Source organism: Paenibacillus polysaccharolyticus, from assembly GCF_900102085.1.
Taxonomy (GTDB): Bacteria; Bacillota; Bacilli; order Paenibacillales; family Paenibacillaceae; genus Paenibacillus; species Paenibacillus polysaccharolyticus.
On sequence record NZ_FMVM01000016.1, the window covers coordinates 1 to 57,671 of the forward strand.

At 47.0% G+C, this 57,671-nt stretch carries 50 protein-coding genes (1 of these 50 running past the window's edge); 11 read left to right on the forward strand and 39 right to left on the reverse strand.

All coding sequences use genetic code 11. From position 1 onward, the window contains the following. Positions 1 to 267 (forward strand): integrase core domain-containing protein (locus BLQ13_RS20895; protein ID WP_139168931.1); only part of this gene is annotated, 267 nt, incomplete at its 5' end. 551 nt (positions 268 to 818) lie between these two features. Here the strand turns inward: BLQ13_RS20895 and BLQ13_RS20900 are convergent. The 5 genes from BLQ13_RS20900 to BLQ13_RS20920 form a co-directional block, all read right to left on the reverse strand. Beyond that, entirely contained in the window at positions 819 to 1,106 is a 288-nt protein-coding gene (locus BLQ13_RS20900) for a stage VI sporulation protein F (protein ID WP_090923628.1), read from the reverse strand. A 106-nt stretch (positions 1,107 to 1,212) separates the two neighbouring features. Beyond that, on the reverse strand, positions 1,213 to 3,258 hold the full coding sequence (gene recG, locus BLQ13_RS20905) for an ATP-dependent DNA helicase RecG (protein WP_090923629.1): 2,046 nt from the start codon (positions 3,256 to 3,258) through the stop codon (positions 1,213 to 1,215). A 10-nt stretch (positions 3,259 to 3,268) separates the two neighbouring features. Next, positions 3,269 to 4,132, reverse strand: a complete 864-nt coding sequence (locus tag BLQ13_RS20910; RefSeq protein ID WP_090923630.1) for a DegV family protein — start codon at positions 4,130 to 4,132, stop codon at positions 3,269 to 3,271. Positions 4,133 to 4,233: 101 nt separating this feature from the next. Beyond that, positions 4,234 to 6,033 (reverse strand): DAK2 domain-containing protein, encoded by a 1,800-nt coding sequence (locus BLQ13_RS20915; protein WP_090923631.1) that lies wholly within the window; start codon positions 6,031 to 6,033, stop codon positions 4,234 to 4,236. Next, complete coding sequence (locus BLQ13_RS20920; RefSeq protein WP_090923632.1) at positions 6,030 to 6,212, reverse strand: hypothetical protein; 183 nt, start codon at positions 6,210 to 6,212, stop codon at positions 6,030 to 6,032. Before BLQ13_RS20920 ends, BLQ13_RS20915 begins: the two co-directional genes overlap by 4 nt. A gap of 457 nt (positions 6,213 to 6,669) precedes the next feature. Here BLQ13_RS20920 and rpmB point away from each other — a divergent pair, with 457 nt between their 5' ends. Next, positions 6,670 to 6,858, forward strand: coding sequence for a 50S ribosomal protein L28 (gene rpmB, locus BLQ13_RS20925; protein ID WP_024631107.1), 189 nt, complete (start codon positions 6,670 to 6,672; stop codon positions 6,856 to 6,858). A 190-nt stretch (positions 6,859 to 7,048) separates the two neighbouring features. Here the strand turns inward: rpmB and spoVM are convergent, their stop codons facing one another. The 19 genes from spoVM to BLQ13_RS21020 all read right to left on the reverse strand — a co-directional run bounded on the left by spoVM (position 7,049) and on the right by BLQ13_RS21020 (position 28,778). Then, positions 7,049 to 7,129 (reverse strand): stage V sporulation protein SpoVM, encoded by an 81-nt coding sequence (gene spoVM, locus BLQ13_RS20930; protein WP_019424875.1) that lies wholly within the window; start codon positions 7,127 to 7,129, stop codon positions 7,049 to 7,051. 165 nt (positions 7,130 to 7,294) lie between these two features. Continuing rightward, complete coding sequence (locus tag BLQ13_RS20935) at positions 7,295 to 7,546, reverse strand: hypothetical protein (protein WP_090923633.1); 252 nt, start codon at positions 7,544 to 7,546, stop codon at positions 7,295 to 7,297. A 3-nt stretch (positions 7,547 to 7,549) separates the two neighbouring features. Next, the gene (gene rpe, locus BLQ13_RS20940) at positions 7,550 to 8,209 is read right to left on the reverse strand and encodes a ribulose-phosphate 3-epimerase (RefSeq protein WP_090923634.1); all 660 of its coding nucleotides are present in this window, start codon (positions 8,207 to 8,209) and stop codon (positions 7,550 to 7,552) included. A gap of 1 nt (position 8,210) precedes the next feature. Next, positions 8,211 to 9,128, reverse strand: coding sequence for a ribosome small subunit-dependent GTPase A (gene rsgA, locus BLQ13_RS20945; RefSeq protein WP_090923635.1), 918 nt, complete (start codon positions 9,126 to 9,128; stop codon positions 8,211 to 8,213). A gap of 60 nt (positions 9,129 to 9,188) precedes the next feature. Continuing rightward, a complete protein-coding gene (gene pknB / locus BLQ13_RS20950) occupies positions 9,189 to 11,399 on the reverse strand; it encodes a Stk1 family PASTA domain-containing Ser/Thr kinase (protein WP_090923636.1) in 2,211 nt (736 codons plus the stop codon). After that, the gene (locus BLQ13_RS20955; protein ID WP_090923637.1) at positions 11,396 to 12,172 is read right to left on the reverse strand and encodes a Stp1/IreP family PP2C-type Ser/Thr phosphatase; all 777 of its coding nucleotides are present in this window, start codon (positions 12,170 to 12,172) and stop codon (positions 11,396 to 11,398) included. Before BLQ13_RS20955 ends, pknB begins: the two co-directional genes overlap by 4 nt. Before the next feature lie 7 nt (positions 12,173 to 12,179). Next, positions 12,180 to 13,220, reverse strand: a complete 1,041-nt coding sequence (gene rlmN, locus BLQ13_RS20960) for a dual-specificity RNA methyltransferase RlmN (RefSeq protein ID WP_090923780.1) — start codon at positions 13,218 to 13,220, stop codon at positions 12,180 to 12,182. Between the two features lie 270 nt (positions 13,221 to 13,490). Then, positions 13,491 to 14,987 (reverse strand): 16S rRNA (cytosine(967)-C(5))-methyltransferase RsmB, encoded by a 1,497-nt coding sequence (rsmB, locus tag BLQ13_RS20965; RefSeq protein WP_090923638.1) that lies wholly within the window; start codon positions 14,985 to 14,987, stop codon positions 13,491 to 13,493. Continuing rightward, entirely contained in the window at positions 14,984 to 15,943 is a 960-nt protein-coding gene (fmt, locus tag BLQ13_RS20970) for a methionyl-tRNA formyltransferase (protein ID WP_090923639.1), read from the reverse strand. Before fmt ends, rsmB begins: the two co-directional genes overlap by 4 nt. Positions 15,944 to 15,955: 12 nt before the next feature. Further along, positions 15,956 to 16,444 (reverse strand): peptide deformylase, encoded by a 489-nt coding sequence (gene def, locus BLQ13_RS20975; protein WP_090923640.1) that lies wholly within the window; start codon positions 16,442 to 16,444, stop codon positions 15,956 to 15,958. A gap of 126 nt (positions 16,445 to 16,570) precedes the next feature. Then, a complete protein-coding gene (priA, locus tag BLQ13_RS20980) occupies positions 16,571 to 19,120 on the reverse strand; it encodes a primosomal protein N' (protein WP_090923641.1) in 2,550 nt (849 codons plus the stop codon). A gap of 3 nt (positions 19,121 to 19,123) precedes the next feature. Beyond that, on the reverse strand, positions 19,124 to 20,437 hold the full coding sequence (coaBC, locus tag BLQ13_RS20985) for a bifunctional phosphopantothenoylcysteine decarboxylase/phosphopantothenate--cysteine ligase CoaBC (RefSeq protein ID WP_090923642.1): 1,314 nt from the start codon (positions 20,435 to 20,437) through the stop codon (positions 19,124 to 19,126). 153 nt (positions 20,438 to 20,590) lie between these two features. After that, positions 20,591 to 20,803, reverse strand: coding sequence for a DNA-directed RNA polymerase subunit omega (rpoZ, locus tag BLQ13_RS20990; protein ID WP_090923643.1), 213 nt, complete (start codon positions 20,801 to 20,803; stop codon positions 20,591 to 20,593). A 163-nt stretch (positions 20,804 to 20,966) separates the two neighbouring features. After that, on the reverse strand, positions 20,967 to 21,539 hold the full coding sequence (gmk, locus tag BLQ13_RS20995) for a guanylate kinase (protein ID WP_090923644.1): 573 nt from the start codon (positions 21,537 to 21,539) through the stop codon (positions 20,967 to 20,969). 13 nt (positions 21,540 to 21,552) lie between these two features. Next, positions 21,553 to 21,813 (reverse strand): extracellular matrix/biofilm regulator RemA, encoded by a 261-nt coding sequence (gene remA, locus BLQ13_RS21000; protein WP_006209218.1) that lies wholly within the window; start codon positions 21,811 to 21,813, stop codon positions 21,553 to 21,555. A 51-nt stretch (positions 21,814 to 21,864) separates the two neighbouring features. After that, complete coding sequence (locus BLQ13_RS21005) at positions 21,865 to 22,764, reverse strand: YicC/YloC family endoribonuclease (protein ID WP_090923645.1); 900 nt, start codon at positions 22,762 to 22,764, stop codon at positions 21,865 to 21,867. 19 nt (positions 22,765 to 22,783) lie between these two features. Then, positions 22,784 to 24,673, reverse strand: a complete 1,890-nt coding sequence (locus BLQ13_RS21010) for a bifunctional homocysteine S-methyltransferase/methylenetetrahydrofolate reductase (protein WP_090923646.1) — start codon at positions 24,671 to 24,673, stop codon at positions 22,784 to 22,786. A gap of 236 nt (positions 24,674 to 24,909) precedes the next feature. Further along, a complete protein-coding gene (dapF, locus tag BLQ13_RS21015) occupies positions 24,910 to 25,743 on the reverse strand; it encodes a diaminopimelate epimerase (RefSeq protein ID WP_090923647.1) in 834 nt (277 codons plus the stop codon). 176 nt (positions 25,744 to 25,919) lie between these two features. Beyond that, positions 25,920 to 28,778, reverse strand: coding sequence for a calcium-translocating P-type ATPase, SERCA-type (locus BLQ13_RS21020; protein WP_090923648.1), 2,859 nt, complete (start codon positions 28,776 to 28,778; stop codon positions 25,920 to 25,922). Between the two features lie 348 nt (positions 28,779 to 29,126). Here BLQ13_RS21020 and BLQ13_RS21025 point away from each other — a divergent pair, with 348 nt between their 5' ends. After that, a complete protein-coding gene (locus tag BLQ13_RS21025; RefSeq protein WP_090923649.1) occupies positions 29,127 to 30,932 on the forward strand; it encodes an Rqc2 family fibronectin-binding protein in 1,806 nt (601 codons plus the stop codon). A 208-nt stretch (positions 30,933 to 31,140) separates the two neighbouring features. Further along, positions 31,141 to 31,584, forward strand: coding sequence for a GNAT family N-acetyltransferase (locus BLQ13_RS21030; protein WP_090923650.1), 444 nt, complete (start codon positions 31,141 to 31,143; stop codon positions 31,582 to 31,584). 22 nt (positions 31,585 to 31,606) lie between these two features. On the opposite strand, the gene BLQ13_RS21035 is transcribed toward BLQ13_RS21030, so the two are convergent. The 8 genes from BLQ13_RS21035 to BLQ13_RS21070 all read right to left on the reverse strand — a co-directional run bounded on the left by BLQ13_RS21035 (position 31,607) and on the right by BLQ13_RS21070 (position 39,926). Beyond that, the gene (locus BLQ13_RS21035; RefSeq protein ID WP_090923651.1) at positions 31,607 to 32,470 is read right to left on the reverse strand and encodes a PHP domain-containing protein; all 864 of its coding nucleotides are present in this window, start codon (positions 32,468 to 32,470) and stop codon (positions 31,607 to 31,609) included. Between the two features lie 49 nt (positions 32,471 to 32,519). Further along, positions 32,520 to 33,431: a selenium metabolism-associated LysR family transcriptional regulator gene (locus BLQ13_RS21040; RefSeq protein WP_090923652.1), complete on the reverse strand. Its 912-nt coding sequence runs from the start codon at positions 33,429 to 33,431 to the stop codon at positions 32,520 to 32,522. A 154-nt stretch (positions 33,432 to 33,585) separates the two neighbouring features. Further along, complete coding sequence (locus tag BLQ13_RS21045) at positions 33,586 to 34,023, reverse strand: hypothetical protein (RefSeq protein ID WP_090923653.1); 438 nt, start codon at positions 34,021 to 34,023, stop codon at positions 33,586 to 33,588. A 164-nt stretch (positions 34,024 to 34,187) separates the two neighbouring features. Then, the gene (locus BLQ13_RS21050; RefSeq protein ID WP_090923781.1) at positions 34,188 to 34,451 is read right to left on the reverse strand and encodes a YlbG family protein; all 264 of its coding nucleotides are present in this window, start codon (positions 34,449 to 34,451) and stop codon (positions 34,188 to 34,190) included. Positions 34,452 to 34,544: 93 nt separating this feature from the next. Beyond that, positions 34,545 to 34,982 (reverse strand): YlbF/YmcA family competence regulator, encoded by a 438-nt coding sequence (locus tag BLQ13_RS21055; RefSeq protein ID WP_090923654.1) that lies wholly within the window; start codon positions 34,980 to 34,982, stop codon positions 34,545 to 34,547. Positions 34,983 to 35,078: 96 nt separating this feature from the next. Then, positions 35,079 to 36,863: a helicase-associated domain-containing protein gene (locus BLQ13_RS21060; RefSeq protein WP_090923655.1), complete on the reverse strand. Its 1,785-nt coding sequence runs from the start codon at positions 36,861 to 36,863 to the stop codon at positions 35,079 to 35,081. A gap of 22 nt (positions 36,864 to 36,885) precedes the next feature. Beyond that, positions 36,886 to 38,613 carry a DNA repair helicase XPB gene (locus BLQ13_RS21065; protein WP_420848954.1) on the reverse strand — a complete coding sequence of 576 codons (1,728 nt, stop codon included), beginning with the start codon at positions 38,611 to 38,613 and terminating at the stop codon, positions 36,886 to 36,888. 140 nt (positions 38,614 to 38,753) lie between these two features. Beyond that, on the reverse strand, positions 38,754 to 39,926 hold the full coding sequence (locus BLQ13_RS21070) for a M20 metallopeptidase family protein (protein ID WP_090923656.1): 1,173 nt from the start codon (positions 39,924 to 39,926) through the stop codon (positions 38,754 to 38,756). A gap of 210 nt (positions 39,927 to 40,136) precedes the next feature. Here BLQ13_RS21070 and BLQ13_RS21075 point away from each other — a divergent pair, with 210 nt between their 5' ends. Both BLQ13_RS21075 and ftsW read left to right on the forward strand, forming a co-directional pair. After that, positions 40,137 to 40,484 carry a YugN family protein gene (locus BLQ13_RS21075; protein ID WP_090923657.1) on the forward strand — a complete coding sequence of 116 codons (348 nt, stop codon included), beginning with the start codon at positions 40,137 to 40,139 and terminating at the stop codon, positions 40,482 to 40,484. A gap of 12 nt (positions 40,485 to 40,496) precedes the next feature. Continuing rightward, on the forward strand, positions 40,497 to 41,783 hold the full coding sequence (gene ftsW, locus BLQ13_RS21080) for a putative lipid II flippase FtsW (RefSeq protein WP_090923658.1): 1,287 nt from the start codon (positions 40,497 to 40,499) through the stop codon (positions 41,781 to 41,783). Positions 41,784 to 41,898: 115 nt separating this feature from the next. Here the strand turns inward: ftsW and BLQ13_RS21085 are convergent, their stop codons facing one another. Further along, the gene (locus BLQ13_RS21085; RefSeq protein WP_090923659.1) at positions 41,899 to 42,261 is read right to left on the reverse strand and encodes an Asp23/Gls24 family envelope stress response protein; all 363 of its coding nucleotides are present in this window, start codon (positions 42,259 to 42,261) and stop codon (positions 41,899 to 41,901) included. A 159-nt stretch (positions 42,262 to 42,420) separates the two neighbouring features. Here BLQ13_RS21085 and cax point away from each other — a divergent pair, with 159 nt between their 5' ends. Then, positions 42,421 to 43,515 (forward strand): calcium/proton exchanger, encoded by a 1,095-nt coding sequence (gene cax, locus BLQ13_RS21090; protein WP_260510923.1) that lies wholly within the window; start codon positions 42,421 to 42,423, stop codon positions 43,513 to 43,515. 175 nt (positions 43,516 to 43,690) lie between these two features. Here cax and BLQ13_RS21095 read toward each other — a convergent pair whose 3' ends face one another. From BLQ13_RS21095 to BLQ13_RS21115, 5 genes are all read right to left on the reverse strand, one after another. Next, on the reverse strand, positions 43,691 to 43,984 hold the full coding sequence (locus BLQ13_RS21095; protein WP_090923661.1) for an Fpa/YlaN family protein: 294 nt from the start codon (positions 43,982 to 43,984) through the stop codon (positions 43,691 to 43,693). A 220-nt stretch (positions 43,985 to 44,204) separates the two neighbouring features. Further along, complete coding sequence (locus tag BLQ13_RS21100) at positions 44,205 to 44,450, reverse strand: HPr family phosphocarrier protein (protein ID WP_090923662.1); 246 nt, start codon at positions 44,448 to 44,450, stop codon at positions 44,205 to 44,207. A 96-nt stretch (positions 44,451 to 44,546) separates the two neighbouring features. After that, positions 44,547 to 45,662 carry an aminopeptidase gene (locus BLQ13_RS21105; RefSeq protein WP_090923663.1) on the reverse strand — a complete coding sequence of 372 codons (1,116 nt, stop codon included), beginning with the start codon at positions 45,660 to 45,662 and terminating at the stop codon, positions 44,547 to 44,549. A 109-nt stretch (positions 45,663 to 45,771) separates the two neighbouring features. After that, positions 45,772 to 46,629, reverse strand: a complete 858-nt coding sequence (locus BLQ13_RS21110) for a hypothetical protein (RefSeq protein WP_090923664.1) — start codon at positions 46,627 to 46,629, stop codon at positions 45,772 to 45,774. A 153-nt stretch (positions 46,630 to 46,782) separates the two neighbouring features. Beyond that, positions 46,783 to 48,774 (reverse strand): sensor domain-containing diguanylate cyclase, encoded by a 1,992-nt coding sequence (locus tag BLQ13_RS21115; protein WP_090923665.1) that lies wholly within the window; start codon positions 48,772 to 48,774, stop codon positions 46,783 to 46,785. Between the two features lie 464 nt (positions 48,775 to 49,238). On the opposite strand from BLQ13_RS21115, the gene rpsD reads away from it, so the two are divergent. The 3 genes from rpsD (at position 49,239) to BLQ13_RS21130 (ending at position 55,463) form a co-directional block, all read left to right on the forward strand. After that, complete coding sequence (gene rpsD / locus BLQ13_RS21120) at positions 49,239 to 49,838, forward strand: 30S ribosomal protein S4 (protein ID WP_090923666.1); 600 nt, start codon at positions 49,239 to 49,241, stop codon at positions 49,836 to 49,838. Positions 49,839 to 50,005: 167 nt separating this feature from the next. Next, entirely contained in the window at positions 50,006 to 52,111 is a 2,106-nt protein-coding gene (locus BLQ13_RS21125) for a methyl-accepting chemotaxis protein (protein WP_090923667.1), read from the forward strand. A 247-nt stretch (positions 52,112 to 52,358) separates the two neighbouring features. Beyond that, on the forward strand, positions 52,359 to 55,463 hold the full coding sequence (locus BLQ13_RS21130; protein WP_090923668.1) for a transglycosylase domain-containing protein: 3,105 nt from the start codon (positions 52,359 to 52,361) through the stop codon (positions 55,461 to 55,463). Between the two features lie 123 nt (positions 55,464 to 55,586). On the opposite strand, the gene acsA is transcribed toward BLQ13_RS21130, so the two are convergent. Beyond that, positions 55,587 to 57,311 carry an acetate--CoA ligase gene (gene acsA / locus BLQ13_RS21135; protein WP_090923669.1) on the reverse strand — a complete coding sequence of 575 codons (1,725 nt, stop codon included), beginning with the start codon at positions 57,309 to 57,311 and terminating at the stop codon, positions 55,587 to 55,589. Positions 57,312 to 57,580: 269 nt separating this feature from the next. Here acsA and BLQ13_RS21140 point away from each other — a divergent pair, with 269 nt between their 5' ends. Next, a protein-coding gene (locus tag BLQ13_RS21140) for a GNAT family N-acetyltransferase (RefSeq protein ID WP_090923670.1) crosses the window boundary here: on the forward strand, positions 57,581 to 57,671 show its 5' portion. The gene runs 542 nt beyond the window's last position; only the first 91 of its 633 coding nucleotides appear in the window; it begins with the start codon at positions 57,581 to 57,583; its stop codon lies beyond the right edge, outside the window.

Genomic DNA, 57,671 nt, shown 5'->3' on the forward strand with positions numbered 1-57,671 from the left:
GAAGAAGCAGGTTTAGAGCATGAGCGGACACCCGTTCGAACACCGAATAAAAATGCTTTTATTGAATCGTTTCATAGTGTTCTGGAACGTGAGTGTTACCAACGACATTGTTTCGAAAGCTACGAAGAAGCCTTTTCCGAGGTAGATCGATACATCCGTTATTACAACAAAGACCGTATTCACGGCAGTCTACACGACTGGTCGCCGACAGATTACCTGCGCCTGGTCAACGAAGGAACCATAGAACCCAAATCCATTACGTTATGATGCGTCAATCTGAGAAAAAGCTAGCTAGTGTCCAATATTAAGGGGTTGAACCGTGGTGATCGTTAGAAAACCAAGCTCTCCGGTGCGCTCTCAGCATCTTAAACATTTCCAATCTAACTTCCTCCACATCTATCAAAAAAATAACAGAGCCCGATAACCGTCACACATCTCGCATCTCGTACTGTGACGTCACGTCTACACTACTTGTATGTTGCAGTCTTCCCTTCCTATCGGAGGAAAGCAAAAGTGATCCTCTGTCAAAATTCAAAAAAGGCATTTCATCAAGTCACGTATGACTGATGAAACACCCTTCTTTACATTAACATCTCTCTTGAATGTAATGTGGTCTTTCAAAAATTAAGTTTACACTATAACGGAGAGAGCAGAACCAATCTGAAGAAGCGCAAGCGGGCGCCTTTATCAACGAATTTTACCCTCATAAAGGGTAATTCCAAAAATTTGGGGATAACAGCGCTCGGAAGATGGTACTGCACTCGGAGTGTCCCGTGTAGACCCCTATATGTTTTGAAGTAACCCCCTCACATTCAACTTTACCTGAACATGCCCCACAATTTGATCAAATGAAACGTATTGTTTGGATCGATCTTCTGCCCGATGACAAAAGCAACAAATTGCTCTTCCTGTGCAGGCGAGAAGTTCTCATTCATAATGACTGCCGACGATTTAATCAACCTGCGGACCTTTGCCTTATCCTGCAAATCTGCCTTGGTTACGCCATCAATCAGCTTTTTAATCCGCTCTTTGACCGCAGGATTTTTCATCTTTAGTTTGATCCGCTCCACCAGCTGCGGACTGATTCCATATTGTTGGTAACCCAAAACGTACAGCACCTCCCAAAAAATGAACTCACTTCTTATTCATATGTCGGAAGGGCTTGTTCACTTGTCACTTTTTACAAAACATGCCTTAAAACACATCCAGCGTTTAATCGATCAGATCGCCCTTGAATACCTGCTGTTGCTGAAGAAAATCACGCAGTGGTGTATAGTCAACAGACGTCCAGAACGTAGCTTCCGCAATCAGTGCAGATACATCATCCCGGGCCTGCTCCAGTATAGCGAAATCCGCCACCATATCGGCCAGACGGAATTCAGGTAACCCGCTCTGTTTCGTGCCAAAGAAATCCCCAGGCCCCCGCAGATCCAAATCACGCCGCGACACCTCGAATCCATCCTCGGTTTCGGTCATGACCTTCATGCGTTCCTGCCCGACCTCTGTCTTCGGATCAGCGATCAGCACACAATAAGATGCATGAGAACCACGTCCAACACGACCTCGAAGCTGATGCAGCTGGGACAACCCAAACCGGTCTGCGTCCATAATGACCATCAGTGTTGCATTGGGTACATCGACCCCGACTTCTACCACCGTGGTAGACACGAGCAGCTGAATGTCATTGCTGTAGAATTCACGCATCATTTCTTCTTTTTCCGCAGCGGTCATACGGCCGTGGAGCAGGCCCACTTTGTATTTGGGGAAGTTCTGCTGCATCTGCACATGCAGGTCAATCGCATTCTGCACATCAAGCTTTTCCGATTCCTCGATCAGTGGGCAGATCAGATACGCCTGACGCCCTTGATCTACCTCCCTCGATATAAAACCAAGCACCCGCTCCATCATGTCATGCTTCACCCAATACGTGGATATCGGAATCCGTCCCTTCGGCCGCTCCGATATCGTCGATACCTCAATATCACCAAAAGCCGTAATCGCAAGTGTCCGGGGAATCGGCGTAGCAGTCATCGTTAATACGTCAGGATTATAGCCTTTACGTCTCAAAACGCTGCGCTGATTCACCCCGAAGCGATGCTGCTCGTCCGTCACCACAAGGCCCAGCTCCCGGAAAAAGACATCTTCCTGAATCAGGGCGTGTGTGCCCACAACAATATCCAGCATCCCCATCTGCAATGAGGCGATCAAGTCCTTGCGTTTGCGCCCGTTAACACTGCCCGTTAACAGACCCACCGTCACACCAAAAGGCTCAAACAGCTTCTGCAAGGAACGCATATGCTGTTCCGCCAGAATCTCAGTTGGCACCATAAGTGCCCCCTGAAAGCCGGAGCGCACCGTCGTATAAAGTGCAATGGCTGCGATCACCGTTTTACCAGAACCTACATCGCCTTGCAGCAACCGATTCATCGCATAGGGTGAACGCATATCATGCAATATTTCAAGTTCCACCTTCTTCTGCGCATCTGTCAACTCAAACGGCAAACTACGTACAAACTCTCGAATCGTCGTATTGTCCGTTGTATGTACCATGCCATCCATTCGGTTTCGATTTAACGCACGAAACGCCTGCATTTTAAGTTGGAACAAAAATAACTCCTCATAGACCATGCGCTGTCTGGCTCGCTGACCTTCCTGATTATCCTGCGGACGATGAATACCTGCGATGGCCTGCTTGCGTGGCATCAGATTATATTTTTTAATCAATCCCTGCGGTAAAATCTCCGGAATCATCTCACCGTACTGAGTCAGCCCCTGGTTAATCGTCTTGCGCATCCATTGCTGCGTGACCTTGCCCGTGACGGAATATACCGGTTGCAGTGTGCCTGAACGTCCATCGCCTTTATCCGGGAATTCCGAGTCAGATACGGTAAGCTGCATACGCTTTTGTTCCCATTTTCCGGTAAGCACAATTTCCCGGTTGGGTGTAAGCTGGTCTTTGAGAAAATGGCGGTTAAACCACGTTGCCGTAATCATCCACTCTTCCGTCATAATCTTGCAAGTCAGACGGGACTTTTTACCGTAACGTTGCAACACCGGAACACCCATAACCTGACCTTGTACCGTAATTTTGTCTCCGTCTTTTACCTCACTAAGCGAACGCAGACGATAATCTTCATAACGAAACGGATAATACTCCAGCAAGTCTTTCACACTAGAGATGCCAAAGGCGTGAAGCTCTCCCTCTTTGAGAGCACTCACGCCGTTAATTTGCTTGACTGATATTTCTTCCAAGTTCATATCTAATCCCTCATTCCGGAACAGGCCACATAAAGATAGCAATAACACCGGGCCCCACATGACTGCCAATAACCGCCCCGATATTCGTATAGATCACTTCATTCAATGTAAAATGACCTCGTAACTGTTCCGCACAAGCCTCTGCTGACGCGGGGTCGGCCGTATGACCTACCGCCAGGTTGACCCGTTTTCCAGCCAGATCCTTCTGGAACAGTTCAATAATACGTGCCATAGCCTTTTTATGACCTCTGACTTTCTCTACGGCGTAGATTACGCCTTCTTCATCGATAGACAGGATCGGTTTGATATTTAACAGCGTTCCCAAGATCGCTGAGGCTTTGCCAATCCGTCCGCCTTTCTGCAGATACTCCAGCGTATCCACCAGAAAAAACAGTTTACGGGATTGTTGCATTGCCTCCACAGCAACTGCAATCTCAGTAACAGACTTGCCTTGTTCAGCAAGCTCGGCAGCATGTACAACCATTAGACCATACCCGTAGGAAGCCGATTTTGAATCAATGATTGTTAGATCCGCTTCCCGTTCCAGTAGAGACTTGCCGAGCATCGCCGATTGATACGTACCACTCATGCCCGAAGACAAGTGTATAGATACGATAGGTCGGTCCGGGTTTTCGTCCAGCAAACGCTGGTACACATCCATAAAATCGGTAGGAGAAGGCTGTGAAGTCGTAGGCAGGACTGCGCTCTGCCTTAACTTATCGTAAAACTGCTCCGAAGTCAGTTCCACTCCATCCGCATAGTTTTCTTCCCCAAACAACACACGCAAGGGAACCACATGTATACCGTATTTACGAACCAGTTCCTCAGGAATATCCGCCGTACTGTCCGTTACAATCGCAACCTTGTGGCTCACAGGCTCTCCTCCTCTTCACATCAAGTGCTATCATGCATGTTTAACAAGTCATTCGTCCAGCGTCTAAAATCGATAGTGATTGGCTTGTGAAACAACCGCAATTAGGACTCTACAGAGAACAGATAATAGTACACGGGCTGTCCTCCCTGATGTACCTCGACTTCCGCGTCAGGATACTGCTCTTCCAGCCATGCAACAAGAGAAGAAGTAATCTCAGCGTCAGCCTCTTCCCCCTCAAGAACCGTAACCACTTCATCTCCGCTCTCCATCATCTGCCCAAGCAGACCTTCACAAGCATGAAGCATGCTCTCATCTGTCGCAACAATTTTGGAGTTATAGATCCCGATATAATTTCCGGCTTTGATATCCAGTTCATCATATTGTGTATCCCGAACGGCATGTGTCACTTGTCCGGACTGCACGCGGCTAATGGCCTCCAGCATCTGTTCACGATTCGTTTCTGCAGACTCATCCTCTTGGAAAGCAAATGCCGCTGCCATCCCTTGTGGAATCGTCTTGCTCGGGATAACGGTAATCCGACGCTCATCCTCCAGCAATTCACGAGCTTGTTCAGCTGCAAGAACGATGTTGGAGTTGTTCGGTAAAATAAAAATTTGATCCGCCGCAATCGAACGAACGGCTTTTACAAAGTCTTCTGTGCTTGGGTTCATCGTCTGACCACCAGACATCACCACATCTACACCCAGACTTTTGAAAATTTCCGCAATACCGTCACCGGAAGAAACCGCAATAAAGCCATATGGTGCCATTTCATCAGCCGGAAGCACCGCTTCTTCCAATGTGCTTGTCTTCTCATGCGGAATGTCAGCAAAGAGATCAGGTGAAGCTGCAATATCCATGCCTGCGCTCAGCAGGTCCCGGTGCTGTTCACGCATATTGAGAATATGAATCTGTGTAATCTCTCCATACTTCAAAGCCAGATTTAATACATCACCAGGTGTCTTGGAATGCACATGCACCTTAATCACTTCATCGTCTGCAATGATGATGATCGAATCTCCATTTATTGACAACGATTTACGGAACGACTCTTCATCAAATGTTGCTCCTGCATTCTCACCAAGCTCACGATTGATGAAAAACTCCATGTCGTACAGGAATTCAATATCTTCTGTTTCCAATCTTGCCTGAGCTGACAAAGGCATCTCGGGCGTAATTACTTGTGCCGCCTTCGTTGCAACTGGCTCGATTGCAGGCGTTTTCACCGGTGTTGCTACTGAAGAAGCAGTTTCTTTTTGCAGTGAGGCACGTGAACTACCGTCTGTTTTCAATAGCACGTCCATAAAACCTTCATAAATATATACAAGACCCTGACCACCCGAATCCACCACACCGACCTGCTTTAAAACAGGCAGCAACTCTGGAGTCATCGCCAGCGCTTCTTTTGCTTTTAATAGAACTTCATTCATTAATTCAGTGATATCATTCGTCCGTCTTGCATAGTAGCTGGCATGTTTAGCCGCTTCTTTAGCTACGGTAAGAATGGTTCCCTCCACAGGTTTAACTACAGCTTTGTATGCTGCGTCAACACCATTTTGCAGGGCGGCTGCGAATTGAATCGTATTCAATTCTTCATAAGGAGCTGCTGAACGGCTGAATCCACGGAACAATTGGGATAAAATAACCCCTGAATTTCCGCGCGCGCCCATAAGCAAACCCTTCGACAGTATTGCGGCAGCTTCTCCGATGGAAGCAGAGCTCTTTCTTTTGATCTCTGCAACACCAGCAGTCATTGTCAAATTCATATTTGTTCCCGTGTCACCATCCGGCACAGGGAAAACATTCAGGGAATTGACATGTTCTGCGTGCTGCCCTAGTTGTTCCGCTCCGGCGAGAACCATTGCGGTGAAATCTGTTCCATTTAAAGAACGTATACTCAAGTGAGAATTCCCCTTCCTAGCTTGATACACGAACAACTTGCACCAAGAATCAATTTGGTCTGTTCATGCGCTAACGCGGCTGCGTTATTCTTCGTCCATACCTTGTCCGGCACAGGCATATAATACAACATGTCAGCCGGATAAACGGTCTGGGCGGCCGGGCTACCAATATCCTGCATTCTCTGCAACCCGTTATGCGGGCATAGGGATATGCACCGGTATCAGAAGCCGACATGAATGCCGCATGGAGACTGGTGCCAATGATGGAATGCCGCATCTCACAGCGTTGCCAAAAAAGCAAACCTCCAACCTCTACGTACGGTTTTTTCTCCGGCTTCCCGCGGCAACAGCCTATTCATGGCTGTATTATGGACTATTCAACATTGTACTATATTAGACAAGAGAAATAAATAAAGTTTTTGGATCAGTTGACGAAGCTTTTTTGATTATGATATTATATTTAAGTATTGTTTTATGCAGGTTAAGTAATGGAAATGATCCGGCCACGCCGGCTTGAACAACCCATTAGCTACTGAAGCCTGATCTTTAGGATCAGGTAAGAACAATTAAGTCCTTATGGAATGACGTTTGTCTCTCCCAAAGGCACTGGTTATTTTAGGATAGGAGGTGTAATCTATGTCTCGCAAATGTTATGTGACAGGTAAGAAACCGGGCACCGGTAACCACGTATCCCACGCTAACAACCGTAACCGTCGTTCTTGGGGCGTAAACGTTCAGAAGGTTCGTATTCTCGTGAACGGCAAACCAAAACGTGTATACGTAAGCACCCGTGCACTGAAAGCCGGTAAAGTGACTCGCGTATAATCACGCAAAGCTACTATAAATCGGGTAAGCAAAAAGCACCTTGTTCCTTGCAGGTGCTTTTTTGGTGTTCCAAAAAGCACATGTCCAACACACAGGAATGGCCGCCGCATGGCACATCATACAGATCTGGTTCTCCAGATGAGCGTGGAGCCACAACGGCGGTATTCGACTAACTGTGCTGTTAATCAGATCAGTTCTTTTGAAACGTATTCAGGATCGCCTTTACAAACCCTCCCAAAAACTTCGGCAGTTTGAATGTGTAAAATTTCATACTTCACCCTCCCCATCATGCTCATGCATCCGCCGTATCCTATGCTTCAGGCCTTTTTCACCCAAACACGACAAAAAAGGCTACATGAGAAACCTGCTCATGTAACCATATTTATGCGGAACCTGCTGTCCCTATTCCACAATGACAAGCCTGAGATCAGCCCATTTACGTTTGAGTAGGGATGTACTGATAAACAGCGATCATAAAAACACTCATGAGATAATACAGTATGCTGAAAATGACAAAAGTAATCCGATGTCCCTTCCGATCAAACTTTCGGAAATACATGATAACTACGGCAACCCCAATTAATGACGTGAGCGCATTAAATGGAGCCTGGAGAACTGAAAACAGTGCAAGCACCAAGCCCGTAATCATGCTTCCCGCCATTGTCAGCAATGTCTCTTTAAAAGTCATGAATTAACCCTCGTAACTGCTACGAATCTCGGCAATGGCAGCAGCGCGGTCTTCACGTCCGAATACGGCACTACCAGCGACCAGAACATCAGCACCAGCTTCCACAACGAGTGGAGCTGTATCTGCAGCAATACCGCCGTCTACCTCGATATGTACGTCATGACGTCCTCTTTCGTTCAGCCATGTACGAATCTGCTTGATTTTGTTCATCGTACCGGAAATAAATGCTTGTCCGCCAAAACCAGGATTCACCGTCATGACAAGAACCATATCTACATCGTCCAGTACTTCCTGAATTGCACTTGCTGGAGTACCAGGATTAAGAGCAACGCCTGCCATAATTCCCTGCTCTTTAATGAGATGAATGACACGGTGCAGATGCACGCACGCCTCAGCATGAACTGTAATCACCGCTGCGCCGGCTTTAGCGAACTCTTCCACGTACCGTTCCGGATTCTCAATCATTAGATGAACGTCAAGCGGCAATGTTGTATGAGGTGCAATGGCCTTAACAATAGCAGGACCGAGTGTAATATTAGGAACGAAGTGCCCGTCCATAACGTCAACATGAATCCAATCTCCGCCTGCTGCTTGTGCTTCGGCAACCTCTGCACCTAATTTGGCGAAGTCAGCCGATAATATTGATGGGGCAATTTTAATCATATTAATACCTCCGCTTCTTATCTTTCATTTCTGTCAGGAACTGAACATAATGCTGGTATCGACTTTCAGAGACCAGACCTTCCTCCTTGGCTGTCAGCACTTTACAGCCTGGTTCATGCGTATGTGTACAACCACGGAACTTACACTGATCAGCAAACTGGGCAAACTCTCGGAAACATGTGGATAATTCCTCCACACCAATCTCCAGAAAGTCCAACTGGCTGAATCCCGGTGTATCCGCAACAAATCCGCCATTATCGAGTGGAATGAGTTCCACATGTCTGGTCGTATGTTTCCCGCGCCCAAGACGCATGCTGATTGCACTCGTCTCTAGGGTGAGTCCTGGCATCAATGCGTTCAGCATCGATGATTTGCCAACACCAGACTGACCGGAAAACACGCTGATCTTGCCCGCAAGGCGTTCTCTAAGCAGCTCACTGCCTTCTCCAGTCCTTGAACTGGTCGAAATAACCTCATACCCTATCTGCTCGTACATTGTCTTCACTTCAGCCACGATATTCCGATCCTCAGCTTCTGGATCAATAAGATCCTGTTTCGTCAGTACGATAAGGGCATCGAGTCCGGCTTGCTCAATATGCACGAGAAACTTGTCCAGGAGATTCAGATTCATATCAGGCTCTTTGACCGAAAATAGCAGAACAGCCAAACTGACGTTTGCCACCGGCGGACGAATTAACTCGGTCTCTCGCTTGTGGATCTCATCAACGGTTCCTTCCCCATTCTCCGTGAGCATATAGCTTACTCGGTCGCCAACAAGCGGAGAAGTGCCTCTTTTGCGAAAAATCCCTCTGGCTCTGCATTGCACGGCGGAACCTTCAACCGAAGGAACCCCGTTGTCTTCTACCGGCATGACATAGTAGTAACCACTTAACGCTTTAACGATGATACCTTCTGGCACAGCTCCGTCGCCCTCCTTCAGATGAGTAATATTCTTTCCTTATGTCAGCATAAGCCGTCCTTATGGACGGCCTGATGCGTTGATAACTCCTTTTTTCTTATCCTCTTTATGCTTGCCTGGACCTTTATCCGTCTTCATTGCTGCAGTGTCGCCTTCCTGATTATCCCCTTCTCCATCAGCCGGGGTGGAGTCAGGTTCTTTTTCCTGACCATTATCTACGCCGCCTTCATTGTCGCCATTCCCTGGATCAGGGGTATTGGCTGGCGGTGCTTGCGTGTTCTGTTCAGGGTCGATGGAAGGTACATTCACTGTACCGTTCTTCGCGTCAGTGTAGGATACAACATACGTATCCAGGAATTTACCATCACGATAAACGGACACTGCGCCATTTTCATTCGGTGCGAGTACAAGCGGTATGGTCAGGACTTGAGCGGAATTGATTGTACGTGTGCCCCACTCCTGATTTTTGCCGCGTGCATCCTCATAGGTAATACGAATTTTACTATTTTTACCCACTTCTTTTGGTGATACGTTGATGTTAAATGGATACTGCAGTGCTTCAGGAGGGTACCCTGTGCTGATAAAGATCGTAATTTTGTCACCAGGGCTTACATCTGTTCCCGCTTCTACTGGCCATTGTTGGGTTACTTTACCCTGTTCTACCGTATAACTGGACTCTTCCTGTACCTGTCCGAGCACTAGTCCCTTTTCTTTCAACATTTGTTCCGCTTCACTGCGCGTATGATTTTTCAGATCAGGCATTTTGACCGTTTCAGTTCCCTTGCTTACGGTTAACTCAATCTCAACAGCTTCAGGATCAAATTCTTCATTTACACCAGGCGTCTGGGCAATGACGGAACCTGAAGGCACTTCATTGGAGAAATCGTCCTTACGCTTGATTTGGTCTTCCTTAAGACCAAGCGCAGTCAACTTTTTGACCGCTTCAGCATAAGGCTCCAGCTTAACATCAATCATTTTCACCAATTCTTTTTCCGCGCCAACACTTAGCTGAACCTCAGTACCTTTTTTGACCACATCGCCTTCATTCCTGCTCTGGTCAAAGACAATGCCTGGGTCTACATTTTCTTTGTACTGTCGAATGACTTCATTGCTCACCACCAAGCCCTGTTCCTCAAGCAGTTGGCGGGCTTTTTCTTCTGTCTGATTGACTACGTTAGGCACCGTTACCTCAGGTACGACAAGCATACCTTTGACATACCATACCACTCCGACCATGGCGATCAGAATAAGAACCGTCAAGGATATAATAAGCGTTGGTTTTTTCCAGTTTTTCTGCTTCGGTTTACCTGCGTTCTGTTCCTGATCTGTTTCCATCACAGGTACCGCTCCAGTAGACTTCATTCCACGCGGTTCCGGTTTGATGGCTGGCATTACACGTGTCTGATCAATGTCATCCTCATCCGGAAAATCAACCTTGGACTCATTGCGGCGCTCTGGCATGAGACATGTTTCCAGATCATGCTGCATTTCTTTCGCAGATTGATATCGCTCCTGCGGATTTTTACGCATGGATTTCAGAATGACATTTTCCACACTTTGCGGAATGAGCGGATTGAATTTGCGTGGTTCATCAAACTCTTCCTGCAAATGCTTCAAAGCTACACTAATCGGACTTTCCCCGAGAAATGGAAGCTGTCCTGTAAGCATTTGATAAAGTACAATTCCAAGAGAATATAAGTCCGACTTCTCCCCCGTCACAATACCCTTGGCATGCTCTGGTGAGAAATAATGCACTGAGCCCACGACAGAGCCAGTCTGTGTGATCGTTGTAGAGGTAACAGCACGCGCGATCCCGAAATCTGTTACTTTTACCCGGCCATTCCGGCCAATTAATATGTTATGCGGTTTAATGTCCCGGTGAATAATCTGATTATGATGGGCGTGATCCAGTGCATCCGCGATCTGGGAAGCAATGTGTACCGCTTCGTCGACCTGCAAAGGCGCACGTTCCTTAATAATTTCATTTAGATTTTTGCCTTCAACGTACTCCATAACAATATAATGAACGTCATCTTCCTGACCCACATCATAGATGCTGACGACATTAGGATGTGAGAGCGATGCAGCTGATTGTGCCTCTCTCCGGAAACGGCGAATAAACTCTTCATCATGAACAAACTGTTGTCTGAGCACTTTAATTGCCACATTTCGGTTTAAGAGCAAATCCTGGGCTTTGTAAACCAGAGCCATGCCGCCACCACCGACACGCTCAATGACTTCATAGCGTCCGCCTAGCTGATGCCCAATCATGACTCACACCCCGTTTCCACTTGTGGGGCGTCTTGCTGCTGAGGCTCAAATAAAGCGACAGTGATATTATCGTCTCCTCCAGCAAGCAATGCCAGCTGTAGCAGTCGATCTGCACGATCTTCCAGTGGAAGGTCAAGATTGCCTGCAACCTGAATAATCTGCTCATTGCTGACCAGGTTACTGAGTCCGTCACTGCAGAGAAGCAGTACTTCCCCCTCTTCCAATCGAACAGCGTCCATATCCACCTTCACTTCAGCATCTGTGCCAAGTGCACGGGTAAGCACATTGCGACGTGGATGGTGAGATACGTCCTCCTTGCTAATCTGACCATTTTTGAACAATTCATTCACCAGTGTGTGGTCTTCGGTCAGCTGGAATACTTCCTTACCTGCAATTTTGTATGCACGGCTGTCCCCGATATGTCCAATCACACCTTCCGCATCATTCAACAGAGCGGCGACAACTGTCGTCCCCATATTATGATACTTATCGTCCGTGGATGCTGTGCGGAATATGACTTCATTCGCATGAAGAATCGCATCGCTAAGCGCAGCTGACAGGGAAGCATGGGACAAACCTGGCTCAAGTGTTGCCAGATCCTGTACCAACGTCTCCACTGCAAGGCGGCTTGCCGTATCACCAGCAAGATGTCCACCCATGCCGTCTGCAACGATTCCCAGAATATATCCTGTATCCAGATTCCGAATCCAGGCTGAATCTTCATTCACCGAACGTACTCGTCCGATATGGCTCACATGAACTGTTTTGATCAAAACGCTCTCACCTCAACTCCATATGCTTTGCACGAAGCTGGCCGCAAGCGGCAGCAATATCATGTCCCTGTTCACGGCGAATCGTTACATTAACTCCCTGTTCCGAGAGGATTCTCTGGAAGTTAAAAATATCACTTCTTGATGTTCTTACATATTTGCGCTCAGGCACATGGTTAACCGGGATCAGATTGACATGGCATAACATGTTTTTGAGCACACTTGCCAGTTCTGCCGCATGCTCTGGCTGGTCATTTACACCGCCGATCAATGCGTACTCAAACGTAATTCTTCGGCCTGTCTTAGCCAGATAATAGCGAAGAGACTCCATCACATCATCAAATGGGAAACGACGGTTCACCGGCATCAGTTTCGAACGCAAGGCATCATTTGGTGCGTGAATCGAAATAGCCAGATTGATTTGCGTGTCTTCATCTGCAAACTTGTAGATGTTCGGCACGATTCCACTTGTAGAGACAGTGATATGACGCTGACCAATATTCAGACCTTTTTCGTGAATCATAATCCGTAAAAACGTCATCGTTGCTTCATAGTTTTCAAATGGTTCACCCGAACCCATGATCACGATGCTGCTGACACGTTCACCGCGCTCATCCAGAATTTTCTGAGCCTGTACAACCTGAGCAACGATCTCCCCGGCTGTCAGGTTACGTTTCAGTCCCCCGAGCGTGGATGCACAGAACGTACAACCAATCCGACAACCAACCTGTGTTGTTACACAGATGCTGTTCCCGTAGTTATGTTTCATAATAACCGTTTCAATCGCATGATCATCATGCAGACCAAATAGGAATTTCACCGTGCCATCCTTGGACTCGAACTTCGTAATTTCCTTAAGAGTTACGAATTCAAACTGCTCTGCGAGCTTCTCGCGTAGCGTCTTGGAGAGATTGGTCATTTCACTAAAATCATTTACACGTTTCACATAAATCCAGTCAAAGATCTGACCGCCGCGAAACGCTGGTTCCCCGTTCTCCACAGCCCATTGCTGCAGTTGCTCCAGGGAAAAATCGTATATAAAAGGTTTCATTTTGTTTTCAACACCTATTCCTTTTTTCTTTTCATTTGCACTTCTTTTGCTTTGCATCGTTTTACTGCATTCGTCCTATTCTATCATAAACGGCACTTTACATCCATGTATACCCTGGAGACCCGTTCTTCATGCATTATAACATCTCGCTATTGCCATCGCATCCTGACATCGTTTTATAAACGAGTTAGTAATCACCAAGTCGCCTCTCACAAAGAAATCCGCCGAGGGTTTTCCTCGGCGGCCTTCCTTTAGTGCTCTATTAAACGTTTAATTGGCCGTTCTTGTCAACCTTGCGATGTAGAAACCGTCACTGTGAGCGTATTGTGGCAAAATCTGCACACCACCATTCACAGCCTTCCATTCCCTGCTTCCTGGCTGTGACCATGCGGATGTTTCGATAGCCTTATACTCTGGATGACGATCCAAAAAGTCCGCTACCATATACTCGTTCTCTGCCGATTCAATGGTACACGTGCTGTATACCAGAATGCCACCCGGTTTGAGCAATGGCGCAACGCAATCCAGAAGTTCTCGTTGCAAACTGGAGATGTCTTCGATGTCGGATGAGGATTTAGTCCACTTCACATCCGGCTTGCGACGAATGACTCCTAGACCTGAGCAAGGTGCGTCCAGCAAAATCCGGTCAAACGAAGACTCGGCATATCGCTTGTCTAGATCAAGCGCATCCCCGGTTACCGCATCAATGCAGCTTAATCCAAGACGTTCAGCCTGATCCAAAATAAGCTCGCGTTTATGTGCATGAACATCGTTAGCTATGATGCGTCCACGGTCCCGCATTTTCTCTGCTATATGAGCTGTCTTGCCGCCAGGCGCTGCGCAACAATCCAGCACGTTTTGTCCCTCTTCCGGCGCTACGGCTTCAGCGACCAGCATAGAACTTTCGTCCTGAACCGAGAAAAGCCCATCCCGGTACCAGGACGTTAGAGCCATATTGCCGCCGCTTCGAACCAGAATGCCATCTGGGCTAAGATGCGAAGCTTCAACCACAGCCCCAGAGCTTACCATCTCCTCCATTAGCTTGTCCCGTGTTGTCATCGTCGTATTCACACGTATACTCACTGCTGGAGGTTCATTATTCGCACGACAGATGGCCTCAGTTGTCTCTTCCCCATATTGAGCAATCCACCGCTCCACCATCCACAGCGGGTGAGAATGCTCCAGTGAGATCCGTTCAGCTACCGGCAGATGTGAGGGAACATGCAACTGCTCCTTGTTTCGAATCATATTCCGCAGCACACCGTTAACCATACCTGAGATTCCCTGATGACCAAGTTTCTTAGCCAGGTTCACTGCTTCGCTGACGACGGCATGTTCCGGAATTCGATCCAGGTAGATCAATTGATACGCACTGATCCGAAGCAAACTACGCACCCAAGGCTGTAACTTTGCTGTTCCTTTGGCAACAAAACGCTCCAGATAATAATCCAGCGTGTTTCGCCTTGCAATCGTTCCATACACCAGTTCCGTAGCGAGTCCTGCATCTGCAGAACTAAGATCTGCTTCTTTGAGGCGGCGGTTCAGTTCCAGATTGCTGTATGCTCCGTCCTGCTCCACCGCACTCAGTACCTTGACAGCGAGTGCACGAGCAGATGTCTTCGGTTTCTGCGAACGATCATGAGTCTGGCTTCCCTTAGCAGAAGAACCTTTGCTAGTCTGACGAAGATTCGCGGGGCCTCCTGCGTTTCCGTTGCCTGCCCCTTTGCGTTCTTTTCCTGAAGAATGTCCTGATCTTGAAGTACTCATCGCAGCACCATACCAGGTTTCAATGTTCCACCGCGAGCAAAGTCAGCGGCTTGCATTACTTTTTTGCCAGCGGGTTGTACTTCTGTCAGCCACAAAGAACCATTGCCTGTCTTGATTTCTATGCCTGATTTGTTCAATTGCAACACGGTTCCAGGCTCGGCTTGTCCAGCACTGGAAACAGATGAAGCTTCATTCGCCACCTGATCTGGATTGCACGCTGCCCAAACTTTAAATACCTGTTCATCCCACATCGTGAATGCACCCGAAAAAGGAACAAGACCACGAATCTGATTGAACAATTCACGGGATGTACGATTCCAGTCCATCTTCTCGTCTTCCCGTGTCAGATTACGAGCATAGGAAGCTTCCTCATCATTCTGTGGAACAGCTGTCGTTTCGCCTGCGATGAGACGTGGCATCTCCGCTTGGAGCAACTTGGAGCCGGCCTCACTTAATTTGGCAAACATCGTGCCGGATGTATCTTCATCCGTGATTGGTACTTCCACACGAGAGATCATATCCCCGGTATCCAGACCTTCTGCCATATACATTAACGTGACCCCTGTGACGGATTCTCCGTTAATGATAGAACGTTGTATCGGAGCTCCTCCGCGATATTTAGGCAGAAGAGATCCATGCACGTTCACACAGCCGCGAACCGGCATATCCAACACCGCTTTGGGAAGAATCTGTCCAAATGCGGCAGTGACGATCAAATCCGGTTTCCATTCCGCAAGGCGGGCTACCGCTTCCGGATCACGAAGTTTGACAGGCTGAAACACCGGCAGACCGTGGCTTTCAGCTGCGGCCTTAACCGGTGTAGGTGTAAGCACTTTTTTTCTTCCCTGCGGTTTATCCGGCTGTGTTACCACGCCTACCACATGGTATCCTTCCGCCATCAACATATCCAGAGAAGGAACGGCAAATTCAGGTGTTCCCATAAAGACAATATTCAAATCGATCACTCCTTAATTGCGACGCGGTCCAGTTTGCTCTGGGGTAATTTCATATACTTTTTCAGCGATATCTGTGAAGAGCACACCGTCCAAATGGTCAATTTCGTGCTGAAACGCACGGGATAACAAACCGCTTCCTGTAATAATCAACTCTTTACCTTCACGATCGAGGCCTTTAACGGTCACTGTCTCAAAACGACGAACATCACCGTTAATTCCAGGAATACTCAGACATCCTTCGGGTCCGAACTGTTCTCCTTCACTGGAAATGATCTCCGGGTTAATCATTTTGATCAGCCCTTGCTCATCTCCTGCATCAATCACAATCAAACGTTTCAAAATACCGACTTGCGGAGCTGCAAGACCTACCCCTTCTGCGTCGTACATCGTGTCTGCCATATCATCAAGCAACTTTTGCACATTAGGTGTAACTTTGGTAACTTCCTTGGCTCTTTTGTGAAGCACCTCATCTGGTTCTTTAACGATAATACGAATCGACATGTTGTAAGCACCTTCCCAATTCTCATCATAGTTTCTAGGCAATAATCTCTATTTCGTTGTTCATTTAATCTATGTTTATACCGCTTGTTCACATCCACATTTTCGCATCAAAATGCTATAAAATGTCTACATTAACATCTGCGGATCTACATCAAGGCTAATGAGCAGCTTCTGGGCCTGAACATCATCGTCCATGTGCCGGGCCGTTGCCAGAGCCAGACCGATGGCATCCACATCCCCACGCCATTTTATCATACATTGGAATCGGTATCTATTCTTGATCCTTGGAATTGGAGAAGCTACAGGCCCAAGCACATCAAAGGCTTCGTTACTGAAACGGTCCAGACTGCCCAGCCATCCAGCAGCATTCGCCTTTTCTTTCAGCAATCGGGTATAGTTTTCAGCCAATCGAATCAGTACAGGAAGTTGTTCATGGGAGAAGGTTACCAGAATCAGACGACAGTATGGCGGATACTGTAAATTTCTCCGATGTAGCAATTCCTCCTTCACAAAGGATACATAGTCATGCTGGCTTGCATGTCCAATGGAGTAGTGTTCTGGCGTGTAAGACTGTACAAATACTTCACCCGGCAATTGATGACGACCCGCTCGGCCTGCCACTTGTGTCAGCAGTTGGAAGGTTTTCTCGGCAGCACGGAAATCAGGCAAGTTAAGAGCTGAATCCGCGGTGATGACTCCAACGAGCGTCACATCAGGGAAATCGAGCCCCTTGGCAACCATCTGGGTTCCAAGTAACACATCGGCTTTTTTCTCCCGAAACTGTTTTAACAGCTTCTCATGCGCGCCTTTCTCCGTTGTTGTATCCACATCCATACGGATCACCCGTATCCCTGGAAACAGCTTGGCCAGTTCCTCTTCAACCCGTTGCGTTCCTGTACCAAAGTAGCGAATATGCTCACTTCCACAATCCGGGCACGTTTCGGGCGCCGCTTCAGCATACCCGCAATAGTGGCAGCGTAAATTGTTGGAACGTTGATGATATGTCAAAGAGATGTCACATTCAGGACAGCCCGCCACATATCCACAGCTTCGGCACATCACAAAGGTTGAATATCCGCGCCGATTCAGTAGCAGCACCGTCTGTTCTCCGCGCTCCAAGCGCTCTTCCAACCCTTTGTGTAACGCTCTGCTGAACATGGAACGATTGCCATCCTTCAGTTCTTCACGCATATCGATGATTCGTACAGCTGGCAGATTGTTGCCAAGCGCCCTTGTAGGCATTTCAAGCAAGAGAGGAGCAAAATCATCATTGCTTTGCGAACGCGCAGCATAATAACTTTCCAACGAAGGGGTAGCCGAACCCAGAACCACCACGGCCTGATGTTGTTGTGCTCTTTTGACAGCTACATCACGCGCATGGTATTTCGGCGTTTCTTCCTGTTTATAGGAAGTCTCATGTTCTTCATCCATAATAATCAGTCCCAGACGGCTGAATGGAGCAAATACCGCAGAGCGGGCACCAATCGCAACTTTCACCTGACCTTCCCTGATTTTACGCCATTCATCATAACGTTCACCGCCGGAAAGACGACTGTGCATGACCGCAACCTGATCACCAAAACGTCCTTTGAAGCGCTCCACCATCTGTGGAGTAAGAGCAATCTCCGGCACCAGCACGATGGCCTGTCTGTCCTGATTGATGCACTGTTGAATCGTCTGCAGATATACTTCCGTTTTACCGCTTCCGGTAACGCCATGCAAAAGAAATACACCATGACGCTGTTCCTGCAACCGGCCGTTGATGCTGCTGTATACGCCTTGTTGCTCGTCTGTCAATTTCAGTGGTTCTGTCGGTTTAAAACGTCTGCCCTGATACGGATCACGGAACACTTCTACATCCTCTGTTACAACCAAGCCTTTTTCCTCTAGGCCTTTGATCGTTGCTGCCGAAACTTGAAGCGTAGACAATACTTCCTTCAAAGGCATGGGCAGCAAATCCTTCATCTCCAGCAAAAAAGAAAGAATTTCCTTCTGCCGTTGTGCTTTTGACGGGAACGAAGACAACGCTTCTTCCGCGACAGCGATATCCACAGCCAGATTCACGGACTTCATCGTTTTTTTATTCAGCTTATCCTTAATCGCCTGACTTTCCAAAAGCACACCGCCGAGCAACAGCTTTTTGATCAAGGCTGCATGGTTGGGGTATTTTCGGCTTAATTGTTGCAGCGGAACCTGCCCCCGGCTTTTGACAAAACGGATAATATCCTGCTGCACCTTCTCGGTTGTCGATTCCTCTCCCCACATAAACAGAACGTCCTCGTTAGAAGATTCACCTCCAACATGTCCATCTAGTGCATCTCCTAGTGAAATGTAGCGCTCCGCTTTTCCTTTCAAAGCCGTCGGCACCATCACTTGCAAGGACAAAATCCGATTGCTCGCATATCGCTCGCTCATCCATTCCGCCAGCTCCACCAGATCCTTCGATAGCGGTGGCACAATGTCCAGCAGCTCCTGAATATGTTTTAATTTAAACGATTCCTCTCCCGTACGGGGAACCAGATCAACGACGAATCCTTGCACGGTGCGATGTCCAAAAGGTACACCTACCCTGCTTCCCACCTCAATCCATTCCTTCATGGAGTCGGGTACCAGATAATCAAAAGGCCGGTCGGTCTGCTTCACAGGCACATCGACAATGACCTTGGCAATCTCCATCTTCTAATTCCTCCCGGCAATGCGCTCCGCCGCAATTCGGAGCAAACGATGTGCCACTTCTTCCTTGGACATCAGCTCAAGCTCCTCTACCAACCCATCACGGTCATAAATATGCACCGCATTGGTGTCTGTTCCAAATCCTGCTCCCGAACGGGTGACATCATTGGCTACGATCAGATCACAATTTTTCCGTTCCAGTTTCTCACGTGCATACATCTCGAGCGACTGGGTCTCGGCAGCAAAACCAATCAAATACTGATGGGTTTTCCTTTTACCCAGCGTCTCCAAAATATCTATATTTTTCACAAGTTCGAGCGACAACGTGTCGCCTTTTTTCTTGATTTTTTCCATGTAAACTTCTTTCGGGCGATAATCCGCGACAGCGGCTGCCTTAATGACGATATCCGCACCATCCCACTCACGGGATACTGACTCATACATGTCCTGTGCAGACTGTACAGGTATGATCTCTACATTTTCTGGCGGCTGTGCCTGTGTATTACCCATAACAAGCTTCACATCAGCCCCAAGATCACGCGCTGCAGCGGCGATCGCAAATCCCATTTTCCCGGATGAATCATTTGTAATATAACGCACCGGATCAATGCGCTCGATCGTACCACCAGCGGTAACCACGACCTTTTTACCATTTAAGAGCGAATCGTGTCCTAACATCACGCTGTGCAACGACTCTTGAGTTCCCGGCTGCGCACCACCTTGTGCAACAGTTGTAAACCAGGTCTGTTCTGAAGGTTTTACCGATACCGCATCACGCTGTGCAAAAAAACGCTCCACCACATCCACAATGGTCTCCGGTTCTTCCAGGCGCCCCTTGCCGACATATCCGCAAGCCAGAAGTCCTTCACCCGGTTCAATCATTAATGTGCCCCGTTCAGCCAGCAGATTCATATTGTGTTGCACCGCCGGATGATCATACATGTGCACATTCATGGCAGGAGCAATCATCACTGGTGCAGTAGTAGCAAGCAGGGTCGTAGTTAGCATATCGTCAGCCATCCCGTGTGCCATCTTGGCAATGACATTCGCTGTTGCCGGAGCGACCAGCACCAAATCAGCCATGTCTGCGAGATTAATATGAGAGACCACCGCTGGCTCACGTTCATCGAATGTATCTGTATATACTGCGTTTCGGGTCAACGTTTGCAGCGTTAATTCGGTAATAAACTGTGTCGCCGAAGCGGTCATGATGACGTGAACATCCGCTCCCTTTTGCACCAGTTTGCTGCATAATGTTGCTGCTTTATAAGCTGCAATGCCCCCTGTTACGCCAAGCACGATTTTTTTACCGTTCAACATGTTCAATATCCCCCGATAATGTTAAGACATCAATACAAGTTCAATACTAGTTCATCTATATGATCAAGGCTTATTCGTAAAAAAATAACAACCTTTCGGTTGTCAAAATGATTTCGGCTATCGCCGTATGCAGTTAAAGAGCAGCCCTGGGGCTTACTCTTCTTCTTCGTCCTGCCCTTTAATCACAACAAGGTGATCACCATAAATCTCTTCCAAAGCAACGCCAACCTGTTTATGGGACTTTGCGTTTCTCAGCTCTGTTTTTTCGCCTTCACGAAGCTGTCTCGCACGGCGGGAAGCAGCAACAACCAGGGAATACTTGCTGTCAACTTTGTTCATCATTTCATCAATTGAAGGATACAGCATATTAACAAAACACCTCTTTGCTTTAGTATAATCACAAGTTGCCGCCGGACAGAACCTGATGTTGCGTGTCCTCACGTAGAAGCAGCAGTCCAGAATGAACCTCAACCTTAACATGATATGACAACTGCCCCATGAATATCGCTGTACGCGGCGGCAAAAGGGATTATTTATTGATCTTACAATGTTCGGCGATAATGATGCTTTCTATTCGTTTGCAAGCCGAATCAATCTCATCATTAACCACGGCATAGTCATAATGCTCGAGCAGATTGATCTCATCGACTGCTACAGACATCCGGTGATCAATCGTCGCTTGACTTTCCGTGCCCCGTCCTTGAATACGATCCTTCAACTCATCCAAAGAAGGAGGAAGCAGGAAGACAAAAATTCCCTCAGGGAATTTCTCCTTCACTTTAAGTGCACCCTGAACCTCAATCTCCAGAATAATATCTCGGCCTTCGTTGATCGTTTTCTCCACAAAATTACGCGGAGTACCGTAATAATTGCCCACATACTCTGCATGTTCCAGCAGTTGATCCTCGGCAATCATTCTCAAAAAATCATCATGAGAGTGGAAAAAATAGTTCACTCCATGCTCTTCACCCAAACGTGGCTGACGAGTGGTTGCTGAAACCGAATAAGTCAGATTCGGCACCCGTTGGCGCAACGCACTGCATACTGTACCCTTCCCGACCCCAGAGGGGCCGGACAACACTATCAGTAATCCCTTAGACATATTACACTCCATTTTATTCGTCGTTATCATCATCTTTCGAGGAAAGACGATGGGCGACCGTTTCAGGCTGAACTGCAGACAGAATAACATGATCACTATCCGTAATAATTACGGCACGTGTACGTCTTCCATACGTTGCATCAATCAGCATGTGACGATCTCTAGCCTCTTGTATAATTCTCTTGATCGGCGCCGATTCCGGACTCACGATGGATATAATCCGGTTCGCCGATACGATGTTACCGAATCCAATGTTAATGAGTTTGATTGCCATAATCAGGTTCTTCCCCCTATACATGCGACTCTTTTGCCGAAATTTAGCCGTTCATTCGATGTTCGCCGCTTGCTCACGAATCTTCTCCAGCTCCGCTTTCATCTCGACAACACGGTTCACCAGAGCCAAGTGGTTGGCTTTTGATCCAATCGTATTAACCTCGCGATTCATCTCCTGAATCAGGAAGTCCAACTTGCGGCCTACCGATTCCTCGCTCTTCAACAATTCTCTACATTGTCCAAAGTGGCTGAGTAAACGCGTAAGCTCCTCTTCAATGTTGGAACGATCAGCAAAGACTGCGATTTCCATACCCAATTTATGCTCATCAAAAGGGAAAGAGCCGTCCTCCTGCAACTCCGTAAGACGCTGTCTCAACTTGTTGCGGTAATCGCTCACCACAGTGGGTGCAAGTGCAAGCATCTCGGTGTGTAGTGACTCCAGACGGGTAATCCGCCGCTCCAGATCATTGGCCAGATGAAGACCTTCACGAGCGCGCATCTGCTCCAAACTGGACAGAGCTTCGTTCAACCCAGCCTGCAGAACCTGCTCCCACTCGTCTTTTTGTTCCTCTTGGATGGGGCTTGTCCCATCCGGTTGAACCATGACATCCGGCAAACCTAGCATATCCACAATACTTGGCTTGCCCTGCATTCCAAATTGAGACTCAAGCCGCTCTGCAGCCTGCAGATAGGCCCTGACCGCCTGCTCATTCAGAACAGCGGGGAGAGCCTGGTCTTCCTCTTTTTCTTTCATTACATAAACATCAATCCGCCCACGCTTCAAGCGGCCCTGTACGATCTTTCTCAAACCATCTTCATAATACGTCCACTCTCTAGGCAGACGCATCATCACTTCGCAATAACGATGATTGACTGATTTGATCTCCAATTGTACCTTGTAGCCGCCAAAATGAAAGGCGGATTGACCGTATCCGGTCATACTGAATGACATCGGCATCACATCCGTTTTACTATTGTAATTGATTATTAGGGTTGAAACAAGTAGGACATTGATGCTCCGATTTCTCCCAGACGTATTGAGTCAGTTCTGCCGTCATGCCATAGAACATAAACGGAGTCATCAGATAGATGCCCTTGAAGTGCTCTGTAGCTACATCCAGTAGCTCTTTTGCAATCGTCACTCCCATGGCACGCCCCTCTTCACCTTCCAGTCCTGCCATCCGTGAACGCACTTCATCGGAAAGCTGGATACCTGGAACCTCATTGTGCAGATACTCTGCGTTTCGGCCGCTTGCGAGTGGCATAATACCGATGAAAATAGGAATGTCCAGATGTTTGGTTGCCTCACGCATCGCCACGATCAATTCCGGATCATACACCGGCTGAGTCATAATATAGTCTGCCCCGGAGGCAATTTTCTTCTCAAGCCTTTGTACCGCTTTGTCCAGATGTTTCACGTTCGGGTTGAAGGCCGCTCCAATAACAAAGCCGGCTTTCTGTTTCAACGGTTTACCCGAAAAGGCTACACCATCATTCAGTTGTTTAATCATTCTTATGATTTCAAACGATGTCAAATCGTACACGGAGCTTGAACCAGGCAAGTCACCAAACCTTGCAGGGTCGCCCGTAACGGCAAGCACATGGTTAATGCCGAGTGCATCGAATCCCATCATATGGGATTGAGTTCCGATCAAGTTACGGTCACGGCAGGCGATATGCACAAGTGCACGAAGTCCTGTGCGATCCTGCACCAGATGTCCGAGTGCCATATTACTCATACGTGTTACAGCAAGGGAGTTGTCAGCAAGCGTAAGGGCATCCGCTCCTGCCGCTTTCAGTGTTTCGGCACCCTTCATAAACTTGGCAATATCCAGATCACGCGGGGGATCGAGCTCTACAATGACCGTGTGGCGTTGTTTGACCAGATCAACAATGGTTGGCTGGCCCCCTCGTCCTGCGCGTTCATCCACATTCTCATGAAGTACAATGCGTGACGTAATCTCGGCAGGATAAGGTTCAGCAATCGGCTGAGGTACGTAATCCGCAAGCGCTTCTTTAATCGCAGTGATGTGATCCGGCGTTGTACCGCAGCAACCGCCGATAATACGTGCACCAAGATCAGCAAACTGTATTGCAGTCTGACCAAAGTACTCTGGTGTTGCACCGTAACGGAACTGACCATCCACATAGTCCGCCGCACCCGCATTCGGATATACGGACATCGGAACACCGATACGTCCAGAAACGGTTTCCATCGCACGCATGATCCCGTTCGGACCAGACCTGCAATTGAAACCGATGACGTCAGCCCCCTGTTCGCGCATGATACGAAATGCTTCAGGCATCGTGTAACCGTCCAGCGTATGGCCTACATCCTCTACCGCGAATTGTCCAATCACAGGCAGGTCGCTCAGCTTGCGGGCCTGCAAAAGAGCGATATCCATCTCTTCGATATCATAGAACGTTTCAAGCAAGATGCCATCTACGCCTTCGTCTAGTAACGCAAAAATCTGCTGTTGATAGAAGCGTTTCAATTCACTAGTAGACACATTTGTCCGTTTGCCGCCGCGAATCGAACCTACTGCACCCAGAACGTAGCCCTCTGCCCCTGCCACTTCTTTCGCGATGCGTACGCCCGCACGGTTCACATCCTCCACTTTGGACTCTAGCCCAAATTTAGACAACTTGTCAAAGTTAGCCGAGTACGTATTGGTCTCGAATATATCCGTGCCTGCATCACGATAGCGACGATGCACATCAGCCACAACTTCAGGTGAAATCAAGTTCAACTCTTCATAAGATATCCCTACCGGAAATCCCATTTGATATAGAAATGTCCCCATGGCCCCATCCCCAACAAGAACACGTTGCTTCATCGCTGTACGTAAATCTGCCTTCATCCCGTTTCCCCCCGCCTGACTGTGATCGTTTTCATACTAATGTAACACAAAAAATGCTTAAAAACGAAGAAAAACACAGGTATTTACTGTATGTCCGACTCCAGTGGACATTCCTGCGAAATATCTGCTGAATTCGTCCTTGATGACCGGACAGCATGTAACTTCTTGTCTAATTTGGATAAAAAAAGAGGCCCTGCAGGCCTCTTCCGTGTAACCCTCTACTTTTTTTCAAGAAACTATGAAGTAAATCCTTTGAAAACAACTTCGGCTGGTCCCGTCATATAGACGTGGTTATCCGCCTCGTTCCACTCAATGTTCAGATCCCCGCCTTTAAGGCTAATTACAGCAGTACGATCTGTATGACCATTCAGTACAGAGGATACCAGCGTTGCACAAGCGCCTGTTCCGCAAGCCAGTGTCGGACCAGCGCCACGCTCCCATACACGCATGTCTACATATCCGCGGTCGCGTACCGTTGCGAATTCAACATTAATTTTTTTCGGGAACATCGGGTGAACCTCAAGCAATGGCCCCCATGTTGTCAGATCAAAATTCACCGCATCATCGACATAGATGACCGCGTGAGGGTTGCCCATAGACACCGCTGTGAATTTGAATGCATGTCCATTCGCTTCAATGTTGTGATTGACCACCGGATTCGCATCCACTGTGGTAGGTACTTGAAGACCATCCAGAATCGGCTCGCCCATGTCTACCCGTACGGTCTCTACCTTGCCATCCCGGATATTAAGAGTTACAGGTTGAACCCCTGCACCAATCGTTTCAATCGTAATTTGCTCGCGATCAACATGCCCATGGTCATATACATACTTGGACACACAACGGATCGCGTTGCCGCATTGCTCCGCTTCAGAACCGTCCGAGTTCATGATGCGCATCTGAAAATCCGCCTTCTCCGAAGGCAGTATATAAACCAGACCATCTGCTCCGATACCGAAGAACCGATTGCACCATTTTACCGCAAGTTCAGCCGCATCTGCTGGAAGCTGTTTTTCACCAAATACAACGATAAAGTCGTTGCCTAGTCCGTGCATTTTCGTAAATTCCATATCTTGCCCACTCCTTTTGGCAGTCTTCCGCCAAAGCTTTATAGTTTATTTATAGCTAATCTTCATATCATGCGCACAAAGCATACAAAAAAAGCTATCCTGCAAAATATCAAAGCTTTCGCTTTGAATCATTTTGAGGATAGCATATCGAAACGAGATATTAAAAGCTATTGATTTTATGCTGAAAACTTTGTACTTTTCGGTACGAAGCGTCCAGGACCGCCCATGCGGCGACGATTCCGGCGACCACCCCAGACACTGCCAGCCCCCATAAGGAATGTTGGAATGCCTGCGGCTACGATACAGATAGCCCATTCTCGCAGACCGAGAGGTACCGTTTTGAAGATGGGTTGCAACGGCTCCACATACATTACCACCAGCATCAGCACAACCGATGAGATAACAGCCAGAACGAGATATTTATTCTGCAACGGATTGCGGTGGAAGATCGAACGGGAACTTCGGCAGTCAAACACATGAATCAACTGGGCGAGCACCAATGTAGCAAAAGCGACGGACTGAGCTTTGAGTAGCTGACCAGGATGATCCGGTGCGGCCTGAAGTGTCAACCAGAAGGCACCGAGCGTACATAGTCCGATCAATACACCGCGACTAATGATTTTCCAGCCCAGCCTGCGTGCAAAAATATTTTCCTTTGCGCCGCGAGGTTTGTGCTCCATCAAATCTTTTTCCGCCTGATCCACCCCGAGCGCCATCGCTGGCAAACCATCGGTCACCAGGTTTACCCATAGAATCTGGATTGGCACGAGTGGCAACGGCAAGCCCATCATCATGGCAAAGAACATCGTTAAAATCTCGCCGACATTCGAAGCCAGCAAATAACGGATAAACTTGCGAATGTTCTCATAGATGTTACGCCCTTCTTCAATAGCCGCCACAATGGTGGAGAAATTATCATCACTCAAAATGAGAGATGAAGCTTCCTTCGTCACATCCGTTCCCGTGATGCCCATGGCAATCCCGATATCCGCAGCCTTGATCGCAGGCGCATCGTTGACGCCGTCCCCAGTCATCGCGACAACGTGTCCTTTGCGCTGCAACGATTTGACGATACGCAATTTGTGCTCAGGCGAGACTCTGGAGAACACATAGATATCATTGACCGTTTTATCCAATTGTTCATCCGTCATGCCTGCCAGTTGCTGCCCGCTTAACGATGCTCCTCCGCGCGGGAGAATACCCAGCTGATGAGCGATCGCTTCCGCTGTTGTTCCATGATCTCCCGTGATCATCACTGTCCGGATGCCCGCTTTGCGGCATGTCGCAATGGCATCACGAACTTCACGGCGAGGTGGATCGATCATGCCAGCAAGCCCAACAAATACAAGCTGGCTTTCAGCTGCATGCTCGTCAGCCACATGTTCCTTCGGCTTGACTTCACGATAGGCCATACCAAGAACTCGCAGAGCGTTACCAGCCATACTTTCGTTGGCAGCCATCACTTTCTGGCGCAGTGTGCCGGTGAACGGAACCACCTTGCCTTCCCACAAAATGTAACTGCAATGCTCAATCAGTACATCAGGCGCTCCTTTGGTATACACCATACGCCCACCTTGATGTTTGATCATAACAGACATCCGTTTTCGCTCGGAGTCGAACGGGAATTCCTGCTCTCGATCGTATAATTCCTTGAGTCCTGCAGGAGTAAGACCCATTTTAGAAGCCATGGCTACCAGTGCACCCTCTGTCGGGTCCCCTTTTAACTCCCAGAGCACTTGGTTAGCACTAACTTGCTCCTCCTCCTGCTGGCCGTTCTTCCGGCCTTTCTTGCTCTCTTTTTTGGACTCTTTACTCTTTTTCTTGCTGGCTGGATCGTTTACAATCGTCTCGACAATACTGGCATTGTTACAAAGTGCACTGATCTGTAGCATTCTTCGTAAGGACTGGTCATTTTTCAGGTCGAGTATTCGATCATTTTCCAACATATGACCTTCTGGTGCATAACCGTCTCCAGTCACCTTAATGCTGCGCCCTTCAAGCCACACGTTCGTTACCGTCATTTTGTTCTGTGTCAGTGTACCTGTCTTATCCGAGCAGATCACCGACGCGCAACCTAACGTTTCTACAGATGGCAGCTTACGTACGATGGCCTTACGTTTGATCATCCGCTGTACACCTAACGCCAGCGCAATCGTAACGATAGCCGGCAATCCTTCCGGTATGGCTGCCACGGCGAGACTGACACCTGCCAGGAACATGCCTACTGCGGGTTGTCCATGAAGGATACCTGCGACTACGACCATCACCGTTAATCCAAGTGCAACAAAGATCAGAATTTTGCCTAACTGCTCGAGTCTGTGCTGTAGCGGAGTCTCCTGCTCCTCCGTATTTTGGATCAGATCAGCGATTTTCCCCATCTCGGTGTCCATCCCCGTCCGAATGACAACCCCCTTGGCTGTACCGCGTGTGACCATAGTGCCCATAAAACCGATGTTTTTTTGATCCCCTAAAGGAACATCGTCACTAGCTATAGGTCTGCAATGTTTGCTGACAGGCACGGATTCTCCGGTGAGTGCCGACTCCTCTACATCGAGGCTGTTGGTTTCCAGCCAGCGCACATCCGCAGGAATGCGGTCACCACTTTCCACCATGATAACATCTCCCGGTACCAATTGTTTGGCCGCAAGATGTACCTCCTGTCCCGACCTGAGTACTTTGGCGGCAGGAGCCGACAACTGCTTCAGTGCCCGAAGAGAACGTTCTGCCCGGAACTCCTGTACAAATCCCAAAATAGCATTCAATACAATAATTGCCACAATCGTTACTGCATCCAGATACTCTCCAAGTAAACCGGATACCAGCGTCGCTCCCATGAGAACTAACACCATGAAGTCCTTAAACTGATTCAGCAACAGGGTGATCGGGGATATTCGCTGTCCTTCACTCAGTTCATTTGAACCAGCAATCTTCCGTTTCTCTGCTGCCGCTTCGTCCGTCAACCCTTCCTGCGGGCTCACGCCGAGAGTTTCACGAAGCTCTTCGTCGTTTAGTTGGTGCCACTTGGTATGTTCCATGCTCCAAAATTCCCTCCCAATCCTATTTCATCTGCAATGCAAGCTCACATGTTTCACCGGCATGCTGCTAGGGCAGGCTGTACACTATGCCGGACAAACTACCTGCTCTATATGTATTCGGACAGGTCCGTGAATAGCACCCGGAAGCTGAATCCTTTCCCTCATGGGCAGAATAAGCTAAAATAAAGGTCTGCGTAGATTACTGCTCAACTCCGTTATTTGGAACAATGCAGTCAGCCATCGTTATAACAAATGTTATTACATATGCTGCGGTTGCCTGTGAGCCGTTATAGATGAGGCATTCTGTATGAATTCATTCGGATGCCAGATAGAGAGGAAGTGGACAATATGGCACTTGACGGTATTGTAACCCGAGCCATCGTACATGAGCTGCAAGGCTGTATCGGAGGACGTATTAGCAAAATTCATCAGCCTAACGGCCATGATGTGGTGCTTACCCTGCGCGCTCAGCGCGGTAACAGCAAACTGCTTGTGTCGGCAAGCCCGACATATCCGCGTGTACATTTTACAGAGAAAACATTTTTGAATCCGACAGAGGCACCGATGTTTTGCATGCTGATGCGGAAACACTGCGAAGGGGCTATCATTGAGAATATCCGTCAGATTGGAATGGAACGGATCATTCATATCGATGTACGTCAGCGGGACGAGCTTGGCGATGTTTCGGCCAAACGTATCATCATTGAACTGATGGGACGTCACAGTAACATCATTTTGCTTGATCCTGCGACGGATGCGATATTGGACGGGATTCACCATGTCACACCATCCATCAGTAGTTATCGTGTGGTTATGCCTGGTTTTTCCTATACTGCACCGCCAGAGCAACATAAAAGCAATCCGTTAGAGGTATCCCAAAACGAGTTTGAGCAGAAGATTGCTACTGCAGCAAATGTAGATGCAGACGAAAATGAAGCTGGATCACAAACGGACACAACTAAAACGGTTATAGAAACAAAAGCAGACGCCTCACGCTGGCTCGTCAATGCTTTTAGTGGGATGAGTCCGCTGATTGCAGGTGAGATTGCAACGCGAACAGGTTCCGATTCAGATCGCATGGAGGCAGGAGCTCTTTGGACTGCTTTTGAATCAGTCATCGAATCTGTCAAAGAACACCAGTACACCCCTGTAACAGGGCTGAACGCCAAAGGCAAAATGATCTTTTCCGCTATTCGACTAGAGAGCATTCAGGATCAGGAAAAAACGTACAATACGATGAGCAAATGTATGGAGGATTACTACGGGGACAAGGCCGAGCGAGATACCGTTAAACAAAGAGTAAGCGATCTGCTCCGGTTCCTGCAGAATGAGCGTAGCAAAAACATTAAAAAGCTCGATAATCTTAACAAAGACTTGCTTGAAGCCGACGATGCGGACAAGTACAGACTATGGGGCGAGTTGTTATTCGCATCCCTGCACTTGGTCAACAAGGGTGATAAGAGTGTAGAGCTGATTAACTTCTACGATGAAGATCAGGGCAACATTACGATTCAGCTTGATCCACTGCTCACACCTTCTGATAATGCTCAGCGTTACTTCAAACGTTATAACAAATATAAAAACAGTCTGGCTGTCATTCACGAGCAACTTGGTAAAACCAAGGATGAAATCGCCTATCTGGATAATCTGCTTCAGCAGCTCTCCATCGCCTCCATGAACGATATCGAAGAAATTCGAGACGAACTTGTACAGCAAGGTTATCTGCGTGATCGGAACAAAAAAGGCAAGAAAAAGAAGAAAAATGATCGTCCAACTGTGCATCAGTTCACTTCATCAGAGGGAATTGACATTCTGGTCGGCAAAAACAATCTACAGAACGAGTATGTGACCAATCGTCTGGCATCAGCTAATGATACTTGGCTGCATACGAAGGACATTCCGGGTTCCCATGTCGTTATTCGCAGCACTGATTTTGGTGAAGCTACGCTGGAGGAAGCCGCTCAACTCGCCGCTTATTTCAGCCAAGCGAAGGAATCAAGCAGTGTGCCTGTGGATTACACGTATATCCGTCACGTTCGCAAACCAAGTGGTGCAAAACCCGGATTTGTCATATACGACCATCAGAAAACTCTGTTTGTAACACCAAACGATGAATTAATTAAAAGCTTACCATCCACGATAAAAAATGGATAAGCTACCACTTATCTTATAGGATAAGATGTAACGATAACCAAAAAATCTCCTGCCAGCTAAGGCCGAGGGGATTTTTTTTGGTTATCATATATGTTTAGAAGAGTAACACATGTCACTCCATTTCTTAATTCCAATTGCATATTTATTCACTATTACGTATAATAACGCCGTATTAACTCAATGAATACATAAAAGAAGGATGTGTACTATGCCGATTCATATCAGAGAAACTCGCTCGGAAGATCTGAAACAACTGACAGCATTGATGCATGACTACGTCGTAGGTTTCTACAATAATCCGTGGCCAGGTGACCAAGCAATCGAACTTTTGATTAACAACCTGCTGGAGCAGCAGATCGGCACTCAATTTGTAGCAGAAGAGGACGGAAAGTTGATTGGATTCGCTACATTGTTTTTCACGTACAGTACGATGAAAGCGGAGCGTGTAACGATTATGAATGACCTTTTTGTCACGGAAGCATTCAGAGAAGGAGAAACCGAAGCCAATTTATTCGCATGCTGTCAGCAATATACGCATGAACATGGATGTGCATATATGTCCTGGATTACAGCCGTGACTAACGAGCGTGCGCAACAATTATTCGATCGGCTTGGAGCTAAACGTGGCGATTGGGTTAACTATTCAATTTAAAGATAAAGACATCCTAATGATGTTACCTCTTGCTGTGTGCAGCCGCCTGCAGTCTTTCGAGCACATCAAAAGGTACCGTCTTGCTACCCAGATCTCCATGAAAAACAACGCCTTGTCGTTCGCCATGGTAATCTGATCCGCCGGTCACTATAAGATTATATGCTTTAGCCATCTCTGCATATCTACGTTCCTCTTCCGGGCCATGGTCTGAATGAAAGACTTCAATGCCATCCGGAAGGGATTCTGTGATAATACGGCGTACTAATTCATCATCATTATAAAGACCTGGATGTGCGATTACCGCAGCACCTCCCGCTGCTCTAATCCACTCACAAGCATCCTTAGGCGTAACTCGCGGTACAGATACGAAGCCAGGCTTGCCTTCAGCAAGATATCGATTAAATGCATCTCGCATGTCGGTAGCGTATCCCTTTTTCACCAATACATCAGCCATATGAGGTCTACCAATACTCTCATCTGGCGCTAACGGTCGTCCGAGTCCATCCAGTACTTCCTGCCAGCTTATATCCAATCCTAGTTGCTGGAGCTTGCCAATAATCAGATGATTCCGTTCCTCCCGCGCTTCTCTCAATCCGCGCAACCGTTGCAGAAATAACTCATCCTCCGTATTCACGTAATAACCGAGCACATGAATATCTTTACCACCAGCCCGCGTGCTGATTTCGACTCCAGCTATAACATCGATACCGTACTCTTTTCCCGCTTGCTTCGCTTCGGCTACACCTGCTACCGTATCATGATCCGTTAAGGCTACCGCAGCCAGTCCTCTCTGTTTTGCAAGCTTCACATTATCAGCCGGTGGTTGCATCCCATCTGAAGCCTGACTATGCGTATGAAGATCACAGCGTCCTTGATGCTGATCCATTGGCTCCCATTCCTTTCTGATTGAAATTAATTTTACAGCCCTTTCATCCTTAAACCCGTTCTCCCTGCTCGTGCTCCTGTTGACGCAAATACCCCAAAAAGGCAACAGCCGACAAGGGCAACAAAGACGACTTAAGATGAATGGCATAAAACTGCCGTTTGAATTCAAGACCGCGAATATCCACAATATGTACAAGCCCCAGTGCCAGCTCATGCTGCACGGACGAAGGAGACAACATCGTAATGCCCACGCCAGCCTCTACAGCCGATTTGACCGCACCTGTACTCCCAAGCTCCATAACCACATTCATGTCACTCGGATCTATTTTTTTCTTTTGCAGTTGACCTTCCATCACTTGGCGAGTACCTGAACCTTCCTCACGTAGCACAAAAGGGTAGTTCATTACCTCTTCCAAGTTTACTTTTCCCCGTCCTGCCAGATCATGCCCTGCTGGTACAATCAGTTTCAGTTCGTCCTGCATCACAGGTTCGACGATCATATCCGGATGATTTACCGGTGCTTCAATTAATCCAAAATTCAACTGGTGCTTCAAAATCTCATCCATGATCTGGGTGGTATTCATCACTTTCATCACAATCGAGATATCGGGATACTGCTTTGCAAAAGGCCCAAGCATACGTGGCAAAACATATTCACCAATGGTCAGGCTTGCTCCAAGCTGTAATCTTCCCTGCAATTTCTGTGTAAAAGCAGACATGGCTTCATCTGTCTGACGAACCAGTTCCACACTTCGCTTGGCGTGAGGCAGTAACGTCCTTCCTGCCTCCGACAATTCTATTTTTTTGGTGGAACGATGCAACAGTTTAGTCCCAAAATAATCCTCCAGCGATTGAATCTGCATCGTCACGGCCGGTTGAGTCATATGTAACGCCTGCGCAGCTGCGGAAAAACTCCCCTTTTCCGCTACCGTATAAAAAATGTGCAACTGATGAAAATTCATATCTTCGCCCCTCTTCTATTACACTTACTATATTGTATCCGATTTCCAGTCTGGCAACAAAAAAAAGCATGCAGCTTGTCTGCATGCGTTGGTACAAATGATTCTTCACTTCTCATCCATAAATTTTTATGATTGCAATCTCAAATCTGTTTCATCATCTATGCTTCCGGCTATTTTTGACCAGCGTCATTCTTCTGGAATGCCTCAGCCAAGAATAATATGACTTCAGATCTCTCAGTTCAATCGTCTCCGACATACGTCCCAAAAACGTCACTACAATCATTTTGTGCAGCGGATTGCCTGTAATGTCATATTCTCCTTCAAGCTCGGAAAACTCAGCAACCACCACCAGATCATCGTCAATCAGATAAACATCCTGCTCATTGCGGTAATATGGCGTTACCCTGTCCTGCTTCAGACACTCCCATAACCAAGCCGCAATATGGTCATCATCACTACGTGCAGGCTCAATACGGTCTGCATACCGCATCTTTGCATGATGGGTAATGACGATGTCAGCCACTTTCTTGTCTCCGAGAGCCACAAAAAACGGCTCGTAGGTGCTCCAACGTTGCATCACCTTATCACGCATGGGAATCACTCTCCACCAGATAGGACTTTCTATCTATTTATTACCCAATATATTACAACATTAGTCCCGTAACAACAAGGCGTAAGTGTAACTTTTTTTCGCAAAAATCTATTTATGCTTATTTTAGAAAAGAGCGACCCAGTGGGTCCCTCCTATGTTTCCTGCTATACTCCGTAAAAACTTGTTTTGTCCGCCGTTTTGCTAGCATACTCGGTTTTAATCTCGTTTCGATAGGAGCGCTCGATTTTGCGCACATAGGAAAGCCGCTTTACGTTTTTCATCGTATCGTCAGCCCGTTCTGCATTAACATACATGACAACATAATGCATACGGCGGGAGATATAATGCACGGTACCATATTTTTCGAGATTGCGGGCCGCTTTCAAATCACTGACCCAAATAATAAATCCTGTTCTTTCCGCAAACACCATCGTTCCCCGCCCTTCTATAAATGGAGACCGGCCCTCGAAAGGCCCGGTCTGTTCAAATTCTAAAAAACTATAATGTAACGGTCTTCAAGTTTAACTGCATCCACATTTGCCGCCGCTACCACAGCCGCCTTTAGGATTAGGATCGTTGCTTGGCACTTTAATCGTGCTCGATACAGCAAAAGCAATGGTTTCGGACATCTGAAACAGCATCTCATCCAAAGCTTGCTCAGCCTGTTTGAAACGAGCTACAGCTTCAAAAGATTCCAGTTCCTTCTCGATCGCTTTCACCTGATCCTTCGCTGCATGAAAGTCAGGATGAAAATGGCCAAAACGCTGTGTTTCTTCAAAAAGCTCTTTCTTGGCATTTAATCTGCGGATGCCCTCTTGAATCTCAGAACTTGTTTCGACTTGCTGCTTCCAATATAAATAATCCGATACTTCGGCAGATTGGTTAATCATGTCGCCCAGTTCATATGCGCCCGTTAACACTTGGGCCATATCGACCGTGTTTATTTCCGCTACGCTCATGAATTATTCATCCTATCTATATATAAAGTTCTACTTAACGTAGACTTCTTCATCATAGCATATCCATGAAAGGTTAAGAAGAGTTTTTCCACTAAACTAGACATCATCCGGTAGAATAAGACGCATTGCATCCCAGTCTTCCGGGGTAAATGTTCGCCATTCCGTACGCGATGCAGTTTCGTGCGGATCAAGGATGCACCATCCTTCCAGTATCCATCGCTCTTGCTCTTTCACCTGATGCGGAATAAGAACAAACGCATCCTTCCCCTTTTGAATTCCTAGTTTCACTTGCCATTCGATGGCTTGCATTGCAATTTGGCGCTCCGTCGACAGGTGATACTTTCTCCATTCCCTGTGCCAAGTCTCAGGTACATCAGCCTTCCTCTCGTTCCATGCCGATTTTTCAATCGCATCATAGTCAGACCCATCCTCATCGTAGTCTACCGTCATATCAGGCGTAAATGGTAATTGCAATAAGCCTTGATTCTCATCGTTGTAAAAGAAAGGGGAATTCCGCGTCGGTCCTTTGTTTCTCTCCCTTTTGCGCTGTTCAGGCTGATCCGTATTCTCAGCAACCACCAGATTATCTTGCTTATCTTGAATATTCTCCCCGACTGTTGTCCAGTCCTTTAACGTAACAATTACTTGGTGGGGCAACTCCCCTTGTCCATGTCTCTGTAAAAAATCAGCGATGTCTTCCCACTTCACTCCACTCGCAGCAGCGATTTTCATTCGCTCTTTGGTCAAACGATAGATTGACATCTGGTCACGTGTGATCCGTTCACAGTATTGTTCGAGTCTCCAGCAGACTTCAGCTGGCACATCCGGCGGCACCATAACTTCAAAGTCGGGTTGCACATAAAATTTGCCGTATTGTATCACTTCCTGCTCGTGTAGCCTATCTAAATGATGAACATCCCCATTTGCTCCCACTCTCCTATTCAAGAAATCGGCTGGATCGATCAACCAGCGAAATGCAGCCTCCCCATTCTCATTCTCACCGACTTCACCAAACCCCCAGCCAGCTAAAGCATGCAACCAGCCTTGAAACCCTGAATTACCTCCTCCGCACAGTACACGGAACCATTGATTCACTCCAGGCGTAAGTACCGCGAGCTGATAGCGAGAATGTTGCATCTCTGATCCGGACGCCCCATATCGCTCAATGCATATTCTAAACACTTCACCATGCATCTCGAACCAGGACAACTTGATCCACTGTTGCAATTTATCTTGCCTGATTTCGAAACCTCTATCTGTTTGTTGCACCAAGTTTAAGCAGAGCAGTAAATCCAGCAAAATAACTACATGCACCGGGTATAATGCCTTATGATCATACGCAATCTCCAACGGTTCGAAATCCTCTGGAGACATGATCGTTAATGTGCTTAACTTTTGTACCGTTCTCTTATGTATTGTACCTTTTCCAGTGACAGGCAGACCTTCTCTATCAATCCAAGCAAGAAGATGAAGTAATTCTCCTGCGATATGCGGTTTTCCTTCCTTAATGACACGCCTGACAGAACCGACCATCGGTTCAACAATGCGGTCCACGCGACTTATATACGATAAGGTCAATGTTGCCAGATGACATTCGGGGATATGAAAAGAGCATTCTCCCCAGCTTTTATGTACGGATTTAATCCATTGTTTACGGCGCAACATGGCAAAAGCAAGCTTCGCTTCAGCTCCACTTAATCCTTCCTTAGCCCAAACCTCCGAAGGCAGAAGAGAAGAGAACGTTTGACCCGCATATTTGTGAAAAAGAGCACCAAGCACCCGTTGCTCCGCTGACGTAAGTGCAGACCAAAGTGCCAGACCAGCCAACTTTTTCGATTTCATCGATTTCTCCACTTCAAACTCCAGACCAGACATCAGCATTTCACTTCCCTTCTGCAACATGTTAATGAACCTTGTCCTGCTCATGCACAATCGCATATTCGTAACCCTGCTCTACCAAAAACATTTGGCGATTTAACGCAAATTCCTGTTCCTTGCTATTTTCGGAAACCAGTGCATAGAAATAAGCTTTGTTCTCACCTGCTTTGGGGCGCAGAATCCGTCCAAGTCGCTGGGCTTCTTCTTGCCTTGAACCAAAACTACCAGAGATTTCGAGGGCCACCGCAGCATCCGGCAAGTCAACGGCAAAATTGGCAACCTTTGATACAACAATCGTACGAATTTCGCCCTTTCTAAAAGCAGAAAACCAGTGAATACGTTCCTGTTGTGGCATCGATCCAGAGATTAGAGGTGCATCAATTTCCCGGGCAATCATCTCAAGCTGATCAAGGTACTGCCCAATGACAAGTGTCGGTAGATTTTGATGTCGTTCCAGTAAACGCTTTACAACCTTTAATTTTGCCGGATTTTCAGCTGCCAGGCGAAATTGATGTTTACCCTCGGCCTGCACATAAGTTGATCTTAATTCAGGAGACAAGGGCACCCTCACTTCCTGACACTTCACTTCTGCAATCCAGCCTTGCTGCTCCAGCTCTTTCCATGGCATATCATATAATTTGGGGCCGATCAACGAGAACACATCCTGTTCACATCCATCTTCACGAACAAGCGTGGCGGTCAAACCTAGACGACGAGTAGCCTGAATGTCTGCCGTAGCCCGAAACACCGGAGCAGGCAACAAATGCACTTCATCATAGATGATCAGCCCCCACTTTCTCTCTTGTAAAAGATGAATGTGAGTGAAATCGGCAGCTTTAGATTTTCGATGTGTCAAAATTTGATACGTTGCCACCGTCACCGGTTTGACCTGCTTTTTCTGCCCCGAATACTCTCCGATCTGTTCCGCATTTATCGTTGTTTTATCCTGAATTTCCTGTATCCACTGCCGGACAGACGTTGTATTGGACGTTAGAATAAGACATTCACATTGCAACCGTTCCAGCACAGCCATGCCAATAATCGTTTTGCCTGCTCCGCAGGGAAGTACCAGTAGTCCGCTACCGCCGACGCCTTCACCATCTTGAAAAGCGTCCACTGCCTTCTGCTGATAAGGTCGCAGCGCAAATGTAGCTCTTTTTCCCTCACCGCATCTACTAGACATACTAGTCGTTGATTCAGTAATATTAGGCCGCCAGCCAAATGAAAGTTCGCTCCCTTTCCGATAACCGGCATAATCCAATACAGGGTAACCAAGACGTGTCAGTTCCCTCTTCAATAAACCACGCTTTTCTCCCGATAACACAAGCTCGTTCACGCTCGTTCGTTCCATACGGAAAGCAGATATCGATTTGATGTCGCTCAAATCATCTAACAATTGCTCGTCTTCACAAGTCAGGCGCATTTTAGAATGATCCGGCTCAGCATGTAACTTTAATTTGCCGTATTGCTCCATTATTCTGCACACATCCTGAGTGAGAGCCGCAGGCACATTCCAGCGTGACACCTTCTCAAGACACTTGATCACCCATTCTGAATTCCAGCCTAGTGCTGCCGCATTCCACAGCGACAACGGGGTGATTCGGTAGGTATGAAACGTTGCAGGTGTCTTTACGAGTTCCGCGTACATACTGAGCTCCGCTCTGGCTGTTTCAAACTCGGGATGCCCCACTTCGAGCAATACTGTGAAATCACGCTGTACAATGCAAGCTCCCTGCGGATTGAACATCTCCATCTTTCCCACATCCATTCCTAATCTATATCATTCAAACAAAGATCTGACTCGTACACTCCGATCGCAAACTTCATTTCTCTCACAACAAAAAAAGCATCCTGTCCATACCTTGGTATGTTCAGGATGCCCAACTACAGTTCTCAGCATTCAGCTGCGTAACCCTTCGCCATGGCCACAAACAGTTTCACACCCGTCTGCATGGCGTCCTCGTCAAAATCAAACATCGGATGGTGATGTGGGTACACCGCATTTTTCTCCGGATTACCCGCACCGACAAACATGAAGCACCCCGGCAACTTTTGCAAATAATACGCAAAGTCCTCTGCAGGCATCAGCATCGGAGAGTTCTGCACCCGGTCTGGGCCAAATATCGCCGTTGCTTCATTAAAGAAACGTTCAGTCTCCTGCGCATCATTAACCACCGGCGGATACCCCATGATGTATTTCACCTGTGTCTCCGCACCATAGGCAGCCCCAGTTTGTGCCACCATAGATAGCACACGCTCTTTCATATTCGTCCGTGTCTCTTCATCAAATGTTCGTACCGTGCCGCTGAGCTTGCACTGCTCCGCAATCACATTCTGCGCAGAACCCGCCTGCATCGTGCCAATCGTTAGTACTGCCGGGCGCAACGGATCAACGGACCGGCTAACGATAGTCTGAAGTTGCATCACAAGCGCAGAGCCCGCAACGACACTATCAACGGTAGCTTGCGGCATGCCGCCGTGACCGCCTTTTCCTTTGATATCAATGTAAAAGTCATCTGCCGCAGCCATCATCGGTCCTGCTGTGCTTGCAACAATGCCAACGGGAAGCGGTGTCCATAGATGAATGCCATAGATAACGTCTACGCCTTCAAGTGCTCCGTCTGCTATGACCTGAACTGCACCACCCGGCAACAACTCTTCCGCTGGCTGGAACAGAAACCGAATCTCGCCCTGCACTTCCTGCTTATGACGACTGAAATAAAGCGCGGTTCCCAGAAGCATTGAAATATGACCATCGTGGCCGCAAGCATGCATCGCTCCAGGTTGCTGTGAAGCGTATTCCACATCCTTCTCGTCCTGCATCGGCAATGCATCCATGTCAGCGCGAAGCATGACTACAGGCCCTGACCTGTCCCCGCGTAGTATTCCAATCACCCCATGGCCACCTATATGACGTTTCACCTCAATGCCAAAGCTCTCCAGCATATCTGCCACAAAAGAGGATGTTTTCTCCTCATGAAAGGAAACTTCAGGATTGCGATGAAGGTGACGCCGCCATTCCACCATATGGATCTGCAGATCTTCCCACCATATTTGATTTGTCATGTAACCCCATCCTTTCGATCATCAGCAGGGCTTGTTCATAGCCCCAAACCTTCCTCTTCAAACCTATTGCAGTATATTGTAGCAGAATTGAACGAAAACCGATACGAAAGGCCTTTGGAAAGCTTGCACGGGAAGGGGAAACATACTATCATGAACTAGAGAAACACACGAGAATTATACTCGGAAGCTTATGAGGAGGATCAAACGCTTATGATTTTTGAGAATACAGGCTTGGATGGCTTGAAAAGCGACTTGGCATACCTGGATGAGAGCGCCGAGAAAGTCGGATTCGTCCGGTGGCAATGGGAATATTACCGTGCTACATATGACTACAAAATCGAAGATGAACAAACCAACTCAGAATACTTTGTACGCATTAATACGCGCGCGGTAGAAGGCAAACTGGAGAAACCCGATACGGTTCTGGCCGTTGAAGCCGTTTATCTGGGCAAAGCTACTTTCCCGCATGGACTTGATTACGACTCTTCCGTTCCTCAGCCAGTCGTGAAGCTGGCCACCCAAAAATTGCAGCAGCTCAAAGAACTGCTCGAAGCTTAGGCGGGCCAGATTATGAAACAACAAACGGCCCAGACGAGAACGAAGAGAGGCACGCCGGATTTTCAACTGCTAATCCTCACTTTATTGTTGGTGGGCTTTGGACTGGTGATGGTATTCAGCTCCAGTTCCAGCATCGCAATCGCAAGCGAAAGTTTTAACAACGATGCCCTTTACTTCACGAAAAAACAACTTATGTGGGCGATGATCGGTCTGGTTGGCATGTTTTTTGCCATGAATATCCGCTTTAACAAGTACAAAAAGCTCTATGCACCGTTTTTCCTGTTCACCACCGCACTACTCTTAGTTGTCTTGGTATCCGGTGCCGTGTTAAATGGTGCAAGAAGCTGGATTCGCGTGTTTGGATTCAGTTTGCAGCCTGCAGAGTTCGCCAAAATTGCAATTATTTTATATTTGTCAGCACTCATCACCAAAAAAGGTGAACGTTTCCGTGATTTCAAGACCGGATATTTTCCTGTCCTGTTCATCGTCGGATTTATTGCAGGATTGATCATGTTGCAACCTGACTTTGGTACCTGTTTCATTCTGGTATCTACCTGCGGTCTTGTCATTTACGCTGGTGGAGCTAACATGAAGCACATCCTGGGTTCTATTTTATTGGTTGCGCTTGGTGGTGCACTTGCCTTTGGAGCCAGTGCCCTCTTTTCCTCCATGTCTCCGGACACTCCAGCGCTGGACAGCACAACAACAGTGACAGCAGAGCAAAACTACAAAATTGGACGTATTCAAGCCTTCCTTAATCCAGAGTCTGATATCAATGGCGGAAGTCTCAACCTCTACCGTTCTCTGGTTGCCATCGGGGACGGCGGTATTACAGGTTCGGGTATTGGACAAGGCACCATGAAGTTGCATTATTTGCCAAATGCCTATAATGACTTTATTTTTTCCGTCATCGGAGAAGAGCTCGGTTTCATCGGGAGTGCATTGTTCCTGCTCATTTATCTGTACTTTATCTGGAGAGGCATTATCGTCTCCCTACGTTGTCCTGATCCTTTCGGAACGCTGGTGGGTATAGGTATCATGGGGCTTATCGCGATCCAGGCCTTCATCAACATTGGCGGGGTAACTCAAACGATACCTGTAACGGGGGTTACACTTCCGTTTATCAGTTATGGGGGGACCTCACTCTTTGTCATGATGGTGGCGATGGGGATTGTGCTAAGTATTTCACGGACCAATAACCTAGAAGCAATTAAGGAACAAAAAACGAAATCGGTAACGGTGCAGACACGCACCTCCCCGGCACTTCGTTCACGGGATTCGATTCGCCGAGTTCGCTAATGGAATGAAAAAAGACTTTGCATCTGATGGATGCAAAGTCTTTTTTGTGTTTTTTTTGTATAAAGATAAGGAACAAAACATAGATTTGTTCATACCTTACGTGGAGTCTAAAGATTTACAGGTCGTCGCCTTTGAAAGAGACACCTTCAACCTTCACATTCACTTCGACTACACGTAGTCCGGTCATCGTTTCTACCGCTTCTCTTACATTCTGCTGGAGCATACGGGAAACTTCATGAATCGGAGTTTCATACAGGACGATGATACGCAGATCAATGGCTGCTTCCAGCTGACCGACTTCCACGCCTACGCCTTTCTGTACGTTTTTACCACTGAGACGCTTCGCCCAGCCCTCTGACAAACCTCCAGACATTGCGGCGATTCCAGGCGTTTCCATTGCAGCCATTCCAGCAATTTTCGCAACCACGTCATCGGCAATCCGGATGTTTCCGCTCTCCATTTGAAGTTGTTCTGCCATGCCACATCCTCCTTCACTTCGTTACTCGTATTTTAAATCCTTTCCACCCTAAAAAGCAAATTTAACTGTAAAAGATGCGTTTACAACCTGCCCCCCTTTGGTTATATTGAAATATGAAATTAATCGCATAGGTACATAACGTGAATTTCAAAACAAAATATGTATATAACCGAGGTGTTTTTTGTGAGAAACCGGATTTCATCCTTTTTGCTGATTGCATTTTTTGCGCTCAGTGCCATCGCCCACTTCTTGAAATGGGATTCGATTCTGCAGTTCGTGATATCTGCCATTTCGGTTATTTTTGTGGCCGGTTTTTTAGGTAAAGCGACCGAAAGTGTAGCTCACTATGCCGGTCAACGACTAGGTGGATTCCTAAATGCAACCTTTGGCAATGCAGCCGAACTCATTATTGCGATTTTCCTCGTAAAAGAGGGCTTGTTCGACATGGTCAAAGCCAGTCTGACCGGGTCCATTATCGGTAATCTGCTACTCGTACTGGGACTCAGCATTTTTGCCGGCGGACTAAAGTATAAAACACAGAATTACAACGTTTCGCTTGCGGGGCTCAACGGCTCCCTGATGATCGTTGCCATCATTGCCCTGTTCGTCCCGGCCGTATTCCTGAACACCCACTCTATCACACAGCGGGATACGAATACACTCAGTCTCATTGTGGCTGGCTTGCTTATCCTGGCTTATATTGCGTGGCTTATCTTCTCTATGGTCACGCATAAAAGCTATCTTGCCGATGTAACGGATGACCAGGACGAAGAATTGCCTCATGAGCATGCTCCTGCATGGTCGAAGAAAAAGTCGATCCTCTATCTCGTGATCGCTACCGTTATGGTCGCCTTTGTCAGTGAATGGCTGGTTGGCACACTTGAGGTATTTACTTCAGAGTTTGGACTAAGTGAGCTGTTCGTTGGTGCTTTCCTCGTGGCCATTATCGGTAATGCAGCCGAACACAGTGCGGCCATCATGCTTGCGATGAAAAATAAAATTGGTGCCGCTGTTGAAATTGCCGTAGGCAGCAGTTTGCAAATCGCACTATTCGTAGCACCAGTGCTAATATTTGTAAGCTATTTTACGGGTCGTACGATGGATATCGTGTTTACCACCATTGAACTGGTCGCCATCGGTGTGTCTGTTTTTATTGCCAAATCGATCACACAGGATGGCTCCACCAACTGGTATGAAGGTCTGCTTCTACTTGTTGTGTATGTCATTCTAGGTGTCTCATTCTTCCTGGTATAACAGAACTGTTGATTAACGTTATACCACTCCTGCGTACATCAAGAGACAGCCGAGGGACTACTTCCCCGGCTGTCTTTTTACGCCTACTGCAACACTAGACATATACATCAACACATACAAAAAAAGCATGCAACGGAATGTGCATGCCTTCTATTCTGACCCGCGCGATTGCAGGCTATTGCTCATTCTTTTTGTTCAAAGCTTCATATAAAATCGCCAAGTTCCGCTCAAGCGCGCTAACCATCTGCTTACCTGTACCTTCTGGAAGGAGTCCTGCACGGACAGCAAAATCAACTTCCTTGGAGAACCCATACATCTGTGTATCCAATACTTCCTCATAGAGAGGGCAGTAGCGGGTAGCCAGATTCTCCATCTGTACTTCAATAAGCTTCTGTATTTTATCTGCATCTTCTTGAAGAAGATTGATTGCTTTCAGGTTCAGCTGGTCCTGCAGATCAGATGAAGTCATGCATCATTTCCCCCCTATGTCCCAAAATCGCGTAAAGACGTTCTACCTCTAATATTAGACGAAATGAAGAGCTAATACAAGAACCTGACCAAAATAACCGCACGAGTTGTGAGCTCTGTTACAGCCTTCTCTCGCTTTGTCTAATTCACTCTAACGGACATTGTGTTCTGCTATGATTAAAAACACCCCTGCCCGAAGGCAGAGGTGTTCTTAAATGATGTTATTCAGATGCGATGTTTACATTCAGGCCATGCTTTGCAAATACTTCAGACATTGCTGCCTTCGCTTCATCTGCATCCGGGCCATGAACGTGCAGTTCATAACTGTGCGTGCTAATCAGCGTTGTAAACAACCCAAGAATACTTTTTACGTCAATATACTTGTTCTCTGAATGAAGCACGATTGAAGAAGTAAACTTGCCTGCTGTTTGAGCAATTTCCACTACAGCCGCGTTATTACTCGACATAGGAATCCCTCCGTCTTTTCACTTTTGGTATCATCTATTAATTACCACTACATGATACCGTGAATCCGCTTTCCTAGCAACTGCAAAATGCAGTTCCTATTTCAACTGGTCCGGATTCAAACATTCCAGCTCAGGAATGACAAAGATGCCATCTTTACGAATCAGCACATCATCGAAATAGATTTCGCCACCGCCGTAGTCTGGACGCTGAATCAATACGAGATCCCAGTGAATGGATGAGCGGTTTCCGTTATCTGTTTCTTCATATGCCTGACCTGGCGTAAAGTGCAGGCTACCTGCAATTTTTTCATCAAACAAAATATCTTTCATCGGGTGCAGAATGTGCGGGTTGAAACCAATCGCAAACTCACCGATATGACGCGCACCTTCATCTGAGTCCAGAATTTCATTCAGGCGTTTCGTATCATTGCTGGATGCTTCTACGATTTTACCGTCTTTGAATGTAAACTTGATATTCTCAAACGTAATTCCGTTATACAGCGTCGGTGTATTATAACTAATTGTTCCATTAACGGAGTTGCGTACGGGTGCGCTGTATACTTCACCATCCGGAATATTTTTTTGTCCGGAACACTTCTCTGCACCGATATCTTTGATGGAGAAGCTCAGATCCGTGCCTGGCCCCGTAATCCGCACTTTATCTGTACGTTTCATGAGGCTTGCAAGTGAGTCTTGGGCTTTGTCCATTTTTGCATAATCCAGGTTACATACGTCAAAATAGAAGTCTTCAAATGCTTCCGTGCTGGTGTTCGCGAGTTGCGCCATGCTTGCGTTAGGGTAACGAAGCACCACCCATTTTGTATGTTTGACACGCTGTTCGCTATGTACCGGATGGGAATACAGGGAGTTGTACAGTTTCATTTTTTCTTCCGGCACATCGGACAGATCATTCACGTTCTCTCCCGCACGGATGCCGATATAACAATCCATTTGTTTCATACGGTTCAAATCAATCTCTGCCCACGTTTTCATCATCTCTTCCGTAGCATTTTGCAACATCACACGCTGAACGGTTCGATCTGTCAACTGTACAAAAACGTTACCGCCTTTTTTGCCCACTTCTTCAATAATGGCATTGATCAAATCACGTTCTGATCCAATCATCTCAACCAATACATTTTCGCCAGGCTGTACATCAACAGAATAACCTACGAGGTTCGCTGCAAGCTTCTGAATTCTAGGGTCCTTCATTCGATAAATCCTCCTGTCATCTGCCATTCAATGAATTGAACAACGGTAAATTACGTTACTATTGTAGCACGCACCAGACATCCCGTCAGCAGGCAGTCACAGGTTTTATTTATTGATATGATTTAAAGTTCACATCGGTTACCAGTGCTTCTACATTGCTTCGGCTACTGTTATCCGTGTATTTCACCTGACTCTCAGAGGAAAGGCGCATCGGTAAGCTGGTTTTGCGATCAACCGTCAGATGATAGACCGTATGCACCTCAGCCTTTTGAATCAACTTCTGCATCGTGTCCTCACCCTGCTGCCATACCTTTTGCAATTCCTGCTCAAGTTTCTGCTTACTCGCACCTTTCACTTGACTCGCCTTGTGCATGTACTCTGCCCGAATGGAATTCATCTCATCTGTCAGTTGGTCTGTAGCCCAGGTTTTGGCGTCCTCTGGCGCAAGCTCTATCCGCAATATACGTGTTTGGCGGCCTGAGCCATATTCGGATTGAATTGTTTTTTTCATACTATCGATCTTTTCTAATTGCGCAATGGGGTTAAAACGAGATAAGGAGCCACGTAATGGTTCATGCTGAGCCGTTAAAGAATTCCATTGTCCTTTTTTACGTTGAAAAGAGGCACTGAATCCGCTAGGTTGACCATTATTTTTCACCGCATTCAAACTTATTCCTGAATCCGCCGCAGTCACTGCGCCTGGTAATCGGGTCTGCAACGTCAGCCGGTCATGGTCTTCCAGCTTGCCTTCAAATTTAAATTGATTTTCAAACATTCCACTGTTTTCTCGTCTCAATCCAGCCTGTCCTTCAAACGTCAACGACTCTTTCCCCGCTATGCCGGATAATGCCAGAGAAAATATTTCTTCAGGCGTCCGATCATGCTGGAGCATCCCGCACCCCGGAACAATGGCTAGCACAAGGCAAAGGATTAGCGATAAAGAAAACGTAGACTGGCGGTTCAACATGTCTATTCCACCTTTCAGTCATTTTCTCCATAGATTGCCCTCACAATATGTGCTTATACTTCCTTACTATGCGACCAGACAAACCACACGGACTTTCATCCACATACCCGTTCAAAAAAAGAGAGAAACGACTCCGCAACCGGAATGTCTCTCTCATCGTATACCTTCCTGTTCCTCTATGACAATTCGATTCCGGCCCCCGTTCTTTGCACTGTACAGCGCCATATCTGCACGGTAAAACAGGGACTCTACACTTACTTTCTCATCCATCCAGTTCCATTCAGCAATGCCACTTGACACCGTAACAGACGGCCTCGTCTCGGCCTCAACTCGGGTACGGATTCGTTCCGCATACACAAGCGCTTGTTGAATGCCGATCTGAGGCATGTAGATAGCCAGTTCTTCACCGCCCCACCTTGCGCAAATATCCTCGGGTCGAACCGAACTTGTAACAATGTCACTGACTTGTTTTAATACTTGATCCCCGGTTTGATGCCCAAAGGTATCATTCACCTGTTTGAACTGATCGATATCCACGACAACCAATGAGCCGCAGTAATCATGAGCCTGACGTTCGTGAATAATATTGTCCAGGTAATGCCTTACGTACAGTCCGGTCAACATGTCCAGATTGGCCAACCGGCGCACCTCAGCATGCAGGGTGGCATTGGTTAGAGCAAGACCCAGATGAATCGATAACATTTGTAGCAACCTGTAGTTCTCATAGGAGAAAAAATGTTCCCGCACATGGGCAAGCAGAATAGCACTCTTCACCTGTCCATCCACGCGAATTGGTGCTGCAATCAGAGACATCGCGCCTGTTAATTCCATGAAACTGGAAGTTACCTTATCAAACTGCGTATAGTCAGATATAATTAATGGCTCTTCAGTCTGATACATGTAACCCGCAATGCCAGAATCCATAGGATACGTTCTCTGCCGAATCTCTTTTACATTGGTCGCCATCACCTCAAACCTGTTCGTACTGTCATTTAATTGCAAAATGCAGCAAAAGTCGGCCTGAAAGATGTTTTTAAATTCTTGCTCAGAAAACTGATAGATTTCCATCAATTGCAAGCTTTTGTTAAGGCGCTGCGTCAGATCATTGATTACACGAAGTTCCTGAATCAACATATGGGATTGCTCATGAAGTTTTGCATTTTCGAAAGCTGTCCCTGCTGTATCCGCCATCATGGCAATCAGTTGTAAATCGGAGTCTTCCATCAATTCCTCGTTCATTTCGATATGAAATACTCCGTATATGCCCTGTTTGCCTTTGAGCGGCAACCCCACCTCAATGATTCGTTTGTCCAACTCATCAGACCGGGAGACGATCAGTCTACCCTCCATGAATGAGCGCACACAGATATCTTCTCCACGCTCTTGAATAAGTAGTGGTTTAATACGAGGATTAAAACTTCTCTGGTCCTGAGACATATAGAGCATAATGTGTGTGGAAGGATAGAGGTAGTCCATACTGACAAATACTTCGTCCAATATCGCCCCGACATCCATTTTGTCATGCATACGCTGTACGATCTGAAAAAGAATGGATCTTCGGTGTTCCTCCCGAGCGGTTTGTTCATGTGAGTGCAACAAGTCCGTCATAAATATGTATTCAAATCTTCGGTAAAAGCAGGTGTGGTAATGCAATGCCTCAGATCGAACCACAGCTTCTGACGTTTCGGATCGGTGGGATTCAAAGACCAGCGCAACAAACACAGCAAATATATCTTTATTGATTCTTGAAAACAGAGGCTCGGCAATCAGCAGATACTCCCCATGTTTACTAATTCCGCGTCTAGATAACGTCTGTTCCTTTTCAGCACACTCCAAAACCATCGAACGTACATTGATATCCGAATCGGTAATCTGGCCGGAGTCCTCTCCTATGCACTCTCCTTCCGTATTCCAAACACTGTATGCAGCAATTGGCCCACTTGGCACAGAATCTTTCTGGTTTGTCCAATCCGTGAAGGCTTGTCCTAATAAACTGCTTAAATATGAGAAGTCAAAAGGTGTGATATCCATTTTTTGCATCCACAACGCATGGTCATCATGAGATGGAAGCACTGTAAACGATGTGGAATCGCCCGCGCTTCGCAACTTCAGACTGGTAGGTAAACTTCTTAGATGTTCCAACATGTCAGGCGCTCCTTTGCACCGTTTTTGCATCCTGGGGGATGCATTAATCTGCATCAATTATCGCAAATCTGCAAAATATTAGCGAAAACCTTGATACATAAGATTGTTTAAAGTTAAGATACCATCTATTTTACTCTGTTTGAAGCTTTTTTGCACTCATATTTCAGAAAATTGTCCCATTATTTTAGGCCTAATGACCTATCGACAAATTTAGACGTTTTTCTGGCTTTATGTATTGCTTGACTTTACTCCTTTCAGAATGTAGAATAAATTGTTGATGAAGACTACTAATACGGTCTTTAAATTTGGGCATTACCGGTTGTGTCACCCTCATTCTTTTTGTTGCTTTCAGGACAGCGGCTGAACTTTCCTGATCGTTCTATGCGAGGCCAAGCCCGCATCAACAAATTGGAGCGCAAACAGAGCCCTATATGAACTTTAACTAAAAAGGAGCTACTTTAAACATGGCACGTTACACTGGTCCTAAATTTAAATTAAGCCGTCGCCTCGGCATTTCCCTGAGCGGAACAGGCAAAGAATTGAAACGCCCTTTCCCTCCAGGTCAGCACGGAGCTAACCAACGCAGAAAAATGAGCAACTACGGTATGCAGTTGCAAGAAAAACAAAAATTGCGCCACATGTACGGTTTGGGTGAAAAACAATTCCGCACATTGTTCTCCAAAGCGCAAAAAATGCAAGGTATTGCCGGTGAGAACTTCATGTTCTTGCTTGAGTGCCGCCTTGACAACCTCGTTTACCGTCTTGGCTTTGCTAACTCCCGCGCTGGAGCGCGTCAATTGGTAGCACACGGTCACGTAACTGTAAACGGCAAAAAAGTCGATATCGCTTCTTACCAAGTAAGCACTGGCGATGTAATCGGCTTGCGTGAAAGAAGCCGCGGTCTGACTTCCGTTAAGGAAGCTTTGGAAAACCGTTCGCATCTTCCAGCATACGTTGAATACAACGATGCAGCTGTAGAAGGTAAATTCATCCGCTTGCCTGAGCGTGCTGAATTGTCCCAAGACATCGATGAAAAACAAATCGTCGAGTTCTACAACCGTTAATCGTTGCATCACAACAAAAAAGCAACTGTTCGAGATTTCCTCGGCAGTTGCTTTTTTGTTGTTTTTTTCACTCTTCCCCCAGCCCCTCTTCATTACAAGCCTCTACATAAAGATAATATGTTTATCGAAACACGCACAAAATAGAAAGATAACTTAGGGGGCTACACATGTCATTTTTTCGAAATACCAAGCTTGCGGTAAAGCTAGGATTACTGCTCGGATTAGTGCTCCTCTGCTCGATCGGCGCATTAATTGCCTTTAACACCAAAGCCATATACGACAAAAGCCTACAATATGGTGAAGCTGTAGCGGAACACTCAGCAAGTGCAGCTACTAGCGAATTCATGACTGACGTCAACCAGGTAAAAAATACGCTCGACAGTTTGAGTACAACCCTGCTGGACGCTTCAAAAAATGGGACGCTAAGCCGTCAAGATATCGTAAGGCTTTTGGAAGAATACTTGAAAAAGGACGAAAAGGTTTTTGGTTTTTATACTGGATGGGAGCCCAATGCCTTTGACGGCAAAGATGCAGAACATGTGAATAAGGATAAATACGATGATGAAACAGGCCGTTTTATCCCTTACGTTATCCGGGATGGAAGCTCCTTGCATTTTGAACCGCTCACTACTTATGAGGGAAACAGTGAAACCAGTAAATACTATCAACAGCCGAAGGCGACCAAAACCATCTATTGGTCCGAGCCCACTACGTACAAAGTTGCTGGTAAAGAGACCTTGCTCGTATCCATCGTTCTGCCTTTACTTGATGAGAACAATACCTTTCTTGGCATCGTTGGGGCCGATTTTACGATTGAAGGTTTCCAGCAAAATATTGGATCTCTGAATCCAGACCAAGGCTATGCCATGCTGATTACAAGTGAAGGGCACGTTGCTGCGCACGGCTCAAGACCGGAACTGACCAAAGAGAATGCCGAGCTCTCTTCCAGTACCCAAGCACTTATTCAGCGGATCCAGTCGAATGATACAGGGTTCTACACTGCGGTTGACAATGGCAAAACAGAATTATTTATTGCCGAACCCGCCAAGCTTCAAGGCTCCGATTCTAGCTGGCATCTAGTATCTGCATTACCCAAAAGCGTGATACTCCAGCCTTTTTACGATAGCTTGAAATGGTCTGTACTCATCGCTATATTGGCGGTACTTCTACTGGCAAGCGTGGTCGCGTACACCATCATATCCATAGTAAAGCAATTGAACCGTGTAAATGTTGTCGCAGGACAACTCGCGCATGGTGATCTGACACAAAAGTTGCCTGTTAAATCGAAGGATGAATTTGGAGTCATGGCCATTCACATGAATGACATGATGAATACATTACGCCATACGATCTCTGTTATATCTGAACATGCCTTATCGGTCGGTTCAACTTCGCAACAATTAACTGCCGGGGCAGAGGATACAAGCAAAGCCGCCGAACAGATGGCACTTATCGGAATGGAAGTTGCAAACAAAGCGGAGAAGCAAGTTCAGGAGTTACTTCATTCCTCCCGCTCGATGAACGAAATATCCACGGGCATCGGAAGAATAGCTGAGGCTGCTGCCGAAGTAAGTAGTACATCAAAATCAGTGACGGAACGAACTTCATACGGAACAGACAAAATGCAGGCAGCTATCCATATGGTGGAGAGTGCAAACACTTCTGTCCAATCCTCCATGACTGCACTGGAGCAATTTAAAAAGCGCTCGGAAGAGATTGGTCATATAACGGGTATGATTACCGAAGTAAGCCGACAAACGAATCTTCTCGCCCTCAACGCTTCTATTGAAGCTTCGCGAGCGGGGGAACACGGACGCGGCTTTGGCGTTGTAGCTGCAGAGATTCGCAATTTAGCTGAGCAATCCAGACAATCGGCTGCTGACATTGCCGCGTTGATCCAATCCGTTCAACAAGAGATTTCAGCTATCGTTGAAAATATGCAAAAAGGAAGCACCGAGGTGACTCACATTGCCGATGTAATGAACGAGAGTGGTGAGCTATTCTCATCCATCTCATCACAGATCGCCGACGTGAATCAACAAATTGCACAAGTCTCCACCATTGCCAAACAGATGTCAGGTGAGTCCCGACAGGTCGATTCATCACTTGAGCAACTTAAAACGATTGGTCTTGAAACAGCAGCGCACGCAAGCCAGGTTGCCTCAGCTTCGGAGAAACAGCTTGCATCTATGGAGGAAATCACTGCTGCATCCGCTTCTTTGGCACACCTCACACAAGAACTGTTGGAACTTATCCAGCGTTTCAGAACCTAATGAGCATAAGATATTATATTTTTCTTCAAACACTCTTTTCTATATAGACTTCAAGGCTGGCCTGCTTACATGCAGTTCCAGCCTTTTTCCTTACTTTTGCAACTCATGAAATGCTGTTCGATATCACATGCTATATATCATAATCCATTCCAGATTGGCAAATTTCGACCATTACTTGTATTTCTCAGGCATGCAAACGGGTCTTTTTATGCTATAATTAGTGCTGTTAAAAGGAGGAAGACACTGAATGGTTGATGTTACTAAGAAAAAGCCTGAAGATCCGCCTGTACGCAAGCGTAGCTTTGCACGCAAACTAGGTAGCTTCGTTATGTGGATGGTTGTCCTTGGATTTATGGGCATACTATTCGTTGGCGGTGCTTTAATGGGTTACGTCAGTTCGATCGTCAAAGACGAACCTGTCCGGTCAAGGGCCCTGATTGAACAAAAAGTCAGCGAAAACTCCATCACAGGCTTTGCTTACTTTTCTGACGGCAGTCCGATTGGTCAACTTCGCACGGAAGAAGACAGACGTCCGGTCACCTTTGACCAGATCCCCAAAAAAGTTATTGATGCCGTGATCTCGATTGAAGACAATCATTTTTACGAACATAAAGGTGTAGACATGAGCGGAACACTGCGTGCCGTGAAACAAAAAGTGCTGAAAGAATCAGTACAAACGGGTGGCAGTACGCTTACGCAGCAATTGGCTAGACGTGTATTTCTGAATTTGGACCGTACGGAAGATCGTAAAGTAAAGGAAATTTTGCTTTCCCTTCGACTGGAACGTTTTCTGACCAAAGATGAGATTATGACCGCCTACCTGAACAAGGTACCTTTCGGCAACGGTTCCAGCGGATACAACGTTTACGGAATCAAAGCAGCCGCCAAGGGATTGTTTAATATCAATGATCTCGAAAAAATAAATATAGCTCAGGCCGCTTATTTGGTTGGATTACCTCAGTCTCCCTCTTCCTACTCCGCCTTTAACGGTAAAGGCGATTTTGTAGAGGATAAATTTGATCGCGCCATCAATCGTCAAAAACTGGTTCTGCGCCGCATGCTGGAACTTGGCAAAATCACGCAATCGGAATACAACAATGCACTTGCCTTTGATATCAAAAGCTCGCTTGCTCCGAAAACCATTAAAGCCTATAACACTTATCCATACCTTATGATGGAAACGGAACGTCAAGCAGCACAGATTATCATGCAGCAGCTGAATGCCGACAAAACTAAGGCAACAGGCAAAAGTACAGACGCCGAGGCATCGCAAAAGGAAAACAGCGCCCTGCTGGAAGAGGCTCAGTCACAGCTTCGCACAGGGGGATATCGCATCTATACAACAATTAACAAGAACATCTACAAAACGATGCGTACGATTGCCGAAGATAACAGCAACTTCTCAGCAGATGATCCTGTTAAGGGAAAAGAGCAGACTGCAGCGATGCTGATCAATCATAAAACAGGAGCAATCCTCGGTATGATTGAAGGCCGAAGCTTCCAGGATGAACAGATGAACTATGCGACTCAAATGATTCGTCAGCCCGGTTCTACGATGAAACCTATTGCGGCTTATCTGCCAGCTCTGGAGGAAGGTCTTATTCAACCGGCCTCCGTCATCGACGATGCGCCAATTATTTTGAAAGACGGCCCTAGCGGATACCATATCGCCAAGAATGCGAACAACCGTTATCAAGGTTTGGTAACCGCTCGTAGAGCATTGAATTACTCATTGAACATTCCGGCTCTGAAGCTTTTCAATGAGGAAGTTGGCATCGATAAAGCTTGGACTTTTGCGAAAAAGCTTGGCATTACAACGATCCAGAAGCAGGATTACCAGGCCCAGACCGGTGTTCTCGGCGGACTTCAATATGGTGTAACTGTGGAAGAATTAACAAATGCCTACGGTGCAATTGCTAACAAAGGGGTCTACAACGATTCTTATATGATCAGCAAAATTGTGGATTCCAAAGGCAATATTGTATACAAACATGAAAGCGAGCCTGTACAGGCATTCTCGGAACAGACGGCCTATCTTATGACGGACATGTTACGTACCGTTATAACAGAAGGTACAGCCGATAAAGTACGGGAAAACTACAAGTACAGATCAAGTGTGCCTATTGTCGGTAAAACAGGTTCAACCCAGAACTACGCCGATGTCTGGTTTGAGGGGTATACACCAGATGTTACGCTCGGTGTGTGGGTTGGTTATAAACAGCCGATTAATACACTCGAAAACAAATCACAACGCAAACGTGCTCAGCAGCTTTGGGCCAAAATTATGAATGAAGTCGTCGAAACACAGAAGGATCTGTTTGTTACTAATTCATTCAAAAAACCTTCTGGTATTGAAACCAGAACGGTCTCAGCATACAGTGGCAAGCTACCAACATCCCTGACCGATAAATTTGTTACTGACATTTTCAATAGTAAATTTATTCCGAAGGACCGTGATGATGCTGTCGCTAAAGCGAAATATATTACCTACAACGGTGTAAATTACATTCCACGTGATGAAACACCTGCGGATATGTTGAAGGAAAAAACAGTCGTCAAGCGTAAGAAACCGATCTCCGATCTCATCAAAGAATTGCAAAATGCATTTAAACGGATGAGTCGTCACGAGTCGCTTGCATACTATCTGCCTGAGGATGCCGGTGCTGATCTACCAACTGAGGTTGATCCACGCACGGATAACGGCAAAGCTCCAGATGCACCTGGCAATGTTCGCATCTCCATCTCGGGAGAACGGGCATCCATCACATTCAATGCTACACCTGAAAGTGATGTTGTTGGGTATCGTCTCTATCGTTCAGTCGGTGGTGCCGGATTCCAGAATCAAGGCCAGGTTGTACTGACAGGTGAGTCCAGATCGTTCTCAGCTTACGCAACAGCTAGTGGCAACTTTGCATTCTATGTTACTGCCGTAGACGTTGCTGGCAAAGAATCTGCTCCAAGTGCGACGGTGAGCAGTGCAGGCGCTGGTGCGCCTGATACAGAAGTCAAAGAGCCTATTGAGGTACCTGGTACGGTGGTAACCCCTGGAGAAACAGTCAGTAACAACAATGCACCAACGGCGGCTCCAAGCACACCAGGCCAAGTAAGCGTATCAGCGCTCTCCCAAGGGCTTCGTATTCAGTGGGCACCAAACTCGGAAGCGGACGGCGTGCAGAGCTACGCTGTATTCTATAGCGAGACAGGTTCGGAACCCTTCACCAAGATTGGCACCACTTCGGGTACCAGTATGGTTTATGGTGTACCGTCATCAACGGGGGGTTGGTTCAAAGTTTCTGCCAGCAACAGTGTCGGTGAGTCCGCATCCTCGGAAGCGATACACTATCAGCCTTAATACGGGTGACAAACCCGTTGACAAGCCAATCTCGTAAACGAATGAAAAAGCCGCATGTCCAGTGTGAATACACTGACATGCGGCTTTGTTTATGTTCATGTCCTTTTTAACTCTACATGATACTCAATCCTCAATGGTAGATAAGTCACCTGTTGGCAGATCAAGTTCCCATGCCTTCAACACACGGCGCATAATCTTGCCTGAACGCGTCTTCGGCAGTCTTTCTTTGAATTCGATCTCACGCGGTGCAGCGTGAGCGGACAGGCCCTCTTTTACAAACCGATAGATTTCTTCCTTCAGTTCCGGCGTCGCCTCATACCCCTCACGAAGCGCGACAAACGCTTTAATGATCTCTCCGCGTGTCACATCCGGTTTACCGATCACGCCAGCCTCAGCAACCGCTGGGTGCTCTACCAGTTTACTTTCCACTTCAAACGGTCCAATGCGCTCACCTGAAGAGTTGATGACATCGTCGATGCGTCCCTGGAACCAGAAGTATCCGTCTTCGTCCATGTACGCTGAATCCCCGGATACATACCAGCCTGTCAGTCTGAAGTACTCCTCATACTTCGCTGGATTATTCCAGATTTTTGCCATCATCGACGGCCAAGGTGTACGTATCGCCAAGTTCCCCATGCTGTATGGCGGGAGCTCTTGTCCACGATCATCGATTATCGCTGCTTCAACACCCGGTAAAGGACGTCCCATGGAACCCGGTTTAATCGGCATACCCGGGTAGTTACAGATTAACTGTGCTCCCGTCTCGGTCATCCACCACGTATCATGGATTCGTTGACCGTACGCTTTCCAGCCCCAACGTACGACCTCCGGATTCAGCGGTTCCCCTACCGACATGACATGACGCAAGCTACTTAAATCATGTTGGGCAATCGTCTCGTCCCCTGCGCCCATAAGCATACGGAACGCCGTAGGGGCACTGTACCATACACTTACTTTGTTTTTCTCGATTGTACTATACCAGTCTTGCGGACTAAAACGTCCCCCGCGAATCACATTCGTTACCCCGTTAAGCCAAGGGGCGAAAATGCCATACGACGTGCCTGTTACCCAACCTGGATCGGCAGTGCACCAATATATGTCGTCTTCTCGCAGGTCAAGTACAACTTTACCCGTATAATAATGCTGAATCATCGCATTCTGAACATGGTACACACCCTTCGGTTTCCCTGTTGAACCCGAGGTGTAATGAATCAACAGTCCATCCTCACGCGTCAACCATTCCACTTCCATATCATCCGAAGCCGCAGACATCTCTGCATCAAAATCAATCAATCCATCCTCAGACTGCGGGCCACCGCCGACAACAAAAATATGTTTCAGCTCTGGTAATTCGGATCGTTTAATCCGTCCAAGAAGCTCAGGCGTGGTCACAAGCGCAACAGCACCACTGTCCTCCAGCCGATCCTTCACCGCCGTTTCCATAAAGGCCTCGAATAAAGGACCCGCTACAGCGCCCACTTTCAAAATTCCCAGCAAACTGAAATACAGCTCAGGACTTCGTGGCATAAAAATAAAAACACGTTCTCCCTTAGCTACGCCATATTTATGCAATACATTACCAAAACGACTCGACTGCTCGCTCAGATCTGCGAAGGTGTAAGCTTCCTCACGGGAAGCATCGCTGTAGAGCAAAGCCGTCTTCCCACCTCTGCCTTCCAGGACATGGCGATCAATCGCCTCATGTGCCATATTCACTTTGCCGCTGGCGTGCCACGTAAAGTGCCTTTCTACCGTTTCCCAATCGAACCGGCTTCTTGCTTCCGTATAATCGCCCAGATTCGATTCAGACACCACCGTTTGCAGCATCTCATTATGTGCTTGACTCATGCTTGCCAGCCTCCTTCAACTCGACATTTCGATTCCCTTCAGGGTTCATTCGTATTGCCTTTGTGTTGACTGAACTTCCAGTTAGCGCTTACATTAGTAGAGAGAACTTCTCGTCATGTACTTGCCTGACCCAACCGATGCACTCAAACGGTGTTGAATTGTGAACATTTTTTGTCAACGCAATTATAGCAAATTGGATCAAACATCGTCTACGGCTTTTCATTTTTTTGGTTTTTTGCTATAAGTAGGGGGAGAGAGGGGTATGAACCATGGAGCATATCAAGAAGCATCATATACGTTCCATTTTCAAGTCCGACCACCGAATTACGGTTGAGGGGCCTGTGCCCGCAGAACAGATTA

Excerpts from the sequence above, each read along its gene's own strand:
- recG (WP_090923629.1), bottom strand. The coding sequence starts at position 3,258 with ATGAACTTGGAAGAAATATCAGTCAAGCAAATTAACGGCGTGAGTGCT.
- BLQ13_RS20920 (WP_090923632.1), bottom strand. The coding sequence starts at position 6,212 with ATGCAGGATATTGGTAGCCCGGCCGCCCAGACCGTTTATCCGGCTGAC.
- rpmB (WP_024631107.1), top strand. The coding sequence starts at position 6,670 with ATGTCTCGCAAATGTTATGTGACAGGTAAGAAACCGGGCACCGGTAAC.
- spoVM (WP_019424875.1), bottom strand. The coding sequence starts at position 7,129 with ATGAAATTTTACACATTCAAACTGCCGAAGTTTTTGGGAGGGTTTGTA.
- BLQ13_RS20935 (WP_090923633.1), bottom strand. The coding sequence starts at position 7,546 with ATGACTTTTAAAGAGACATTGCTGACAATGGCGGGAAGCATGATTACG.
- rpe (WP_090923634.1), bottom strand. The coding sequence starts at position 8,209 with ATGATTAAAATTGCCCCATCAATATTATCGGCTGACTTCGCCAAATTA.
- pknB (WP_090923636.1), bottom strand. The coding sequence starts at position 11,399 with ATGATTGGGCATCAGCTAGGCGGACGCTATGAAGTCATTGAGCGTGTC.
- rlmN (WP_090923780.1), bottom strand. The coding sequence starts at position 13,220 with ATGAAACCTTTTATATACGATTTTTCCCTGGAGCAACTGCAGCAATGG.
- rsmB (WP_090923638.1), bottom strand. The coding sequence starts at position 14,987 with ATGAGTACTTCAAGATCAGGACATTCTTCAGGAAAAGAACGCAAAGGG.
- def (WP_090923640.1), bottom strand. The coding sequence starts at position 16,444 with ATGTCGATTCGTATTATCGTTAAAGAACCAGATGAGGTGCTTCACAAA.
- priA (WP_090923641.1), bottom strand. The coding sequence starts at position 19,120 with ATGGAGATTGCCAAGGTCATTGTCGATGTGCCTGTGAAGCAGACCGAC.
- coaBC (WP_090923642.1), bottom strand. The coding sequence starts at position 20,437 with ATGTTGAACGGTAAAAAAATCGTGCTTGGCGTAACAGGGGGCATTGCA.
- rpoZ (WP_090923643.1), bottom strand. The coding sequence starts at position 20,803 with ATGCTGTATCCTTCAATTGATGAAATGATGAACAAAGTTGACAGCAAG.
- gmk (WP_090923644.1), bottom strand. The coding sequence starts at position 21,539 with ATGTCTAAGGGATTACTGATAGTGTTGTCCGGCCCCTCTGGGGTCGGG.
- remA (WP_006209218.1), bottom strand. The coding sequence starts at position 21,813 with ATGGCAATCAAACTCATTAACATTGGATTCGGTAACATCGTATCGGCG.
- BLQ13_RS21005 (WP_090923645.1), bottom strand. The coding sequence starts at position 22,764 with ATGTCATTCAGTATGACCGGATACGGTCAATCCGCCTTTCATTTTGGC.
- BLQ13_RS21010 (WP_090923646.1), bottom strand. The coding sequence starts at position 24,673 with ATGAAGGCAGATTTACGTACAGCGATGAAGCAACGTGTTCTTGTTGGG.
- dapF (WP_090923647.1), bottom strand. The coding sequence starts at position 25,743 with ATGGAATTTACGAAAATGCACGGACTAGGCAACGACTTTATCGTTGTA.
- BLQ13_RS21020 (WP_090923648.1), bottom strand. The coding sequence starts at position 28,778 with ATGGAACATACCAAGTGGCACCAACTAAACGACGAAGAGCTTCGTGAA.
- BLQ13_RS21025 (WP_090923649.1), top strand. The coding sequence starts at position 29,127 with ATGGCACTTGACGGTATTGTAACCCGAGCCATCGTACATGAGCTGCAA.
- BLQ13_RS21030 (WP_090923650.1), top strand. The coding sequence starts at position 31,141 with ATGCCGATTCATATCAGAGAAACTCGCTCGGAAGATCTGAAACAACTG.
- BLQ13_RS21035 (WP_090923651.1), bottom strand. The coding sequence starts at position 32,470 with ATGGATCAGCATCAAGGACGCTGTGATCTTCATACGCATAGTCAGGCT.
- BLQ13_RS21040 (WP_090923652.1), bottom strand. The coding sequence starts at position 33,431 with ATGAATTTTCATCAGTTGCACATTTTTTATACGGTAGCGGAAAAGGGG.
- BLQ13_RS21045 (WP_090923653.1), bottom strand. The coding sequence starts at position 34,023 with ATGCGTGATAAGGTGATGCAACGTTGGAGCACCTACGAGCCGTTTTTT.
- BLQ13_RS21055 (WP_090923654.1), bottom strand. The coding sequence starts at position 34,982 with ATGAGCGTAGCGGAAATAAACACGGTCGATATGGCCCAAGTGTTAACG.
- BLQ13_RS21060 (WP_090923655.1), bottom strand. The coding sequence starts at position 36,863 with ATGCTGATGTCTGGTCTGGAGTTTGAAGTGGAGAAATCGATGAAATCG.
- BLQ13_RS21065 (WP_420848954.1), bottom strand. The coding sequence starts at position 38,613 with ATGGAGATGTTCAATCCGCAGGGAGCTTGCATTGTACAGCGTGATTTC.
- BLQ13_RS21070 (WP_090923656.1), bottom strand. The coding sequence starts at position 39,926 with ATGACAAATCAAATATGGTGGGAAGATCTGCAGATCCATATGGTGGAA.
- BLQ13_RS21075 (WP_090923657.1), top strand. The coding sequence starts at position 40,137 with ATGATTTTTGAGAATACAGGCTTGGATGGCTTGAAAAGCGACTTGGCA.
- ftsW (WP_090923658.1), top strand. The coding sequence starts at position 40,497 with ATGAAACAACAAACGGCCCAGACGAGAACGAAGAGAGGCACGCCGGAT.
- BLQ13_RS21085 (WP_090923659.1), bottom strand. The coding sequence starts at position 42,261 with ATGGCAGAACAACTTCAAATGGAGAGCGGAAACATCCGGATTGCCGAT.
- cax (WP_260510923.1), top strand. The coding sequence starts at position 42,421 with ATGTATATAACCGAGGTGTTTTTTGTGAGAAACCGGATTTCATCCTTT.
- BLQ13_RS21095 (WP_090923661.1), bottom strand. The coding sequence starts at position 43,984 with ATGACTTCATCTGATCTGCAGGACCAGCTGAACCTGAAAGCAATCAAT.
- BLQ13_RS21100 (WP_090923662.1), bottom strand. The coding sequence starts at position 44,450 with ATGTCGAGTAATAACGCGGCTGTAGTGGAAATTGCTCAAACAGCAGGC.
- BLQ13_RS21105 (WP_090923663.1), bottom strand. The coding sequence starts at position 45,662 with ATGAAGGACCCTAGAATTCAGAAGCTTGCAGCGAACCTCGTAGGTTAT.
- BLQ13_RS21110 (WP_090923664.1), bottom strand. The coding sequence starts at position 46,629 with ATGTTGAACCGCCAGTCTACGTTTTCTTTATCGCTAATCCTTTGCCTT.
- BLQ13_RS21115 (WP_090923665.1), bottom strand. The coding sequence starts at position 48,774 with ATGTTGGAACATCTAAGAAGTTTACCTACCAGTCTGAAGTTGCGAAGC.
- rpsD (WP_090923666.1), top strand. The coding sequence starts at position 49,239 with ATGGCACGTTACACTGGTCCTAAATTTAAATTAAGCCGTCGCCTCGGC.
- BLQ13_RS21125 (WP_090923667.1), top strand. The coding sequence starts at position 50,006 with ATGTCATTTTTTCGAAATACCAAGCTTGCGGTAAAGCTAGGATTACTG.
- BLQ13_RS21130 (WP_090923668.1), top strand. The coding sequence starts at position 52,359 with ATGGTTGATGTTACTAAGAAAAAGCCTGAAGATCCGCCTGTACGCAAG.
- acsA (WP_090923669.1), bottom strand. The coding sequence starts at position 57,311 with ATGAGTCAAGCACATAATGAGATGCTGCAAACGGTGGTGTCTGAATCG.